Annotated in this window: 53 protein-coding genes and 1 pseudogene (2 of these 54 running past the window's edge); 33 read left to right on the top strand and 21 right to left on the bottom strand. The window is 55.9% G+C overall.

What is annotated here, in order from left to right; genetic code table 11:
• On the top strand, positions 1–731 hold the 3' portion of the coding sequence (locus ACMGEE_RS02360; RefSeq protein WP_301729551.1) for a GNAT family N-acetyltransferase. The gene continues 1,627 nt to the left of window position 1, outside the view; only the last 731 of its 2,358 coding nucleotides appear in the window; its start codon lies beyond the left edge, outside the window; it ends in the stop codon at positions 729–731.
• A gap of 90 nt (positions 732–821) precedes the next feature.
• Positions 822–2,054 (top strand): MFS transporter, encoded by a 1,233-nt coding sequence (locus ACMGEE_RS02365; RefSeq protein WP_253454161.1) that lies wholly within the window; start codon positions 822–824, stop codon positions 2,052–2,054.
• Between the two features lie 676 nt (positions 2,055–2,730).
• Here ACMGEE_RS02365 and ACMGEE_RS02370 read toward each other — a convergent pair.
• Together ACMGEE_RS02370 and ACMGEE_RS02375 are read right to left on the bottom strand one after the other, a co-directional pair.
• Positions 2,731–3,090: a DUF6404 family protein gene (locus ACMGEE_RS02370; protein WP_253454162.1), complete on the bottom strand. Its 360-nt coding sequence runs from the start codon at positions 3,088–3,090 to the stop codon at positions 2,731–2,733.
• Positions 3,091–3,408: 318 nt separating this feature from the next.
• Complete coding sequence (locus ACMGEE_RS02375; protein ID WP_253454164.1) at positions 3,409–4,347, bottom strand: ABC transporter substrate-binding protein; 939 nt, start codon at positions 4,345–4,347, stop codon at positions 3,409–3,411.
• A gap of 566 nt (positions 4,348–4,913) precedes the next feature.
• Between ACMGEE_RS02375 and ACMGEE_RS02380 the strand changes: the two genes are divergently transcribed.
• Entirely contained in the window at positions 4,914–5,048 is a 135-nt protein-coding gene (locus tag ACMGEE_RS02380; protein WP_301250822.1) for a hypothetical protein, read from the top strand.
• A 1,276-nt stretch (positions 5,049–6,324) separates the two neighbouring features.
• On the opposite strand, the gene ACMGEE_RS02385 is transcribed toward ACMGEE_RS02380, so the two are convergent.
• Positions 6,325–7,347, bottom strand: coding sequence for an LLM class flavin-dependent oxidoreductase (locus tag ACMGEE_RS02385; RefSeq protein ID WP_301250823.1), 1,023 nt, complete (start codon positions 7,345–7,347; stop codon positions 6,325–6,327).
• A gap of 86 nt (positions 7,348–7,433) precedes the next feature.
• Positions 7,434–7,826 carry a cupin domain-containing protein gene (locus ACMGEE_RS02390; protein ID WP_369894722.1) on the bottom strand — a complete coding sequence of 131 codons (393 nt, stop codon included), beginning with the start codon at positions 7,824–7,826 and terminating at the stop codon, positions 7,434–7,436.
• Between the two features lie 249 nt (positions 7,827–8,075).
• On the opposite strand from ACMGEE_RS02390, the gene ACMGEE_RS02395 reads away from it, so the two are divergent.
• Positions 8,076–8,861, top strand: coding sequence for an OBAP family protein (locus ACMGEE_RS02395; RefSeq protein WP_301250824.1), 786 nt, complete (start codon positions 8,076–8,078; stop codon positions 8,859–8,861).
• A gap of 49 nt (positions 8,862–8,910) precedes the next feature.
• Here the strand turns inward: ACMGEE_RS02395 and ACMGEE_RS02400 are convergent, their stop codons facing one another.
• Positions 8,911–9,879 carry an apurinic/apyrimidinic endonuclease family protein gene (locus tag ACMGEE_RS02400; RefSeq protein WP_253454171.1) on the bottom strand — a complete coding sequence of 323 codons (969 nt, stop codon included), beginning with the start codon at positions 9,877–9,879 and terminating at the stop codon, positions 8,911–8,913.
• Between the two features lie 379 nt (positions 9,880–10,258).
• On the opposite strand from ACMGEE_RS02400, the gene ACMGEE_RS02405 reads away from it, so the two are divergent.
• Complete coding sequence (locus ACMGEE_RS02405; protein ID WP_253454173.1) at positions 10,259–10,486, top strand: helix-turn-helix domain-containing protein; 228 nt, start codon at positions 10,259–10,261, stop codon at positions 10,484–10,486.
• A gap of 210 nt (positions 10,487–10,696) precedes the next feature.
• A complete protein-coding gene (locus tag ACMGEE_RS02410; RefSeq protein ID WP_436829605.1) occupies positions 10,697–12,517 on the top strand; it encodes a glycoside hydrolase family 15 protein in 1,821 nt (606 codons plus the stop codon).
• A gap of 76 nt (positions 12,518–12,593) precedes the next feature.
• Here the strand turns inward: ACMGEE_RS02410 and ACMGEE_RS02415 are convergent, their stop codons facing one another.
• On the bottom strand, positions 12,594–12,989 hold the full coding sequence (locus tag ACMGEE_RS02415) for an Exc2 family lipoprotein (RefSeq protein ID WP_301250826.1): 396 nt from the start codon (positions 12,987–12,989) through the stop codon (positions 12,594–12,596).
• Between the two features lie 237 nt (positions 12,990–13,226).
• On the opposite strand from ACMGEE_RS02415, the gene ACMGEE_RS02420 reads away from it, so the two are divergent.
• Entirely contained in the window at positions 13,227–14,180 is a 954-nt protein-coding gene (locus ACMGEE_RS02420; RefSeq protein WP_253454179.1) for an aliphatic sulfonate ABC transporter substrate-binding protein, read from the top strand.
• A gap of 39 nt (positions 14,181–14,219) precedes the next feature.
• Here ACMGEE_RS02420 and ACMGEE_RS02425 read toward each other — a convergent pair whose 3' ends face one another.
• The gene (locus ACMGEE_RS02425; protein WP_253454181.1) at positions 14,220–15,545 is read right to left on the bottom strand and encodes an LLM class flavin-dependent oxidoreductase; all 1,326 of its coding nucleotides are present in this window, start codon (positions 15,543–15,545) and stop codon (positions 14,220–14,222) included.
• Between the two features lie 9 nt (positions 15,546–15,554).
• Positions 15,555–16,532: an MsnO8 family LLM class oxidoreductase gene (locus ACMGEE_RS02430; protein ID WP_436829606.1), complete on the bottom strand. Its 978-nt coding sequence runs from the start codon at positions 16,530–16,532 to the stop codon at positions 15,555–15,557.
• Positions 16,533–16,737: 205 nt separating this feature from the next.
• On the opposite strand from ACMGEE_RS02430, the gene ACMGEE_RS02435 reads away from it, so the two are divergent.
• The 4 genes from ACMGEE_RS02435 to ACMGEE_RS02450 are packed head-to-tail and all read left to right on the top strand — an operon-like array spanning position 16,738 to position 19,960.
• A complete protein-coding gene (locus ACMGEE_RS02435; protein WP_301250832.1) occupies positions 16,738–17,661 on the top strand; it encodes an ABC transporter substrate-binding protein in 924 nt (307 codons plus the stop codon).
• A gap of 15 nt (positions 17,662–17,676) precedes the next feature.
• Entirely contained in the window at positions 17,677–18,186 is a 510-nt protein-coding gene (locus ACMGEE_RS02440; RefSeq protein WP_301250834.1) for a GNAT family N-acetyltransferase, read from the top strand.
• Positions 18,187–18,195: 9 nt separating this feature from the next.
• Positions 18,196–19,149, top strand: coding sequence for an amino acid ABC transporter permease (locus tag ACMGEE_RS02445; protein ID WP_436829607.1), 954 nt, complete (start codon positions 18,196–18,198; stop codon positions 19,147–19,149).
• Positions 19,133–19,960, top strand: coding sequence for an amino acid ABC transporter ATP-binding protein (locus tag ACMGEE_RS02450; protein ID WP_253454190.1), 828 nt, complete (start codon positions 19,133–19,135; stop codon positions 19,958–19,960). Before ACMGEE_RS02445 ends, ACMGEE_RS02450 begins: the two co-directional genes overlap by 17 nt.
• Positions 19,961–19,985: 25 nt before the next feature.
• Here ACMGEE_RS02450 and ACMGEE_RS02455 read toward each other — a convergent pair whose 3' ends face one another.
• Positions 19,986–20,591 (bottom strand): helix-turn-helix domain-containing protein, encoded by a 606-nt coding sequence (locus tag ACMGEE_RS02455; RefSeq protein WP_369894726.1) that lies wholly within the window; start codon positions 20,589–20,591, stop codon positions 19,986–19,988.
• Positions 20,592–20,634: 43 nt separating this feature from the next.
• Here ACMGEE_RS02455 and ACMGEE_RS02460 point away from each other — a divergent pair, with 43 nt between their 5' ends.
• From ACMGEE_RS02460 to ACMGEE_RS02475, 4 genes are all read left to right on the top strand, one after another.
• Complete coding sequence (locus ACMGEE_RS02460; protein WP_436829608.1) at positions 20,635–21,342, top strand: B3/B4 domain-containing protein; 708 nt, start codon at positions 20,635–20,637, stop codon at positions 21,340–21,342.
• 463 nt (positions 21,343–21,805) lie between these two features.
• Positions 21,806–22,573: a hypothetical protein gene (locus tag ACMGEE_RS02465; protein WP_369894728.1), complete on the top strand. Its 768-nt coding sequence runs from the start codon at positions 21,806–21,808 to the stop codon at positions 22,571–22,573.
• Positions 22,574–22,922: 349 nt separating this feature from the next.
• Positions 22,923–23,150: a hypothetical protein gene (locus tag ACMGEE_RS02470; protein WP_436829609.1), complete on the top strand. Its 228-nt coding sequence runs from the start codon at positions 22,923–22,925 to the stop codon at positions 23,148–23,150.
• On the top strand, positions 23,147–23,563 hold the full coding sequence (locus tag ACMGEE_RS02475) for a putative T6SS immunity periplasmic lipoprotein (RefSeq protein ID WP_436829610.1): 417 nt from the start codon (positions 23,147–23,149) through the stop codon (positions 23,561–23,563). The genes ACMGEE_RS02470 and ACMGEE_RS02475 overlap by 4 nt, the downstream gene beginning before the upstream one ends.
• 127 nt (positions 23,564–23,690) lie before the next feature.
• Here the strand turns inward: ACMGEE_RS02475 and ACMGEE_RS02480 are convergent, their stop codons facing one another.
• From ACMGEE_RS02480 to ACMGEE_RS02490, 3 genes are read right to left on the bottom strand one after another with little or no spacing between them, the layout of a single operon-like run.
• On the bottom strand, positions 23,691–24,503 hold the full coding sequence (locus tag ACMGEE_RS02480) for a MetQ/NlpA family ABC transporter substrate-binding protein (RefSeq protein ID WP_253454205.1): 813 nt from the start codon (positions 24,501–24,503) through the stop codon (positions 23,691–23,693).
• Between the two features lie 18 nt (positions 24,504–24,521).
• Positions 24,522–25,190, bottom strand: coding sequence for a methionine ABC transporter permease (locus ACMGEE_RS02485; protein WP_370734038.1), 669 nt, complete (start codon positions 25,188–25,190; stop codon positions 24,522–24,524).
• Positions 25,183–26,205, bottom strand: coding sequence for a methionine ABC transporter ATP-binding protein (locus tag ACMGEE_RS02490; protein WP_253454209.1), 1,023 nt, complete (start codon positions 26,203–26,205; stop codon positions 25,183–25,185). The genes ACMGEE_RS02485 and ACMGEE_RS02490 overlap by 8 nt, the downstream gene beginning before the upstream one ends.
• Before the next feature lie 550 nt (positions 26,206–26,755).
• On the opposite strand from ACMGEE_RS02490, the gene ACMGEE_RS02495 reads away from it, so the two are divergent.
• Positions 26,756–29,152, top strand: coding sequence for a membrane-bound PQQ-dependent dehydrogenase, glucose/quinate/shikimate family (locus tag ACMGEE_RS02495; RefSeq protein WP_369894731.1), 2,397 nt, complete (start codon positions 26,756–26,758; stop codon positions 29,150–29,152).
• Between the two features lie 148 nt (positions 29,153–29,300).
• On the opposite strand, the pseudogene ACMGEE_RS02500 reads toward ACMGEE_RS02495, so the two are convergent.
• Both ACMGEE_RS02500 and ACMGEE_RS02505 read right to left on the bottom strand, forming a co-directional pair.
• Positions 29,301–29,489, bottom strand: a pseudogene (locus tag ACMGEE_RS02500) (hypothetical protein); the annotation flags it as partial.
• A 219-nt stretch (positions 29,490–29,708) separates the two neighbouring features.
• Positions 29,709–29,885, bottom strand: a complete 177-nt coding sequence (locus tag ACMGEE_RS02505) for a con-10 family general stress protein (RefSeq protein ID WP_125287532.1) — start codon at positions 29,883–29,885, stop codon at positions 29,709–29,711.
• A 618-nt stretch (positions 29,886–30,503) separates the two neighbouring features.
• Here ACMGEE_RS02505 and ACMGEE_RS02510 point away from each other — a divergent pair.
• The 3 genes from ACMGEE_RS02510 to ACMGEE_RS02520 all read left to right on the top strand — a co-directional run bounded on the left by ACMGEE_RS02510 (position 30,504) and on the right by ACMGEE_RS02520 (position 32,701).
• Positions 30,504–30,848 carry a hypothetical protein gene (locus ACMGEE_RS02510; RefSeq protein ID WP_253454213.1) on the top strand — a complete coding sequence of 115 codons (345 nt, stop codon included), beginning with the start codon at positions 30,504–30,506 and terminating at the stop codon, positions 30,846–30,848.
• A gap of 93 nt (positions 30,849–30,941) precedes the next feature.
• Positions 30,942–32,156 (top strand): zinc-dependent alcohol dehydrogenase, encoded by a 1,215-nt coding sequence (locus ACMGEE_RS02515; protein WP_436829611.1) that lies wholly within the window; start codon positions 30,942–30,944, stop codon positions 32,154–32,156.
• Positions 32,157–32,206: 50 nt separating this feature from the next.
• Positions 32,207–32,701, top strand: a complete 495-nt coding sequence (locus tag ACMGEE_RS02520; protein WP_253454217.1) for a CinA family protein — start codon at positions 32,207–32,209, stop codon at positions 32,699–32,701.
• A gap of 39 nt (positions 32,702–32,740) precedes the next feature.
• Here the strand turns inward: ACMGEE_RS02520 and ACMGEE_RS02525 are convergent, their stop codons facing one another.
• The 3 genes from ACMGEE_RS02525 to ACMGEE_RS02535 all read right to left on the bottom strand — a co-directional run bounded on the left by ACMGEE_RS02525 (position 32,741) and on the right by ACMGEE_RS02535 (position 34,901).
• Positions 32,741–33,136 carry a YgiW/YdeI family stress tolerance OB fold protein gene (locus ACMGEE_RS02525; RefSeq protein ID WP_436829612.1) on the bottom strand — a complete coding sequence of 132 codons (396 nt, stop codon included), beginning with the start codon at positions 33,134–33,136 and terminating at the stop codon, positions 32,741–32,743.
• A 100-nt stretch (positions 33,137–33,236) separates the two neighbouring features.
• Positions 33,237–33,446: a DUF2767 family protein gene (locus ACMGEE_RS02530; protein ID WP_125287527.1), complete on the bottom strand. Its 210-nt coding sequence runs from the start codon at positions 33,444–33,446 to the stop codon at positions 33,237–33,239.
• A gap of 141 nt (positions 33,447–33,587) precedes the next feature.
• The gene (locus tag ACMGEE_RS02535) at positions 33,588–34,901 is read right to left on the bottom strand and encodes a CitMHS family transporter (protein ID WP_436829613.1); all 1,314 of its coding nucleotides are present in this window, start codon (positions 34,899–34,901) and stop codon (positions 33,588–33,590) included.
• A gap of 632 nt (positions 34,902–35,533) precedes the next feature.
• Between ACMGEE_RS02535 and ACMGEE_RS02540 the strand changes: the two genes are divergently transcribed.
• The 10 genes from ACMGEE_RS02540 to ACMGEE_RS02585 all read left to right on the top strand — a co-directional run bounded on the left by ACMGEE_RS02540 (position 35,534) and on the right by ACMGEE_RS02585 (position 48,069).
• Positions 35,534–37,081: a methyl-accepting chemotaxis protein gene (locus ACMGEE_RS02540; RefSeq protein ID WP_301250847.1), complete on the top strand. Its 1,548-nt coding sequence runs from the start codon at positions 35,534–35,536 to the stop codon at positions 37,079–37,081.
• Positions 37,082–37,170: 89 nt separating this feature from the next.
• Positions 37,171–39,132: a methyl-accepting chemotaxis protein gene (locus tag ACMGEE_RS02545; RefSeq protein WP_369894735.1), complete on the top strand. Its 1,962-nt coding sequence runs from the start codon at positions 37,171–37,173 to the stop codon at positions 39,130–39,132.
• 133 nt (positions 39,133–39,265) lie between these two features.
• Complete coding sequence (kdpF, locus tag ACMGEE_RS02550; protein ID WP_125287524.1) at positions 39,266–39,355, top strand: K(+)-transporting ATPase subunit F; 90 nt, start codon at positions 39,266–39,268, stop codon at positions 39,353–39,355.
• Positions 39,355–41,037, top strand: coding sequence for a potassium-transporting ATPase subunit KdpA (gene kdpA / locus ACMGEE_RS02555; RefSeq protein ID WP_436829614.1), 1,683 nt, complete (start codon positions 39,355–39,357; stop codon positions 41,035–41,037). The genes kdpF and kdpA overlap by 1 nt, the downstream gene beginning before the upstream one ends.
• Positions 41,034–43,067: a potassium-transporting ATPase subunit KdpB gene (gene kdpB / locus ACMGEE_RS02560; RefSeq protein WP_436829615.1), complete on the top strand. Its 2,034-nt coding sequence runs from the start codon at positions 41,034–41,036 to the stop codon at positions 43,065–43,067. The genes kdpA and kdpB overlap by 4 nt, the downstream gene beginning before the upstream one ends.
• Before the next feature lie 10 nt (positions 43,068–43,077).
• Entirely contained in the window at positions 43,078–43,653 is a 576-nt protein-coding gene (gene kdpC / locus ACMGEE_RS02565; protein ID WP_436829616.1) for a potassium-transporting ATPase subunit KdpC, read from the top strand.
• A gap of 9 nt (positions 43,654–43,662) precedes the next feature.
• Complete coding sequence (gene kdpD / locus ACMGEE_RS02570) at positions 43,663–46,326, top strand: two-component system sensor histidine kinase KdpD (protein ID WP_436829617.1); 2,664 nt, start codon at positions 43,663–43,665, stop codon at positions 46,324–46,326.
• On the top strand, positions 46,323–47,000 hold the full coding sequence (gene kdpE / locus ACMGEE_RS02575) for a two-component system response regulator KdpE (RefSeq protein WP_253454232.1): 678 nt from the start codon (positions 46,323–46,325) through the stop codon (positions 46,998–47,000). The genes kdpD and kdpE overlap by 4 nt, the downstream gene beginning before the upstream one ends.
• Positions 47,001–47,131: 131 nt before the next feature.
• Complete coding sequence (locus ACMGEE_RS02580; protein WP_436829618.1) at positions 47,132–47,815, top strand: ATP-dependent Clp protease proteolytic subunit; 684 nt, start codon at positions 47,132–47,134, stop codon at positions 47,813–47,815.
• A gap of 20 nt (positions 47,816–47,835) precedes the next feature.
• Positions 47,836–48,069: a hypothetical protein gene (locus ACMGEE_RS02585; RefSeq protein ID WP_436829619.1), complete on the top strand. Its 234-nt coding sequence runs from the start codon at positions 47,836–47,838 to the stop codon at positions 48,067–48,069.
• A 535-nt stretch (positions 48,070–48,604) separates the two neighbouring features.
• Here the strand turns inward: ACMGEE_RS02585 and ACMGEE_RS02590 are convergent.
• On the bottom strand, positions 48,605–48,916 hold the full coding sequence (locus ACMGEE_RS02590; RefSeq protein WP_436829620.1) for a hypothetical protein: 312 nt from the start codon (positions 48,914–48,916) through the stop codon (positions 48,605–48,607).
• A gap of 300 nt (positions 48,917–49,216) precedes the next feature.
• Between ACMGEE_RS02590 and ACMGEE_RS02595 the strand changes: the two genes are divergently transcribed.
• Positions 49,217–50,110 (top strand): SDR family oxidoreductase, encoded by an 894-nt coding sequence (locus ACMGEE_RS02595; RefSeq protein WP_253454237.1) that lies wholly within the window; start codon positions 49,217–49,219, stop codon positions 50,108–50,110.
• 152 nt (positions 50,111–50,262) lie between these two features.
• Here ACMGEE_RS02595 and otnK read toward each other — a convergent pair whose 3' ends face one another.
• Both otnK and ACMGEE_RS02605 read right to left on the bottom strand, forming a co-directional pair.
• Positions 50,263–51,531, bottom strand: coding sequence for a 3-oxo-tetronate kinase (otnK, locus tag ACMGEE_RS02600; protein ID WP_436829621.1), 1,269 nt, complete (start codon positions 51,529–51,531; stop codon positions 50,263–50,265).
• 3 nt (positions 51,532–51,534) lie between these two features.
• The gene (locus ACMGEE_RS02605; RefSeq protein ID WP_370734032.1) at positions 51,535–52,200 is read right to left on the bottom strand and encodes an aspartate/glutamate racemase family protein; all 666 of its coding nucleotides are present in this window, start codon (positions 52,198–52,200) and stop codon (positions 51,535–51,537) included.
• A 224-nt stretch (positions 52,201–52,424) separates the two neighbouring features.
• On the opposite strand from ACMGEE_RS02605, the gene ACMGEE_RS02610 reads away from it, so the two are divergent.
• Positions 52,425–53,663 (top strand): alpha-hydroxy acid oxidase, encoded by a 1,239-nt coding sequence (locus ACMGEE_RS02610; protein WP_436829622.1) that lies wholly within the window; start codon positions 52,425–52,427, stop codon positions 53,661–53,663.
• A 10-nt stretch (positions 53,664–53,673) separates the two neighbouring features.
• The gene (locus ACMGEE_RS02615) at positions 53,674–54,369 is read left to right on the top strand and encodes a molybdate ABC transporter substrate-binding protein (protein WP_301250862.1); all 696 of its coding nucleotides are present in this window, start codon (positions 53,674–53,676) and stop codon (positions 54,367–54,369) included.
• Positions 54,370–54,583: 214 nt separating this feature from the next.
• Here the strand turns inward: ACMGEE_RS02615 and ACMGEE_RS02620 are convergent, their stop codons facing one another.
• Entirely contained in the window at positions 54,584–55,621 is a 1,038-nt protein-coding gene (locus ACMGEE_RS02620) for a LacI family DNA-binding transcriptional regulator (RefSeq protein WP_301250864.1), read from the bottom strand.
• Between the two features lie 214 nt (positions 55,622–55,835).
• On the opposite strand from ACMGEE_RS02620, the gene ACMGEE_RS02625 reads away from it, so the two are divergent.
• Positions 55,836–56,170: the start of an MFS transporter gene (locus tag ACMGEE_RS02625; RefSeq protein WP_301729569.1), read on the top strand. It continues 979 nt past the right edge of the window; the window shows 335 of its 1,314 coding nt (coding positions 1–335); it begins with the start codon at positions 55,836–55,838; its stop codon lies off the right edge, out of view.

A 56,170-nucleotide genomic window follows, 5' to 3' on the forward strand; every position in this document is an offset into this window, starting at 1 on the left:
ACGAGCAGGCTATCAAGGGCGATTCCGCTTATAAAAAGATGTTTGCCGCGCTGTGGAGGGATAACCCGGCCGCCAGCCTGAAGCCCGGCCAGCGTCTGATGACTATGGCGTCTTTCCTGCACAGAGACCATCATCAGCAAGCCCTGCTGCCGGCACTGATAGCCGATTCCGGTTTACCGGCTAAAGAGTGGGTATCACGCTATCTGACCTGCTATCTCAGCCCCCTTCTGCACTGCTTTTATCAGTACGATTTGGTATTTATGCCGCACGGCGAAAACCTGATTATGCTGTTAGAAAACAATGTTCCGGTTAGCGCCTGTATGAAAGATATCGGCGAAGAAATTGCCGTAATGGATCCCGATGCGGTTCTCCCTGACAAGGTACAGCGACTGGCGGTGGACGTGCCGGAAAACCTCAAACTGTTATCGATCTTTACGGATGTTTTTGACTGCATCTTCCGCTTTATCAGTGCGATCCTGCATGAATCGGGCACCTTGCCGGAGGAAGAATTCTGGCAGGCAGTGGCACAGTGCGTTAAAGACTATCAACAGGCACATCCTCAATTCGCAGAGAAATTTTCTCGCTACGACATGTTTGCGCCGGAGTTTACCCGCTCCTGTCTGAATCGTCTGCAGTTGGCAAATAATCAACAGATGATCAATCTCTCCGATCCGGCTGAAAATCTTAAATTTGCCGGAACGCTGATCAACCCGATAGCGCGCTGGCGTTAACGACCCCATTGTTTGCCTTAACAAAAGCTTTACTGACGCGACCGCTCTGGCGGCCGCGTTTTCCTTTTTTTATTCCGGGACAGTATACAGATGGCTCTTTATCACCCCCTATCGCAGTTGACTCGCCGACACCTGATTTTCCCGCTGTCGCTGGTGTTATTTGAGTTTGCAACCTATATAGCCCACGACATGATCCAGCCCGGCATGCTGCTGGTCACCCAGGAATTTGCCGTCGGCCCTGAGTGGGTCTCCACCTCACTGACTGCCTATCTTATCGGAGGCCTGATGCTGCAATGGCTGCTCGGGCCGCTTTCCGATCGGGTTGGGCGCCGTCCGGTATTACTCTCCGGCGTGGCTTTTTTTATGCTCACCTGTGTGGCTACGCATTGGGTACAAAGCATTGAACAATTTGTGTTACTGCGCTTTCTGCAGGGAATTAGCCTGTGTTTTATCGGCTCGGTCGGCTACGCCGCCGTACAGGAAGCGTTTAATGAATCACTCAGCGTGAAGATAATGGCATTGATGGCAAACGTCGCTTTACTGGCGCCGTTAGCCGGGCCGCTGGCAGGCGCTGCTTTTCTCTCGGTGGGCGACTGGCGCACTATGTTCTGGCTGTTTGGCGGCCTGTCGGCGATTGCGCTGGTCGGACTGTGGCAGGCTATGCCTGAAACCGCTGGCGACAAAGGAACACCGCTCTCGCTGAAGTCGATTGGTAAAGGCTATTTTGCGCTTCTGCAAGATCGTCAGGTGATGAGCGGATCCCTGGCAATAGGGTTAGTGACTATCCCTTGTCTTTCGTGGGTGGCTTTATCACCAGTGATCCTTATTCATGATAGCGGGCTTAGCCGCATGGGGTATGCGCTGCTGCAACTGCCGGTCTTTATGGCCATGATTGCCGGCAATTTCACGCTAAGCCGACTTGCCAGCCGTGTATCTATTGCGCAGCCGCTGCGCCTGGGTGCCTGGCCTGTCGTCAGCGGGTTAGCCATGGCGGCGGTCGCCACCACCCTTAACGAGCACAGCTACCTGTGGCTGACGGCCGGGCTAAGCATTTACGGTTTCGGGACTGGTCTGGTCAGCGCCGGGCTTTACCGCATGACGCTGTTTTCCAGCAGCGCCGGAAAAGGGAGCGTGGCGGCAATGGTTGGCATGGTCACTATCCTGGTTTTTGCTCTGGGAATTGAAGCCGCAAAGGCCTCTTACTTCAGCGTCGGCAGCCGAGGATTCAGTCTGGTAAACCTTACCTGCGGCCTGCTGTGGCTGGGGCTGGTACTGGCATTTCTCCGCGAAAATCAGCGTCGACAGTCGGTGGTTCGCCCGTAATAAATACCGGCAACGGCGCGGCTTTCTCAACCTTCCCGCCGGTTGCCAGGACGAATCGATCGGCGCTTTGTTCGGGATCGACCAGAGCAAAGTGCCGATCGACTGGGCATCGCCGCATAAAATAAAATCGCTTTTCACGTGTAGCCAAAGCGTTGCGATATTCGTTAACGGCGTCATTCTGAACACATACAGCTGCGATCCTTTCTTACTAAATTCATATAATGGGCATTATATAAACCCAGGAAAGCAGGCGATCCGCCTGAAGAAGAATAATGGGATCCAGGGCGATCGGGATCGGGCTATTTTATAAGCATCAGGATCGATAAAAACGATCGCGCTATGTAAATTCTGCAGCATATTACCCCTGCACGTCCCACAGAATTCACGTAGCGCAACCAGACCAGAATTGCCGGAAAAATGTACGGTTCAGGACAGATCCGCCATCGAAACGCCAATAATTTAATCAGGGCAACAAAGCTTCCCCGCCGGTGTCGTTTGAACAGGACGGCTGGGAAAGGATTTTCAGGAAGGCGATTTTTGATGAGCCGTTCGCGAGTACGGCCTGACAGAGGAAAATAAATGAGGCTCAGTCGGGCAAAAATGCTGGGGGAACTCGATGCGCCCTGCCGCCTGGATTTGGCGGAAAGGCGCAATCACGCTTCCCTCACCCACGCCGCTATATCTGTTCCCATTCAGGCAGGTGGTTAGCTTTCTTTCGCCACAGCTGAAAAACGGACATCACAAGGCTAAACAACAGGCCTGCGCTCAGTATGGTTATGGAAGCAGAGAGTAAATCCACATACTGTGCTTTCCAGAACACAAACCACATCACGATCCCCCAGAATGGCGTATAGACAATCGTAAAGCTGAATAAATTAGTCATGAAAGGCGATAAAGGCGGCGGCGCCACCTCGAAGCCAAGGTTCCACAAAAGACGATGGCACGGCGGAGCGTAAGTGCTGTGCCACATCCCTTTCGCCCTCATCATTGCAAAGGCACGCCTTTTTTTTCCATCGAAAATCGGGGAGCTTTTCATAATAAATCCCTGGAATTTTTGTTGTTATTTGAGTGTAACAGTTTCCGAAAGGAATGATTTCTTATTAGCACCGTTTTACTGAAACAGACAGTTAAACCATGTCAAAAGGCATAACGCCGGAGAATATCGCGTACTCAGCGGGCTGGCAGCCGACACAATGTGCATCAGGGAGGATGATTTACCGCGGATGACAGGAATTTATCAGTATAAGCGTGAAACCATTAAAGCGCCCGTTCAGGCACTATGATTATTACGCTGTTTACTGCTCCGCACCATGCCACGGCAGAAGTAAGCACCGGCCGAAAAATATCGGCAAGCTTAACGCTGACCGGCCTCTACGGTTATGCCCCGATAAAAGGTCGGCTCAACCCGTAGCGGCCTGGCGATCAGCCCCTGCTGCTGATAAAAATCGGCCGTTGCCTGCTGCTGAGCCACCGTTTGGGGATCGATAGCCTGCCAGTGTGCTTTCCTGCGGCTGAATGAGAGTTTTACCGCCTGCTGAGGAAAACCGATAATATGGGCCAGCGTTGCCGAATAGCCGTCAATATTGTTGTAGGCCAGCTGCTCAGCATGGGCCAGAAGATTCACATACTGCTGTAATGCCTGGCGTTTTTCCGCATTGCCGAGCGCGCTGTCGGTAGCAGCCAGAAAACTGTTACCTGCGATCAATCCCTGGCCATTAACCAGTACGCGGCCGATGCCGGAGGTTTCCGCCAGCGCGGTATAAGGATCCCACGTTGCCCAGGCATCTATCGCGCCGCTGGCCAGGGCGATTTTCGCGTCGCCAGGCGTAAGATAACGAAAGCGCACGTCTTCTGCCTTAATCCCTGCCTGTGCCAGCGCTTTCAACGCCACGAAATGGCCAATAGAGCCTCGCCCCGTTCCGATACTTTTTCCTTTAAGATCGGCCGCGCTGTGCAGCGTAGAATCCTTATTAACCACGATAGCTGTTCCAATTGGGTCAGATTTATCTACGGCGATAGCCTTTACCTGCGAGCCAGCCGCTATGGAAAATAACAGCGGCGCGTCGCCGATAATACCTGCATCTACCGCGCCGGCATTAAGCGCTTCCGCCAGCGGCGCGGCGGCCGGGAATTCCGCCCATTCAATATGGAAAGGCAGGTTTTTAAGCAAGCCGGAGGCCTCAAGCTGCGCGCGCATATTGCCTTTCTGATCGGCAATTCTTAATGTAGTCACGCCATCAGCATAAACCGACCCGCTTACGGCCAATGCCAGCAATACTATTAAATTTTTCATCTCATCTTTTTCCCTGTCAGAAATCGTTCTAAGTATTTACCTAAGCCAAAATAAGATTAATCCCGCAGAGTACCGATACGCCGCGCAAAAAATCTTATTCTCACTGCCAGATTCAGATGAAAGCATCTTATTGTTTTTTGCCTGATAAATCCGACCGAAACTTATAACAATACTTCCATTACATTACTGAATAATAACTTTTATCAAAATTTACCTACGATAAGGTGCCGCTCCCCAGGCTTATCCTGGGCGTATGCACAAATCGTAAAAAGTCAGCCATAGCTATTTTATCCATATACGGGGTGTTTTGGAGTAGTAAAGCTTTCTCAAGAAGGCTTTAAGCGTATTTAGCCATTAAATTCAAAAAGATACTATAAGCTTGGCCATACTTATCAACCGGTCGAATTTTCGACCACACCATACGCTTGCTGGCCACTTTTATCCACAGAAAATGGGGATTACCTGTGCATAAAAAAGTATAAATCGCTCTGAAAAGCGCTACCGTTGCGGTGAAACGCCCTAATTCTGTTGATAATTTTTGCGAAACGCCGCCTCAGGCGTAAAAAATGAGCATCGCCAGGCAGCAAAAGTTCAGGGAGAAAGAGAAAGCGGCCATGCAGGCGCTGTGCCTGACGCTCGGGCGATTTATCTACAGCAATAAAAAACGCTGTAGCCAGCGGCCATCCAGTAGTTCGTCTTGAAGTTGTCCCTGGCTCAGCCTGATAAAAACGCAGCATACGGCTAAAAATGGCCCCCTTTGTTTTATTAGCCAACCGGCCGCAGGCTGTAAAACTACCATTACTTACCAATAAATGATCATTCCGTTTTTTTACGGACTATGTTACAGCAAGAATTATCTTTAAATAAAAGGTGTTAATATTTTATTTTACTGAGAAAGGCTAATGAAAATAAAATTTGAAAAGTCTCTTATAAACCCAGATAAAATAAGCGCAGCAGGAAAATTCTTTTGATTTTAATCAAATGCAACGCTGTTTCTTATTTACCACCTACGTGGCGATCTTCATTGCAGCGTCTTTAAATTCCACCGCTTTATCAATCAGCATGGTTTATGCATGAGGTGATATGTTTTTCACTACGAAAATTTTTCTCATAATTAAAATACTCCGCTAAGATAGTTTTCTTTTACGGTAGCCGCTCTCTTTCTTATAGAAATTATTTCCCGTGAATGACGCTAAATGATTTTTCCGATGATTTACGATCCCCTGTCAGACAGCCTCTTTTGCTGGATGGCATCCCCTCCGATCACCTACCTAAACCTGGTTAACATCTCGCTGTCGCGCGCGTTCTCTCCCCTGCCCTGTCCTTAAGGATCCTTCAGGCTTGTCTGCCAGGAAGGCTTATGGGTAAGCAAAAGAAGCGCATTAAGCCTCTGCTAAGCGCCAGCTGCTCGGTGTCTATTTGGGGTTATTGATATTGAAAATAAATGTATGTTGTAACTATTTTAGGTAACTCAGCCAGCTTACAAACCATAAGATGAACCGGCAAAGCAGAAAGGCTCGCTCTGTAGCGGCTAAAAGCCGTACGACGGGATTGCCAGTTTTCGATGGAAAAAAGCGTGCCTTTGCAAGGATGAGAGCGAAAAGGATGCGGCACAGCACTTAGCAACAAGGTTGTATTGCGCGTAATAAGGTAGAGAAGTGCCATACAGGCGAGACAAAAGGGAAAACGTTATGGCCCATCGTTTACTGAGAAAGTTCGGCATTGGGTTGATTTTATTTTGCCCGGCTCATGTGCCACCGGCTATTTATTATTCTTTGGATATCTGTCTTTAACTATTACCTTCCCTGCCAGGTTTAAGCGAAAAAATTTTGTGATACAGCCATTGGCATAGCTGAAATACGTTTAAATGGAGGTGCTGATCTTCGCCACAGCCAGCACCTTTTCTGCGCTTAACAGGATTACTTTTCCGTCGCTGACAGCGCTGCCTTTAACCGGCCAGGTTGCCCTGGCTCATTGCTACCGCCAACCCAGCTCCGGGGCGACATATTTAAGGATTGCTTCCAGCACGTGCGTGCAATATGCCACGCCAAGCTGATTAGGGATGGTCAGCAGCAACGTATCCGCCTCGGCAATCGCTTCATCCTTCGCCAGCTGGGCAATCAGCTTCTCCGGTTCGGCGGCATAGCTGCGCCCGAAGATGGCACGCGTTTTTTCATCCAGGTAGCCAATCTGATCGCCACCCTGCCCGCTGCTGCCAAACCAGGCACGATCCTGTTCGCTGACCAACGCAAAAATACTGCGGCTGACCGAAACGCGCGGCTCGCGCTGATGACCCGCTTCCCGCCAGGCGGCGCGATAGGCACGGATCTGTTTTGCCTGCTGAATATGGAAAGGCTCGCCGGTTTCGTCATCTTTTAGCGTCGAGCTTTGCAGGTTCATCCCCAGCTTCGCGGCCCAAACCGCCGTGGCGTCCGAACCCGACCCCCACCAGATCCGTTCACGCAGCCCGGAGGAAAAAGGTTCAGGCCGCAGCAGTCCCGGCGGATTAGGAAACATCGGCTGCGGATTAGGTTTTGCAAACCCTTCGCCCTTCAACACTTCCAGCAGCGCCTCGGTATGGCGCCGCCCCATATCAGCATCGCTTTCGCCCTCCTGCGGGCCATAGCCAAAGTAGCGCCAGCCTTCAATGACCTGTTCCGGTGAGCCGCGGCTGAGGCCCAACTGCAAACGCCCGCCGCTGATTAAATCAGCCACGCCGGCGTCTTCCGCCATATAAAGCGGGTTCTCGTAGCGCATATCAATAACGCCGGTACCAATTTCAATTTTATTGGTACGGGCCGCAACGGCCGCCAGCAGCGGAAACGGCGCGCTAAGCTGGCGGGCAAAGTGGTGCACGCGAAAATAGGCGCCGTCGGCGCCCAGCTCTTCTGCGGCTACCGCCAGATCGATAGATTGCAGCAGCGCATCTGCCGCCGATCGGGTGGCCGACTGTGCAGAGGGCGTCCAGTGACCGAAAGAGAGAAACCCAATTTTTTTCATAACATAATGACCTTTAGCGGCGCGCATCTGGCGCGTTGAAACCGTCATACTAACGCTGAAGCCTGGGCTTGTCTGCCGTCAACCGGTTAAAACTCCGCAGGCTCGCCGGGCAACGGCTCCGACAGCGGCTGTCCCTCTGCGCCCGCGTAGAAGATCACCAGCTCAGCGGCTTCGTCGGTGGTATAGCCGCGATGAATATCGCCCGTTGCCTCATTCAGCGCTTCGCCAGCCTTTACCTGATGCGTTCTGCCGCTCTCTTTATCTTCAATGGTCAGCTGGCCAGAGAGCAAATAAGCCATATTTGGCATCGGATGCGAATGCCAGGGCAGCGACGTATGCGGCGGAATAGTCATCTTCATTACCGTAAGCTGGGGTTTACCGGCGGGATAAGCGGTATAGGGCGTATCGTTCCAGGCTTCGCTGGTTTGAAGCAGTTCGGTCGTCTGGATCGTTGCTGAATCATTCTTTTGGTCAGTCAAGGTGGCCTCCTTTATAAAATAGCGTCCTCCTGTTTAACTTAGTAGAAGATCGGCCGCCGTGTCACAAAGGAGATGCCGCGCGCTGATTTCAGGCAGAAAAGTGGCGGGTAAAGGACGCCGGGCCTCACGCTGGTGAAGAAACATTGCCGGAACAACGACGTTGCGAAATGACCGTTACCTGCCAGGCTTTTACTGACATTTTGTATCAGCATTAAACAATTTCAGACACTTTCAAGTTACGGAGACAAAATGAAAGGAACCCTGCCTCTGATCGCCCTACTGCTGTGCGGCTGCGGCGCGCACAATTCGCCCTCGCAAGTTACCAGCCCTGGCGCCCCGACCTCGACGGAAAAAAAGCTGCTGGATACCGGCGCGGCAGCGATGCAGTCCCGCCCGCCCATTGACGCTATTAACGCTTATCTGGACGGCTTTCATTTCTATAACGGCGACCACAATGGACAGATGGAGGCGCACCATTACGTCACCATTCTCAACGACGACGTGATGCAGGCGGTAATTTACGACGGCAACACGCGCGACGCCAAGCTGATGGGCGTGGAATATATTATCAGCGAAAGACTGTTTAAAACGCTGCCGCCGGAAGAGAAAAAGTATTGGCACAGCCATCAGTATGAGGTGAAATCCGGCACGCTGATCGCGCCTGGCCTGCCGCCGCTGGCGGAAAAAGCGCTGATGTCGCGTATCGTTAACACCTACGGCAAAACCTGGCATACCTGGCATACCGATCGTGATAAAACGCTGCCGTTGGGCATTCCGGCGCTGATGATGGGCTTTACCGCCGACGGCCAGATGGATCCGCGTTTGCTGATCGATCGCGACAAAAGATTCGACGTGGACACGAAGAAAATCAGAGAGTCACGCAAAGATATCATTGCGCATCCGGCAGCGGCAGGCGCCAACGCCTGGGAACATGGCGATACCGTCCAGCTGAAAAGCGTCAAGGGCGGCGGCGATATTGCTCATGGCGAAACCCATTTTACCACCTCAGAGCAGACCCGCAGCGGCAAGCTCTAGGCAAGGCGGGAAACGGAACATGTGCGCCATCGCGCATGTTCCGCGCTCGCTAATCCTGTTCTTTGTCCTGCCCTGCGTAGTTAAACAGCCGATCCCTCGCCAGGTTCTTCATTTTTACTTCGCACATGATATCGAACTCTTTGAACGATAAAGCCCAGTCGTTCAGCGTATCGTTAAAATAATAGTCGGAGTGCGCCCGCAGCTTAGTTCTTGCCACGCCTAACTCTTCCTGATTTGGCCAGCCGTGTGGCGGAATGATACCTTCCTGCGAAATCGAATAGTGCAGCACCGGCCTGACACCGCGCCAGGAGGCTTTAATCTGCGCGATACGCGGATCGTCGGGCTGGATAAATTCGTTCTCTTTTACCCAATGGTGATGAATATCCAGCACGATGGGACAGAGCTCTTTCGCCTGAAGCACGTCATCCAGCGAACAGGAAATCTCATCGTTTTCCACCGTCAGCATGTTTTTCGCTTCCGGGCTGAGGCGGTGAAACGCGGTTTGAAATCCCTCAAAACCGCCTTTGCCGTTCATATGGATATTGATTTTAAAATCCTGGAAGGTTTTGCCATAGCCCATCAGCTTCGCGCACAGCGTGTGATATTCCACGTCTTCAATGGCGCGTTCCACCACCAGTGGATTATCTGACGCCAGCACGGAATATTGTCCCGGATGAAAAGAGAGGCGGATATGATGGGCCCGGGCGAAATCGCCGCATTTCGCCAGCGCCGAATGCAGTTCCGGTAAATAGTCCTGATACAGCTCGTTCGCTTCCGGCACCGTAAACAGAGGCAGCAGATCGCTTCCCAGCCGCATCATACGTAGCGCTTCCGGCTCTTTCGCCAGCGCTTCCAGCGTCAGGTAAAGATTGCTGAGATTATGCTGCGATATTTCGCTGATTAGCGCCAGCCGCGCTGCTTTATCCAGGCTCAAAAATCGGGTGCGCGTGGTGGCTCTTAATGGAAAAGGCTGTTTTGCCTCAGCATTAAAATATTTACAAGCAAAGCCCAGTTTCATGATTACTCCTGTTGAGACACCAGAACTGAGTGTAACAACTCAGAAAGAATTGTGGGGCGGCAGGCTGCCAGCCGCGCGGTTTTTCAACAATATTGGGAAAGCAGGAACGCCAGAAGGAGCATTAATAAGCAAGTCGCTGCCCAACCTGCCGTCTGATTAACTGTTACGGCATTCTGAAACCGACTGTCAGCCGGATCTCGACCGCAATGGCAAGCAGCATTAAAAATTATCAAGGCGGAGAACAGGCAATAGTAGCGGCCCGGCCAGGCAGATGGCAAACACCAGGAATAGTCTTAAATGAAATTTAATGCTGTTAAATCAGAATGTTGTTATATAGATTCAGGATGGATCCCAGCCTGAATTTGCCGGAGAAAACACTTTGCATGACGGTCTGTTAATTAGCGTCGGCGAACGGGTACGTCTGTTCCGCAAACGCAAGCAGCTAAGTCAGATTGCCCTGAGCGAGCGTAGCGGCATCGATCGTACTTATCTTAGCGATATTGAAAACGGCAAGCGTAATATCAGTTTGCTTACCCTGAATAACCTGGCTCTGGCGCTCGATGTGCCGATTGAAATGCTGGTTTCTCGCCCGCCAGTGACGCTTTAATAACCAACACGCCTGCGCCATGCTATTTGCGGCCGCGCTTATAACGCTATTTTCCCCAATGTTGCCGCCCGGGCGCCGTCATGCCGGGCGCTTTGCCTGCGCAAGCTGAAAACTTATCTATACTTTTCAATCCAGAGCCTGATGTCATTCGGTGAGCCATCATCGTTTTATGGCTCAGGCCGTCTATATATTCTGAACAAGGGACGTCGAGTGAAAAATAAAACCTACCGCTCTCCCGTGCGTAAAGAGGGTTTTGCCGGTCTCGGCGACTATGCGGCTATCGGCGAGGGGCGCTCCGTGGCGCTGATCGCGCCCGATGGCGCCATCGACTGGTGGTGCGCGCCCAATCTGGACTCGCCGCCGCTGTTCGATCGCATCCTCGATCCCGGTATCGGCGGTTTTTTCCAGCTGGAGCCTGAAGGCAGCTACCGCGTCGAGCGGCGCTATCGCGAGGAGAGCAACGTCCTTGAAACGCTATACAGCACAGAAAGCGGATCGGTTCGCCTTACCGAATCGCTGAACAGCTCGCTGGCGGGCCGTCTGCCGTGGAGCGAGCTGGCGCGACGTGTGGAAGGCGTTGAAGGCGAAGTCGTGCTGAACCTGCGCCTTAAGCTGGGCACGATGGCGGAAAGCCGCTCGCCGTGGGTAGCGGATACCCATCACGGCGCGGTTTTTCATATCGGCGATCTGATGACCATGCTGCGCACCAGCGAAGACGTAACGATTAGCTGGCTGTGCGATGAAGCGGTCGAAGGACGCCTGGTCACCTCTCCCGGTTCGCATTCGCTGATAGCGCTGCTGGCGAGTGAAAAAGAGCCGTTAGCCGTGCCGGATCTCGCGGCGATCGACGACAGGATTGAAACCAGTCATACCGCCTGGCGCGACTGGGTCAACCACCTTTCTTATCAGGGGCTGTTCTCACCGCACGTTAAGCGTTCCGCGCTGTCGCTAAAATTTCTCTGGTACTCGCCAACTGGCGCGCTGGCGGCTGCGGCGACGTCATCCTTACCCGAAGGCTTTGGCGGCGAGAAGAACTACGACTATCGCTACGCCTGGGTGCGCGACGCCTGCCTGATCATTAAATCCTTCGTCTACCTGGGGGCGCTGGAAGATTGTAAGGCCGCTTTCTCCTGGCTGACGCACACCATTATTCGCCACGGCGTTAAGCTGCGCGCCTGCTATACCCTGGACGGTAGTCTGGTGCCGGAAGAGCGTTACCTGCCGCTCAGGGGCTATGAAGATTCACAACCCGTGCGCGTGGGTAATAATGCCCGCGATCAGGTACAGCTCAGCATGTATGGCGATATGCTCTCTACCGCCCGGCTGTTTATCCAGGCGGGCCACGTGCTGGATATTGCTACCTCACGAATGCTTGGCGAACTGGCCAACTGCTGTGCCGACAGCTGGCGGCAAAAGGATTCGGGGATCTGGGAGCTGCCCGACGAACAGCACTACACCCACTCCAAAATGGCCTGCTGGCTGGCGCTGGATCAGGCCGTCGCGATGGCCGAAGGCAAACATATCGAACCTACCTGGGTCGGCCGCTGGGAGCGCGAGCGCGATCGTATTCGCGACTGGATCGAAGAGCACTGCTGGTCGGAGAGCCGCCGGGCCTATCTGTTCTATGTCGGCTGCGAAGACAGGCTGGACGCCTCGCTGGCGCTGATGCACCATTATGGCAACAGCGTCAATCCCGAACGCATGCTGAAAACTTATGACGCCATCCGCCGTGAGCTGGGCCACAACAGCGCCATGCTGTATCGCTACAGCGGCGTGGAGCAGGAAGAAAGCACCTTTGTGGCCTGCTCTTTCTGGCTGGTGGAAGCCTGCGCTTCAATGGGGGATACAAAACGCGCGGAGGCTTCCATGCATGAAATTCTGGAAAGCCTGTGCGACAGAGGCAACGTAGAAATCTTTAACGAGATGTTTGACGTCAGAACCGCCAGCTGGCGCGGCAACCTGCCGCAGGGGCTGAGCCATCTGGCGCTGGTCTGCGCGGCCCAGGCATTAACCGAAGCCAAAGGCGAATAAAAAAAGGTTAAGGCAAGGATGGCTCGCCCGTGGCCATCCTTGCCGCCATGCGCTGGCTTACCTGATTGACGCAGCGCTAAGGCCTCCCTTCATAGCCATCCCGATAGGTTGCTGCCAGCGCATCGGCCAGGATCTTACGCTCTTTTTCTGGCCGATCGGCCAGGTACGTCTGACCCAGAAAAGTATGGGTAACGGCCTCATCCGGCAGGTTTTCAGGCTTGAGCAGACAGGCGGCTTTTTCTTCCATTTGCGCTTTACTTAAGCCGGCAGCCCTGTCCTTTACGCCTGCCTGATAAACAGCCTGAAAGCCGGGCCGCATCACGCGGATGGAGTCGGCCAGCAGCATACGCGTATTAGGATCGAAATTGGCGTCCGCAATTTGATGGACGGCATGGGTGGTATGGCGTTCTACGCTGCCCTGAGGCGCGCAGGCACAAAGCAGCAGCGCCAGCGCGCTGACTAATCTTTTCATCTTTTTCATCCCTGTTTTAACTGATTGCTATTTCCCTGAATATTGCCGGGTAAATTTTGCACAATCCGTGTCTGGCATGCAAGCCATCACGATCGAAAGCTGTGACCTGTTTCCATTTTTTACCCCAGCCGCCTTCAATGCCAATATGTTTTTTCATGCTAAGGACAGCAGATTTACTCGCTAAGCGCTGCGTAACCAATTTGCTATGGTGCGCTGATGACTTTTACGGGGAAAACCATGAAAAATTATCTTGTTAGCAGCCTTGCCGCGCTGGTTCTGGCGGCCACTTCACAGCAGGCGCTGGCGGCAAGCCAGCCGGAAACGGTCAATATCGGCTATCAGAAAGCGAATATTTTCGCGCTGCTGAAATATCGCGGCACGCTGGACGACGAATTTAAAAAACAGGGCATTCAGGTACGCTGGGTGGAATTTCCGGCCGGGCCGCAAATGCTGGAAGGACTGAACGTCGGCAGCATCGATCTGGCCGCAACGGGCGACGCGCCGCCCGCCTTTGCTCAGGCCGCACAGGCCGAACTGGTCTATCTGGGCCACTCGCTCGCTAACCCTAAAACCGAAGCCATTGTGGTGCCGCAGGCTTCTTCCATTAAAAATGTCGCCGATCTGAAAGGCAAACGCGTGGCGCTGAACAAGGGCTCGGACGTTAACTATCTGCTGATTACCGCGCTGGAAAAAGCCGGGCTGAGCTATAAGGATATCAAGCCGGTTTACCTGCCGCCTGCCGATGCCCGCGCCGCCTTCCAGCGTGGCGCAGTGGACGCCTGGGTTATCTGGGATCCTTACCTGGCGGAAGTAGAGACTAACGCCAGCGCCAGAATAGTGCAAAACGCGGAAGGACTGGTGCCGCATTACACCTTCTATCTGGCCAGCCGTAAATTTGCGGAAGCGCACCCGCAAACGGCGGAAAAAGTGCTGGGCGAATTGGGCAAGCTCAGCGACTGGGCTAACGGCCATCCCGAAGAAACGGCGAAGATCCTCTCGTCCTCAACCGGCCTGCCGCAGCCGATCTGGCAAAAAGCCCTCGCCAGAATGCCTTTTGGCGCGCAAAGGATGACGCCGGAAGTGTTCAGTCAGCAGCAGGCGCTGGCCGATAAATTCACGCAGATTGGCCTGCTGCCGGTGAAGGTGGAAGTCAGCAGCGCCACCTGGACGCTGGATAAGAAACCACAGTAGGCCCGGACACGGGCGGCACGACGCCGCCCGTCATCAATCTTATTGGTTTTCAACCAGCTCCGGCACCGGCTCAGCGTAACGATTGACTTTAAACGGCAGCCCCAGCCTGCCTCGCAGCGTGGTTTCGTCAGAAGGCTGCCAGTAGCCGCGCGCCGCCAGTATCGGCAGCACATCACGCGTGATATCGCGTAGCGACTCCACCAGCACCGGGCCGCTGAGGATAAAACCGCTCGCGCCGCCCTTTTCTACCCATGCAATCAGCGCGTCGGCCACCTGCTGCGGTGTACCGAAGAATTCGCCGCGCGGCAGCGTGGTTTCATAAGCTACCTGACGCAGCGTCAGTTGCTCTTCCCGTGCCCGATGCTTGATGCTGTCGGTAGTGGAACGGAAGCTGTTCTGCCCCAGCTCGCCAACGTCCGGGAAAGGTCCGTCCGGATCGTACTGGCTGAAATCATGATGCTCGAAGAAGCGCCCCAGATAGGCCAGCGCATCGTCAAGGGAAAGCAGCAACAGCAAATGCTGATATTTCGCTTCGGCCTCTTCCGGCGTTTTGCCAATAATGGGGCTGATGCCGGGAAAGATAGCTACCGGATCGCGCCCGTTGGCGGCAACGCTGGCCTGTAGCTTCCGCGAATAGCTCTGCGCTTCCGCAAGCGTGCGCGCGTTGGTGAATACCGCATCGGCGGATTTTCCGGCCAGGCCGATGCCGGTATCGGACGCGCCCGCCTGGAAAATCACCGGCTGCCCCTGCGGCGAACGCTGAATATTCAGCGGCCCGGCTACCGAGAAAAATTTGCCCTGGTGATTCAGCCTGTGCAGTTTGGCCGCGTCAAAAAAAACGCCGCTGTCGCGATCGCGCACGAAGGCGTCGTCCTCCCAGGAATCCCATAATCCCTGCACCACGTTAATATATTCCTCGGCAATCTCGTAGCGCAGCGAGTGCGCCGGATGCGCTTTACCGAAGTTCTGCGCCGAGCCTTCCAGCGGCGAGGTCACCACGTTCCAGCCGGCCCGGCCGCCGCTGATATTATCCAGCGTCGCCAGCTGACGGGCAACGGTGAAAGGATCGCTGTACGAAGTAGAAATCGTGCCCGCCAGCCCAATTCGCTGCGTGACCGCGGCCAGCGCCGACAGCAGCGCCACGGGCTCGAAGCGATTAAGGAAATGCGGCAGCGACTTCTCGTTGATGTGCAGCCCGTCGGCGACGAAAAGGAAATCGAACCCTGCCGCCTCCGCCTGCTGTGCCAGATCGGTAAAGTAGCGGAAGTTTACGCTGGCATCGGCCGGCGCGCTGGCATGACGCCATGCATTCATATGGCCGCCCGCGCCGTGCAGCATCAGGCCGAATTTGATGTGGGTGCTCATACGATCTCCTTAATGCTGGCCCGCCAGCAGAGTAATGGAACGCAGACGCCGCGCGGGATTGCTTAGCGGCGTATGCAGAATAAATTCGTCGACCTTAAGGCTTTGCTGTAACGCGGCCAGCCGCTGGTGGATAACGTCGGCGGTGCCGTGCAGCACGTTCAGCGCCTGCTTTTCAATACGGTAATCCGCCGCGCCCGCCTGCTGGACAAAAGCCAGCGCCTGCGCTTCGCTGCCGACGGTCACGTGCCGTTCGCCAAGCGTGACGCGATAGTTATGCTGTTCGGCCAGTAGCGAAGCCGCTTCCTCAGTGGTGTCGGCCGCCAGCGCCGCCAGGCTGATCAGCGCCTTACCCTGCTGCGCGTACTCGTGAAAGGTCAGCACCGCTTCCCGCATCGCCTGCTCAGAGGCGTTAATAAAACCGGCATAGACAAAGTTCCATCCCAGATGCGCGGCCAGCCGGGCGCTTTCCGCACTGGCACCCAGCAGAAAGCGCGACGGCGAGTGTGATGGCGCCGGCAGCGCTCTGGCGGCTTCACCGCTGGCCGGTTCGGTCACGGCGTCAAGATAGCGGGTTAACCGCGCCAGCAGCGCGGGAAAATCCTTTTGCCCTGCCAGTTCACCCTGCAAAGCTTTGGTAGAAAGCGGCAACCCGCCCGGCGCTTTGCCAACGCCTAAATCGACGCGCCCGGTTGCCAGCGAAGCCAGCAAATGAAAATTTTCCGCCACCTTATAAGGACTGTAGTGTTGCAGCATCACGCCGCCGGAGCCGATGCGTAACCGGCTGGTGTGGGCCAGCAGCCAGGCTATCAGCACTTCCGGCGAGCTGCCCGCCAGGCGCTCGTTGTCGTGATGTTCAGACACCCACAGCCGGTGGTAGCCCAGCCGCTCCGCCGTGCGGGCAAAGGCAAGCGTCGCCGCCAGCGCGGCCTGCGGCGTTTGCCCTTCGTCCACCGGGCTTTGATCTAAAAGACTTAACTGATAAGACATAATTTATTCTCTCTGAATACTTTCAGCGAGAATTCCATATAAAAACGGCGACGCTAAATATTAATTACAGCTTAGCTTTTGCATAACAATGAAATTATTACGGCTCACGGGAAAAGATTATTTCCCGCTATCTTTATTTGTTTTTGTTGTTTTACTTGCCCTGCCGCATCCTGAATAGTGCAGAAAAACAAAACGCAGGGATAAAATGATGAATAGCAACCGCTTAAGCGCGCTGGCGCTGCTGCTGGGCCTGAGCCTGAGCGCCCAGGCCGCGCCGGGAATAGATTTAATCGCTAATGAAAAGCCGGTGCATACGCCGTTAAACCCTCAGGCGGCTTCGCTGATCCCGGCTAATTATAAATTTGTTACGCCCGGCACATTGACGGTGGCTACGGCAGTGTTGGGCAGCGCGCCGCCGTTCGGCCTGTTTGCCCGCGATAATAAAACGGTTATCGGCAGCGAAGCGGATATAGCACGTCTGGTTGCCGATGGGCTGGGATTAAAATTAAAAATCGTTCCGGCTTCCTGGGAAGACTGGCCGCTGGGCGTCGCCTCCGGGAAATATGACGCGGCGATTTACAATATAACCGTGACTAAAGAACGCAAAGCGCGGTTTGACTTCGCGACCTATCGTCAGGACACGCTGGGCTTCTACGTCAAAAGCAGCAGTAAAATCAGCAAAATTGACGCCGCGCCGGATATTGCCGGCAAACGTATTATCGTGGGCTCCGGCACCAATCAGGAAGCCATCCTGCTGCAGTGGGATAAAGAAAATCAGGCGAAAGGCTTGCCCGCTATGCAGCCGCTTTACGTGACCGACGATGCCGCCGCCACGCTGGCGATCCAGTCCGGCCGCGCCGACGCCACTTTCGGCCCTAACGTTACCGGCGCCTATAAAGCCAAACTGACCGGCACCACCAGGCTGGTCGGCGTGGTGGCCGGCGGCTGGCCTAAAACCGCCAATATCGCCGTGACGCTGAAAAAAGGCAGCGGGCTGGTGGAAGCCGTACAGGCTTCACTCAACGGCGCCATCGCCAGCGGCAGCTATTTACAGGTGCTGGATCGCTGGGGCGAGAGCATCGAAAAAATCGACCATTCCGAGATTAACCCGCCGGGTTTAGGCGACTGAGTACGGGAGCGCGCCATGATTGAAGAAACCTTTATCCATACCACGCCGGACGATCCGCGAATTGAGCCGATTATCGACGGGCTGTTCGCCGAATACCGCGCCCGCTACGGCGACTATTTTGGCGAGCAGGAAGAAGAGCCGCCGGGAATTTATGCACCGCCCGACGGGGCGTTTATCGTACTGCTGCGCCATGAAACGCCGATAGCGATGGGGGCCTTCAAGCGTTACAACGTCACGACTGCGGAGCTGAAGCGTATCTGGACGCACAGCAGTATGCGGCGTCAGGGCCTGGCGCAAAAGGTTCTGCTGGAGCTGGAGCGGCTGGCGGCGCTGCAGGGATATGACGCGCTGTATCTGACCACCGGCTTTCGCCAGCCGGAAGCGGTCAGGCTCTATCTGTCGCAGGGTTATCAGCCGCAGTTCGATCCGGCGGTCGATCCCGAACGCTATGCGCTGCCGCCCTTTGACGGCCGCCTGCCCTTTACCAAAACGCTGCTCAGCCAGCCTGTCCGACGCAGCGCCTGAGGAGTTACCATGAAAAACCCGGATGCTGGCTGGCGTGACAACGCCGACGCGCCGAACGATGTCGTCCTGAAAGTTGTGCCTGCCCGCTACCCGTGGCGCATAGCGGGCGCAGCGTTCGCGCTCTTTATTATTACCGGCGTGGTGCAGTCCATTGCCACCAATCCGCGCTGGGAGTGGGGAGTATTTGCGCAGTGGTTTTTCGATCCGGCCATTTTAAACGGGCTGGGGAAAACGCTGCTGCTGACCCTGCTGAGCACGCTGTTCGGCTCGATTCTCGGCACCGGCCTGGCGCTGGCGCGGCTCGCCAGGTCCTGGCTGCTGAACGCGCTGGCGTGGAGCTATATCTGGCTGTTCCGCTCGCTGCCCCTGCTGCTGGTGCTGATTATTCTTTATAACTTCGCTTATTTGTATGACAGCCTGTCGCTGGGCGTGCCTTTCACCTCCATCACCTTCTTTACCCACGCCACCACCGATCTGCTGGATCAGTTTTCGGTAGCGGTGCTGGGGCTGTCGCTGGTGCAGGCCGCCTATACCGCCGAGATCATTCGCGGCGGCATCGTCGGCGTCGATCAGGGCCAGCACGAAGCCGCCGCCGCGCTGGGCCTGCCGCCGTATCGCCGCACCTTCCATATTATTTTGCCACAGGCGCTGCGCGCTATCCTGCCAACCGGCTTCAACGAGGTGATTAGCCTGGCGAAAGGCACCTCTATCGTTTACGTGCTGTCGATGCCGGAACTGTTTTATACCGTGCAGGTTATTTATAACCGCACGCAGCAGGTCATCCCGCTGCTGATGGTGGCGAGCGTCTGGTATCTGTGCATCACCACCGTCCTGTCGGTGCTGCAACACTTTGTCGAAAACTATTTTGCGCGCGGCGTGGTGCGGCAGAGGCGCCCCGCCCGCTTAACGCTGTTCCGTCGTTCGGCAACGCTTAAGGAGAGTTCTGATGTCAGAAGCGCTTGAACTAAATCGCGACGAGAACGCCGCCAGCTGGCGCGATCGCCCACAAACCCAAGCCGGAAAAATTGAGATCGCCAATATCAGTAAAAGCTACGGCGCCTTTAAAGCGTTGGATGATGTCAGCCTGACTATCGAACCCGGCACCGTCACCGTGATCCTCGGGCCATCCGGCTCCGGCAAGTCGACGCTTTTGCGCACCATTAACCATCTGGAACGCGTCGATAAAGGCTTTATTCAGATCGACGGCGACTACGTAGGCTATCGCCGCAGGGGCGATAAGCTGTACGAGCTGAAGGAAAAAGCGATTCTGAAACAACGCATTCAGGTCGGTTACGTATTCCAGAACTTTAACCTGTTTCCGCATATGACCGTGCTGGACAACATTATTGAAGCGCCCATCGTGCATGGTTTGCTGAAGCGCCGCGAGGCAATTGAGCGGGCTTACGAGCTGCTGGATACGGTCGGCCTGCGCGAAAAGGCGCACGCCTGGCCCCGACAGCTTTCCGGCGGCCAGCAGCAGCGCATCGCCATTGCCCGCGCGCTGGCGCTGAACCCAAAGGTGATGCTGTTTGACGAGCCGACCTCCGCGCTGGATCCTGAGCTGGTGGGCGAAGTGCTGGAAGTGATTAACAGGCTGGCACGCTCGGGCGTTACCCTGGTAGTGGTAACGCATGAGATAGGCTTTGCGCGGCAGGTCGCCGATCGCGTGGTGTTTATGGTGGATGGCAAAATTGTCGAAAGTGGCAGCGCCGAGCGGGTGCTGAATCGCCCTGTTCATCAGCGTACCCGCCGCTTTCTGGAAAAAGTACTGTAGGCGAAAGGCAAATATCCTTTTTCTTTTAGCCCCGATGCAGCTCGGCCACGGTCATCGTAAAGATCAGCAGGCTCTGAGTCTCGTTGGCATAGCGGTGCGCCATATCCGTTCTGGCGACGGCCGAGCAGCCCGCGTTAACCGTCAGCGCGGCGCTTTCGGTTTGCAGGTTTAGCGTGCCTTCTTCGACATGCAGCAGCTCCAGCGTGCCCGCCGGATGACCCGTAGAGGAAAAGCTTTCGCCCGGATGCATTTCCCAGCGCCACAGCTCAATCATATCCGGCCCACGCGTGCCGGCCAGCAGCCGCGCGGAACCGCCCTTTTCGCCCTGCCATAGCGTAGGGATCTCCTTGCGAGTGATAAGCCATGCAGAAGGCGAATCGGTAACGTTGACGATATCCGCCACCGACAAGCCAAGCGCGGCGGCGATTTTACATAAAATACCGATACTGGGGTTCGCCGTGCCCTTTTCGGTTTCCACCAGCATCCCTTTACTGACCCCCGCGCGGCGGGCCAGCTCGTCCAGCGAAAGCTTTTGCGCCTTGCGATGGGTTTTAATACTGCGCGAGACGGCAGCGCTGACGCTGTCGATATCGGCCCCTGCCTCGGTCGTTTTATTGACTTTTTTGGTCATCGGTCATTACTATAGGATAAATTAGTCACCGAAGGATTATGGAATGATTTCAGTCACCCCGTCAATCGCCCCGGCTATTGCCGACCTTGCACCGGGCTTTCGCGCCCTGAGTATCACCGTAAAAGCCGCGCCGCTGGCCGATCCCTCGATCGCACAAGCGTTTCTTACCCAGGCCTGCGAGGCGGTGCTTGCCGATTCGCCTGCCTGGGCGGCAGCGCACCTGGCCGACTGGGCGGAAACGTTTAAAAAGTTCGGTGCCAAACCCAAGCGCGCACCCTGTTCGGCGGAAGCGCTGAGGAAACGCGTGCAGCGCGACGGCACGCTGCCGGGCATCGATCCAGTGGTCGATCTGTATAACGCTATCAGCCTTCGCTACGCCATTCCGGTCGGCGGCGAGAATATTGCCGCCTATGTGGGCCAGCCGCGCCTGGTAATAGCCGACGGCAGCGAGCTGTTTGATACGGTTAAAGAAGGCAGCGCGGCCGTGGAATCACCGGAGGTCGGTGAAGTTATCTGGCGTGACGACCAGGGCGTGACCTGTCGCCGCTGGAACTGGCGTCAGGGCGTGCGTACCCGGCTGGATGCCCAGGCCACGCAAATGTGGTTTGTACTGGAAAGCCTGCCGTCAATGCCGTATGAGGCGCTGCTGGAAGCGGGTGATGAGCTGATCCGCGGCCTGACGCTGATGATGCCGGGCGTGCAGACGGAGGTAAAAACGATTGGGTCGGGCTGTTTAAATAGCGGCATCTGATTTTGATGCCGGCAGCGCCAGATTATTATGGCGCTGCGCTTTCATATAAAAGCCGCCGACGATACTTTTCATAATTATCAAAAAATAAGTCGTAAACCAGTGCATAAAAAAGAGAGATCGCCCTCCCGAAAAGAAAGATTCTGCTTTTGCTGTAAAAGCAGGGAATGATAGAGTTCTTCAGCTTATATCAGATACTGGATCCCCATCGACAGTGACACTGGCGCATCAAATTCCGGCCAGAAGCCGTCCGAGTTCGGCCGAGCCAGAACCCGCCGCCGGTTTCTTAATTGCTCTCTTTGCCGCCCACGCTGCACCCTTGTAAGAACTGTTTTTATACACAGCAGTTTTGCCATCGCAATCTGACAAGCAAAACAGTAATGCGGCTGAGTTCCATGTTTACATAATGACCAAAAAACCACATAGTAACTGAGGCATTCAAAGGAGATAACGCACAGGAGTGAGCATGAGTTATAACGCAGCAATAATAAAGAAACTGGAAGCCGAGAACTATCTGGCTTTAGTTCTGGAAAAAGGAGTCAAGGAAGTAGGTAGAGAAGCGTTAAAACAAGGCGAATTGATATACAACGGAGTCGAACGTCTAAGTTGGTATTCATCATGTTTAAGAGAAAATTATCAGGATGTTTGTGAGAAAATCAGAAAAGAAGATGTAAGGTTTATTAGGTCCATCTTGAAAATTATTCCGACCTTTCATTTTAAATTACCGCATATTGGCTTTGAATTCGGAGAAAAGAAAAATAATTACTCCGACGTACAGGTCAAAGATAATGTTATAAAATACATGCTAAAAATATTTACTGAAGACGTATTTAGCGAGATTCATTATGAGAGGAGATTAAATTTAAACAGAATCCTGACAAAGCTTAGCGCCGATTATGCAACTGTGAATTTCACAAATCGCTCTATTGCTTACTCTATTGCGTCTGCAATTTATATGAGCGCAGGACTAAGGGCAACGCTGGAAAGCACATTGACCAGTATATCCAGGAAAAGCACCACTGTTTTAGGTGGTTATGGTTACGTAAAAATTGCTATTGACGCTGCAGACCGGCTAAAATTAATCAACCCTATCCTGTACACAAAATTTTATAATACTGAAGTAGAAATGCTCTATTTTCTGATAGAGCCCGTTGTCACAAAAATAGATCATAAATTTCGGCACGCATTAACTGACGAACAAATCGCATCGGATATAGTGAGGCTCATAAAATGAAAAAGGCATTTAAATTCCTATGGAAGGATATTTTATGGGATATTTTCTGTTTTCGCTTACCGTTACTTTTGACTTTTATATTTTCATTTATCGTTTTTAATTTTTGGGATGGTTATGAACTAATTAAAATAATTATTTTCTTCATCACCTCAAATATAATATGTGATATATTTTTTAATAAAATCATAAAATAAATCCCGTCGTTTTCCGGGTCTGGTGTAGTCGCAAACGCTATAACCCCATCAGAAAAAAGGAGATAAAAGGAAAAGCAGTGAGATCAAAAAAATCAATACAGACCACAAAACTGCTCGCCCCAGGTTGCGAATATTTTGCCTGAAACGGTGTTTTTATGCTGTTCCTTTATTCTTGCCTCGCCACCGCCAATACTTTTGAGTTCAGGTTAGAAGCTCAGGCCTGCATCATTGCCGACTATTTCTGGCTAATAACATTTGGCCGATCGAATTTTGAAGCGGTAGCTAACTTCGAGGGTCTTATCGGGCCCGATCTTCTTGCTAAGTATGAATGGGTAATGCGGGGATTTCTGAGCGACCCTTCAGCTAAAAGGAATTTACCATGATAAAAATAACGCTAGCCTGCGTGCTGCTGGTAAGCGGCTGTCACCTTGAAAAGCCTTACTTTTACCCGCTGGATGTCGTGCTAAAAGAAAACATGCCTTGCTTTTCCGCGCCTTATAATATTCAAAAAAAAAGCCGCCTGCTCCAAAACAGAGGCGTATCCGTAACAAAAATCACCGGAAAAAAAGGGCAAATCTTCTGGCAGTCTGAACCTCAGTCTACCTTGCCTGTGATTCCGGCAGGCGAATGCGTTTCTTATCCTGACATTAACTGGCAGGAGGGCGATTACGCCATACTTATGGGAATATCCACGAATAACGATGCTGAAAGATACAGGTTAAGCAAGAGTATCCGGCTGCAAAAAGATAAAGCAGGCAATTTTATGCTGCAGGAGATCCGGCAGCCTGATTTATAATATCGTCGTTCCTTTAGCCATATACAACAAAGGCACTGCCCGTTTTCTGTGCTGACTGATGGAGGTTATGTAAGTGTGCGAGCGCCAAAAACAGGCCGGTTTCCCGGCCTTTTTTATTAAACAGCAATCAGTTATTAACAGGAATAACCGCGCCTTTATATTTGGTGCGGATCCAGTCCTGGATTTGCTTAGAATGCAGCACCGTCACCAGCGCTTTAATATCCGGCTTGTTTTCGTCGCCGCGATGCACGGTGATAATATTGGCGTAAGGGTTATTTTCGCCGCTCTCAACTGCAATCGGATCTTTTACCGGATCCAGGCCTGCGTCGATAGCGTAGTTGGCGTTAATTACTACCGCATCGCCTTCGTCGTTATTATACATTTGCGGCAGCAGTGCGCCTTCCACGTTAGCCAGGAACTTCAGATGTTTCGGGTTTTCCACGATATCGCTGATGCGCGCGTCAACTTTGCTCACGCCCGGCTTCAGTTTGATGACGCCTTCTTTCTCAAAGATAGAAAGGATACGCCCTTCTTCCGATACCGCGTCGCGCATAATAACTTTGCCGTTCTGCGGCAGGTCTTTCAGCGATTTGTACTTTTTAGAGTAGATGCCAATCGGCTCGATATGGATTGCGCCCGCGCTGACAAAATCATAGCTCTTGTCGTCGGCATGATCTTTCAGCACGCTGTTCAGATAAGGTACGTGCTGGAAATAGTTCGCATCGATATCGCGGCTGGCCAGCGCGGTGTTCGGCAGGATGTAGTCCTGGAAAGGTTTGATTTCCAGATCGATGCCCTGCTTCGCCAGAATCGGCTTAGCCTGCTCCAGGATTTCCGCGTGCGGCACGTTGGATGCGCCGATGGTCAGGGTGTCTGCCCATGCGCTCAGGCTCAGCGCCCCCAGGGTTGCCGCAGCCAGCAGCGTCAGTGTCTTTTTCATTATTACTTCCTTCGTGAGTTAGCGTTTGTCGAGCCGTGTTGTGATGAAATCGCCAATAAACTGAATAATAAAAACGATAATCAGGATCATAACCGTCGCCACCAGCGTGACATCGCTGTGGTTGCGCTGGAAGCCCTCCAGATAGGCCAGGTTACCCAAACCGCCCGCGCCGATCACCCCGGCCATCGCGCTGTAGCTGACCAGCGCAATCAGCGTTACCGTCATACCGGAAACCAGCGCCGGTGAAGATTCCGGCAGCAGTACGCGAAAGATCAGCGTGCTCAGCCGCGCGCCCATTGAGCGGGAAGCCTCAATCACGCCTTTATCCACTTCGCGCAGGCCAATTTCGACCAGTCGGGCATAGAACGGCGCCGCCCCAACAATCAGCGCGGGCAAAGCCGCATCCGCGCCCAGAATGGTGCCGATTAACGTTTTGGTGAACGGGATCAGCAAAACAATCAGGATAATAAAAGGAATGGAGCGGAAGACGTTAACCAGTACCGAAATCACCGAATAAACGGCGCGGTTCTGAAACAGGCCGCCGCGCGCGGTCAGAAACAGCGCCAGACCGAACAAAATGCCCAGCACAAAGGTCGCCACGCCGGACAGCGAGGTCATATACAGGGTTTCACAGGTTGCCGCCCAAAGCTGATCAAGCTTCAGATGGGGGAAAAGAGTCTCAGTCATGAACCACCTCGGTCGTAATGGCGTGGGCGTGTAAATCGGCCAGGATGTTTTCCAGCGCGCTGCCGGTGGCGGCAACCTGTAACCACAGCTCGCCGAAAGTGCCGTTGGTGGTTTGCGTCATCTTGCCGTGCAAAATATTAAAAGGCGTGCCGTATTTCAGCGTCAGTTCGCCTACGATCGGCTGCTGCGTGTTCTGGCCGACAAAGGTCAGCTTCAGCACGCTGCCCGCCGTGCGGTCAATCAGTTCAGGGTTAAACGGCGTCTCGGCGCTGCTGTACTCTGCCGTTTGCTTGACGAACTGTCGGGTAATCGGCTGCTGCGGATGAGTAAATACCGACAGCACTTCGCCTTCTTCCACGATTCTGCCCGCTTCCATCACCGCCACGCGGTGACAGATTTTACGCACTACGTGCATTTCATGCGTAATCAGCACGATAGTCAGCTTTAGCTTGCGGTTGATATCCAGCAGCAGATCGAGAATGGCGTCGGTTGTCTGTGGATCCAGCGCCGAAGTCGCCTCATCGCACAGCAACACTTCCGGATTATTGGCCAGTGCGCGAGCGATACCTACGCGCTGCTTCTGCCCGCCGCTCAGCTGAGCAGGATAGGCGTGCTCTTTACCCTTCAGGCCGACCAGTTCGATCAGCTCCTGCACGCGCGTTTTGATGGCGGCTTTGGGCGCGCCGGCGATTTGCAGCGAAAAGGCAATATTTTCGCTGACGGTACGCGACCAGAGCAGGTTGAAGTGCTGAAACACCATGCTGATTTTCAGACGCGCCTGACGCAGCGCCTCGCCCTTCGCCTGCGCGATATCTTTACCTGCAATAGTGACGCTGCCGGAAGTCGGTTTTTCCAGTCCGTTCAGCAGGCGGATCAGCGTACTTTTCCCCGCGCCGCTGTAGCCGATAATGCCGTAAATCTGCCCCTGTTCGACGTTGAGATTCACATCATCAACCGCCGTCACCGGGCCAGCCGCGGCGTGAAAGGTTTTGGAAACATTACGCAAAACTATCATTTGTCGCCTGTTTTATCCCGTGTTGTGCAGCCCGCAGGCTGGTCAATAAACTGACTATTTTTAATATGTTATTGGTGATGCTTATGATACGGGATAGCGTCAGGCCGGTCGCGGGTCAGCAAAGACCCAAATACCATGATATATAGCCAAAAGGCATAACGTAGCGGCCTGCCCGTTTCATCATCAATGTTACAGCTATTTTACCGTCAGGGCGTTTTCCAGCGGTTTTATTCAACAAACGAGCTGGTTATTAACAGTATTAACTGGAGCGCAATGTTACCAGCTATTAATGCAATTTGCCGGTATTGCCGTCTGGATGGCTATCAACCGCGCAATAAACAACCACCTCTTAAGGGAAACGCAGATCAAAAAGCAGCCTTCCTGGCTGCCAATAGCCAACGGTAAGATTTTGAGACAATAATCCTTACATGCTAATCAATTGAAAAATAGAACTATTAAAGACAAGCACGCCGCTCTCCCCACCCGCTATCTTTGCAAAACTTTGCATCCTCTATGCTTGCCTTACCTGTTACTCACTTATCAAGACCTTATGCAGAAAAAATTTTGGTTCACCCTACCTGCCATCACTGGGATCGTCGTTAGCCTGTTCGGCCTGGCTTTCCTGGTGCTCGGCGGCTGGCTGGCAACGCTGGGCGGCACGCCCTGGTACCTGATTTTCGGCGCCGGTTTCTTCCTTAGCGGCATTTTTATCGTTAAACGCCGTCCGGCCGGTCTTTGGCTTTACCTGCTCTCCTTTCTGATTTGCGTAGCCTGGTCGCTGTATGAAGTCGGTCTGGACGGCTGGAAGCTGATGCCGCGCCTTTTCGCGCTGGCCGTACTGGGCGTCTGGTGCAGCCTGCCGTGGATCGTCCGACCGGTGATGCACACGCAGCGCCGCGCGGGCACGCTGGCTGGCGTGGTCTATCTGGCCGCTATCGTGCTGGTCTTCTGGTCAGGCTGGCACGTAACGGCAACTCGCTTTGTGCATCATCAGCCCGTGCCGGCAGCTCAGGCCGCGATCGCAACCGATAACGATAATGACTGGCAGCATTATGGCCGTACGCGCGATGGCCAGCGCTTTTCGCCACTGACGCAGATTACGCCCGCCAATGTCAGCCAGCTGCAGCCCGCCTGGCAGTTCCATACCGGCGATACCCTGCGTAAAGGGGAAGATAAAGCGGGACGCGAGTTCAGCTTTGAAGTGACGCCGATTAAGGTTGGCAACACGCTCTTTATCTGTACGCCGCATCGCCAGGTGATTGCGCTTGACGCCACCAGCGGCAAACAGCGCTGGAAGTTTGATCCCAAAGTAGACACCTCGGCCAATGAATATCTGGCCTGCCGCGGCGTGGCTTACAGCAAGGCGGTGGATGACAGCACCTGCCCGGAAAAAATCATCACCACCACCAGCGATGCCCGCATGGTGGCGCTGAATGCGCAAACCGGCGAACCTTGCGCCTCGTTTGGCAACAAGGGCTATGTCAGCCTGACCGACCATATGGGCCAGGTGCCGCCGGGCTTCCATTTTATTACCTCGCAGCCGATGGTGATGGAAGGCCGCATCGTGCTGGGCGGCTGGATATACGATAACCAGACCACCGGCGAACCTTCCGGCGTGGTACGCGCTTATGACGTAAAAACCGGCCAGCTCTCCTGGGCCTGGGACCTGGGCAGAACGCCGCAGAACGCGCCGCTGAAGCCTGGCGAAGAGTATACGCACGGCACGCCTAACGGCTGGGGAACCTATACGGCGGACGAAAAGCTGGGCCTGATTTATATTCCGCTGGGCAACGCGACGCCGGATTATTACGGCGGCAAACGGCGACCTTTTGACGAGAAGTATTCCAGCGCGCTGGTGGCACTGGATATTCATACGGGTGAAGAGCGCTGGCATTTCCAGACCGTGCATCATGACGTCTGGGATTTCGACGTGCCGGTTGGCCCAACGCTGGTTGACCTGCCGGGCAAAAATGGCGAAACCGTGCCTGCGCTGGTGCAGACCACCAAAATGGGCAAGCTGTTCCTGCTGGATCGCCGCAACGGCAAACCGCTGGCGCAGGTGGATGAGAAGCCGGTGCCGACCTCGCCCTCGCTGCCGGGCGAGCATTTGTCACCTACGCAGCCGGATCCGGTCGGCATGCCGAGCCTTGCACCGCCAAATCTGGAAGAAACCGATATGTGGGGCGCGACGCCGATCGATCAGCTGATCTGCCGCATTCAGTTCCACCGCTATCGCTATCAGGGCCAATATACGCCGCCTGCGGAAGGCACCTCTATCGCCTATCCTGCGTTTGACGGCGTGATGGACTGGTACGGCGCTTCGGTGGATCCGCAGCGGCATTTACTGATTGCCAACACCAGCTACATCCCTTTCACCATGGAGCTGATGAAGCATGACGAGGCGATCAAACAGGGCCTGATGAAGCCGTGGGCAGGCTGGGCCAGCGGGCAATCCTATCCGAAACCGAAAGAGTTCGCCGTAGGGCCGCAGTATGGCACCGGCTGGGCGGCCGTGGTGAAACCCTGGCTGACGGCACTGGGCGCACCTTGCAGCGCGCCGCCGTGGGGCAAGCTGATCGCCATCGATCTTAACACCCGTAAAATCGCCTGGGAAAGACCGGCGGGCACCACGCGTAATATGAATATTTTCGGCACTCATACCAACGCGCCGTTGCCGACCGGCATTTTTATGATGGGCGGCAACATCATTACCCGCAGCGGGCTGATATTTATGGGCGCTACGGCGGATAACTACCTGCGCGCTTTTGACGAAGCCACGGGCCACGAGCTGTGGAAAGCCAAACTGCCAGCGGGCGGCCAGGCGACGCCGATGACCTATACCGGTAAGGACGGTCGTCAGTATGTGGTGATTGCGGCAGGCGGGCACGGCGGGCTGGGTACCACTTCCGGCGATGCGCTGGTCGCGTACGCGCTACCGAAAGAGTAAGCATAAAAAACCCCACGGCATCGTGGGGTTTCTTTCAGTTCGTCCCTGCATCCAGACGTTTTAGCGGTCAGGATATCTCTTCCGGAAGCAGCACATGTCTTTGCTTTTTCTTGCGTTCTTCCTCGTCCGGCGGCGTTTTGCGCGTGTGTTTGAGCATGGCAACGTGGCGGGCGAAATCCTCATGAACCTCTTTGCTTTGTAAATTCACCGACGCCGCACCGTCTTCATCGATCAAAATACGTTCGCCGTCATCTTTAGCTTCCTGCATATCATTGCGGGACATGGCGTTAAGCAACCTTTCCGGGCTGGTAAATACGCTGGCGATCATTTTTAACACGGGCTCTCCTTTTCTGAGCGGGCATTTGCAGATAGCGCTTATTGCAAGCTTTACTGCCGATAGCGGTTATTCTTCTTCTTAAACCAGTATAGAGGAATATTCAGGGCTGAGTTATCAGGAGACGGAAGTATCAGAGGGAGTGAAACAGAGGGGAAGCACAACCGCCACCGCCCGGAGGGCCGATGGCGGCGAGCCTGCGCGCGGCAGGCGCATTACTTTTTAGCTGCGGCGGCTCTTCTCGCCACCTTTTTTACCGGCTTCAGAGGCTTTTTCACGGTCGTTTTTAAAGCTGCCGCTGCCGCTACTGCTCTGTCCGCCTTTTTTGCCTGCTTCTGACGCCTTTTCACGATCTTCTGCGAAATTACCCGAATTTGAATTACCACGATGCTGAGTCATACAAATGTCCTCTTCGTGTTAAATAATACTCAATGGTTTTTTCTCAATTATTTAATCCCGGGGGGAATTAAAAATCAGTGAAGGTGCTACGTAGTTAAATCTAGCAGCCACGCTTATAATTGCAAGGAAACGGCGGCATAAAAATAAGTAAAAATTATGGCTAGTTATCTCATTGATTAATAACAACAATCAGGAAAAATCTTAATCAATTTTAATTTTATATTTAAAAAATACTTATCCCGTTTCAGGAATTATTAGCTTACCCACTGAGCAAATAAATAAATATTAATCGTTCATCAATTTCTGCCGCTTCGTTATAAGCCACTGCCGCTTCGTTCTTTTTTTACTTTCTTCTGCGTAACAGCTTTGCTGATGCTTCTGCCTGGATACTGACCAGGCGCATTCCTGATAATGCCAATAACCACACAAAGAGCTGGACTTAATTAACGAATTTTTACAAAATCGGTTGAACCGCCAGTGGCTCCGCGCCAGTAAAGAGCGGACACCATTTTTTTCTTCGGCCACGGCCGGACGGCTTCAGGGAATAGCGATTCTGGTTCAGCGCGCAGCACGACTGCCGCACAATCAGCCCCTTAACTGTGCATAGTACGGTGGAGCATGGAAAAACAACATTTTCTGACCCGTTTGGGACAATGGCCGAAGATCCAGTTTTCCGAAGTGTGTATCACCGCCTGCGGCGGCAGCATCCAGCCTGAACTCTACGTGCGTGACCGCGCCGATCCACCACGCTGGCTGTTTATCCGCCGCCTTGGCGGCAGCGAGAACCATGACGGCTTACTGACCATTTACAGCCAATGGCTGGCGGAATTTCATCAACAGCGTGGCACCGATTTCTGTTTGCCGCCGCCCTTTGACAGGGCTTTTGAGAACGAGCTGCCAGCGGAAATTTCGGACGCGCCGCATAGCGCTGCATTACGGCCATCGCTTATCGCCGAACGTTAAACGCCTGTGGCCGCCTTCTTCCCGTAAAAATTTATCTATACTTTTCAGCGGACGCCTGACGCTCAGGCCCGGTAGATAAAAAAGGGAGAGCCTATGAAAGCACTAGTCTGGCATGCTGTCGGCGACATTCGTCTTGATGACGTCCCGGAGCCAGCGATAGAAAAACCAACCGATGCGGTGATCCGCCTGACGGCTTCCGCTATCTGCGGCACCGATCTGCATTTTGTTCGCGGCACCTTCAGTAAAATGCAGCCCGGCACCATTCTGGGACACGAAGGCGTCGGCGTGATTGAAGCGCTCGGCGACGATGTTCGCAATTTCGCTGTCGGCGACCGCGTGGTGGTTTGCTCGACCGTTTCCTGCGGCACCTGTCCGCCCTGTCGGGAAGGCAATACCGCCCAGTGCGACAACGCCAACCCCAACGGGCCTGCCGCCGGCACCTGCTTTTTCGGCGGCCCGGCCGCAACCGGCCCGGTAAACGGGCTTCAGGCGGAAAAAGCGCGCATTCCCTATGCCGTCAATACGCTGGTAAAAATTCCCGATAACGTCAGCGACGAGCAGGCGCTGATGGTTAGCGATATTTTCCCCACCGCCTGGTTTGGCGCGGAAGCGGGCGAAATCAAAAAAGGCGACGTTGTGGCGGTCTTCGGCTGCGGGCCGGTCGGCCAGTTCGCTATCGCCAGCGCTTTCCTCAAGGGCGCCGCCCGCGTGATTGCGGTGGACGGCCATGTCGATCGCCTGGCTATGGCGCGTCGTCAGGGTGCATTCACGGTAAATTTTGAAGAAGAAGATCCGGTAGAAACCCTTAATCGCCTGACGGGCGGCGTCGGCGCGGACTGCGCTATTGATGCAGTCGGCGTAGACAGCCAACATGCGCACCACGGCCCGGCAGCGGAAGAGGCGCAGCAAAAAGCAGAAAAATTTGCGGCGGAAGTGGATCAGGTGGCACCAGAAACGCACCCGCAGGCAGGCAACTGGGTGCCGGGCGACGCGCCCACTCAGGCGCTGGAATGGGCTATCGCCACGCTGAAAAAGGCCGGTCGTTTAAGCATTATCGGCGTTTATCCGCCGGAAGCGGAAACTTTCCCTATCGGCAAGGCGATGAATAAGAATCTGACCCTTAAGATGGGCAACTGCAACCATCACACTATTATTCCGGGCTTGCTGGAACTGGTACGCACCGGCGCCATCGATCCGGTCAAGGTATTAACGAAAGTGGAGCCGCTTAGCGACGTACTTGACGCTTATAAAGCCTTCGACAAGCGCCAGCCAGGCTGGATTAAAACCGAACTCGTGCCACAAAGCTGACAACTCTGCCCCGTCATCGCGGCGGGGCCACCAGCAACTGGAGTCTCACAATGGATAAGGAATTACTGAATACCGCCGAAAGACTCGGCAAAGTTTTACTACAGGCCGGGGCCAAAGTGGCTGCCGCCGAATCCTGCACGTCAGGTCTGGTCAGCTCTGCACTGGGCGCGGCAAGCGACAGCAGCAGCTATTTCACCAGCGGGTTTGTAACCTATACCGACAGCGCCAAACATCGCATTCTGCACGTCAGTGAAAAAACGCTCCAGGAACACACGGCGGTAAGCGAGGCGACCGCGCGCGAAATGGCAGCCGGCGCGAAAGAAGTGTCGGGCGAAAAAGCCAGCATTGCGGTTACCGGCTATGCCGGGCCGGACGGCGGCGAAGATGGCACGCCTGCGGGTACGGTGTGGTTTGGCTGGGGCCTGCCAGATGGCGAGGTACGCGCGCTGAAGCAGCATTTTTCAGGGGATTGCGAAGAGGTAGTAAGAAAAGCCGCCCTGTTTGCTCTGCAGCACCTTACTGAACTGCTGCAAAGCCAACGCTGAACGGCATTGGGCGAACCTTAGCGTTCGCCCTTGAGAGTGTTACGGATCGCCAATCTGTTTTACTGCGATTTCCGTTTGCTTATCTTTATGTTTTACAAAACCGCTCACCCGTACCAGATCTTTGGCATCGTACTTCTCTCCGCCCCAGGCTGATTCAGGGATAACCAGATTGATATTGCCTGATTTATCCTGGAAGGTATAAATATTGCCAGAAACCTTTTTGATGATATTCCCTTCCATCGTCACCCAGGAACCTTCCTTCAGCGTACGAACCGACTTCACCAGGCTCTCGTTAGTATCTTCCGAGCCTTTGTAGCCTGCATCCTGCTTGTGCGGCGGTGGCGGCGTTTCTCCCGCTTTAAATCCCCCTTTGTCCTCGGCCATCACGTTCAGGCTAAGGGCAAGCAGCGCGGCCAGCGTAAGCACTTTTTTCATAAACACTCCTTTCGTTTAAAAAGTCCGATCTTGGTTCTGCATAACTTAAGCCTGGCAGAAAGCCGCTACTTTTCAGGTACAAAGTGTAAAAAAACCTGAATTAATCAGGTTTTATCAGACGAATCGCGTGTTCCAGCACCTTCTGCTCGTCCCGATCCGCATCCGTTCGTTCATGGCGTGTTCTGACCAGCAGGTTTGCCAGGATATCCCGGCTGGTATTGTGTCCGCTTTCAGCCAGCACAATGGCCGCGTCGCCAATCACCCGACAGACTTCGTCATAATATTCTTCGCTCAATACATCACGTTTCATAAGACCTCACTTTTTAAACCGGCTTGAAGGAAAAGCCGACCAAAAGTATTAATCCTGAAACGTTGTATCGCCATTGGGCCGCCTGGCGCGGGCGACTTATTGTGATGCCGATCACAATAAATCGCCGACGTGCCTGGAGGGTTAGCGGCTGTAGAACGGGAAGGCGCCAAACAGCAGGCCGCCTACCAGCAGCGCCATACTGACCAGGATCCCCCACTTAATGGCAAAGCGCTGATGGTCGCCGATATCCACTTTCGCCAGTCCAACCAGCAGATACACCGAAGGCACCAACGGGCTGAGCAGATGGAAAGGCTGGCCGATGATTGACGCCCTGGCGATTTCTTCTGCGCTGATACCATAGTTCAGGGCTGTCTGGGCAATCACCGGCAGGATGCCGAAATAGAACGCATCGTTAGACATAAAGAAAGTGAATGGCAGGCTGACCAGCGCGGTGAAGATCGCCAGATAAGGCCCAAAGCTATGCGGGATTACCGCCAGCAGGCTTTTCGCCATTGCATCGACCATGCCGGTGCCGGACAGAATGCCGGTAAACACCCCGGCGGCGAAAATCAGCGAGGTGACCGCCAGCACGTTGCCTGCATGGGTATTGATACGCGCTTTTTGCTGTTCCAGCGAAGGGTAATTCAGCATTACCGCAATGGCAAAAGCCAGCATAAACAGGATCTGGATAGGCATCAGCCCGGTCACCAGCAGCACCAGCAGCACGGTGGTCAGAATAAAGTTAGGCCAGAACATTTTTGGCCGCCGGTTCGCTGCGCACTCCTGCGCGTCGCCCAGACCCAGCTCGATATTATCCAGATGATCGTTATCGAGCTTCATCACGCCCAGCCTTCTGCGCTCGCGGATGCCGAACAGCACCGCCATACCAACGAGTGTGACGCAACCCAGAAACATGGCGGGCAGCATAGGAATAAAGATGTCCAGCGCATCGATATGCAAGGCCGCCGCCGCGCGCGCCGTTGGGCCGCCCCACGGCGACAGATTCATAATGCCGCTGGCAAGGTTGACCAGACAGGTCATTGCCAGCACGTTCATGCCCAGCTTGCGGTAGAGCGGCAAAAACGCCGCCACGGCAATCATATAGGTGGTGGAGCTGTCGCCGTCCAGTGAAACCAGCAGCGTCAGTATCGCCGTGCCTACCAGCACCTTAAGCGGGTCGCCGCGCACGATTTTCAGGATAAAGCGTACCAGCGGGTCAAACAGTCCGGCGTCGATCATCAGGCCAAAATAGAGAATGGAAAAGGTCAGCATCACGCCCGTCGGCGCCAGCGCTTTTACGCCATTCAACATCATTTCGCCAAGCCCATGATAATAACCCGCCGCCAGTGCAAAGACCGTCGGCACGATAATCAGCGCGATCAGCGCCGACATCCTTTTGGTCATAATCAGGTACATGAAACAGGTCACCATCGAAAAACCCAGTATGGTCAGCACATTACTTCCCCTCTTTCGGATGCATATCGCAGGCTGCGGCACGACGGCCATCAGCAAAAGTTATCGTTCAGGTCCGGGCGGGTATAAAAAGTAAGACGGGCGTTTCCACCTGTCGCGTTAAGCTATTGTTTTATGGCTGTACCACCCGAATATTGATAATAATATGTAATAAAAAATCATCATTTTTTTAACAAAGAAGAGTGACGGCGATCGGCTTTACCGGCCGTGAAAACGGGTTATTGTGATTGCGATCAAACTAACCGTGGCCCTGAAAGAGTGGAAGAGAAGAAAGGGTAAACCGTTGGTGTTGCGTAGCGCCTGGATGCCTGTTCCTTTTTTGTGACAACGTAACAGATGGCTGTGAATATAGCATTGCATCCAAACCTGAAAGGTGACAACGTAACGAGCAGCATTAGCATTACTTTTAATGTTGTCCTGTAATAACCCTGCTTTTTGAAGGCTATAGATGCCCCCCTACGAATACGAAAGCCTTGCGTTACAGCGTCACGCATATATAAATCCTTGATTTGCATAATAGCCGACATATTCCTCTACCCCACCGGCCATAAAACTAAATCTTTACCGCAATTTGCCGATACAGAAAGCATCCTATTTCCTTTAAGGCTAATCAGATGTCCCTGAAAAGATCGTCGCTTTTGGTTCTGCTGTTCCTGTTTATCATTTTTTTCACCAGCATGATCGCTAACGTCTGGCTGCTGACCCGCAGCAATACGTCGCTGGATGCGGTGAATAGAGAGATCCGTGTAGTGCTGTCTATTATCGATCCTATTAACCACAGCCGTACCCTGCGCGTGCGCCTGATGGAATATATGAAAACGATGGAAAACAGCGGCGGCCTGCAGTCTGAGCAGACGATTAGCGGGCTGAATGAAGTGCTGGGCAAAGCGGACAAGGCTTTCCAGGCCTATCTGGCCGCGCCGAAGCTGGATGGCGAAGCCAGCCTGGCCGATGAGTATCGCACCACCTATGAAACTTACCGCCGTCAGGGTATCGACCCGCTGCTGGACGCGGCTAAAACCAATGACCAGGCGCGCTTTAAGGCGCAGCTGCCAACCGTCATCAGCCTGGATCACCAGTACGAAGTGGTGCTGGACAAAGTGCTTGCGCTGCACGAGCAGTACGCGAAGCGCCTGAACAGCGATGCGCAGGATCACTTCACCTTTGGTATCGGCCTGATTGTCGCCTTCGGCGTGCTGTTCCTGGTTGTTATCGCAGGCGTGTTGATGTTCCTGAAGCGCTACGTGCTTAGCCCGCTGGACAGCGCCAAAGCGCATTGCAGCCAGATTGCTCAGGGTATCCTGGATACGCCGGTGCCGGTGGTGGCCTCTTCCCGCAGCGAAATACAGGATCTGATGGGCACCATGGAGCAGATGCGCCGCTCGCTGACCGATATCATCAGCCAGGTGCGTAACTCCACGCAAACCGTGTCGCACGCCTCGCAGGAAATCGCCGCCGGTAACGTCGACCTGGCTTCGCGTACCGAGCAGCAGGCCGCCGCGCTGACGCAGACCGCCGCCAGCATGGAAGAGCTGGGCGCCACGGTGAAACAGAATACCGAAAACGTCTTTGAAGCCAGCCGTCTGACCAGCGAAGCGGTGAAGAACGCGAAAACCGGCGAAAAAGTCTCGCAGGAAGTCATCGTCACCATGGGCAAAATCAACAGCAGCTCGAAGAAGATTGAAGACATTACCGGCGTGATTAACAGCATCGCTTTCCAGACCAATATCCTGGCGCTGAACGCCGCGGTGGAAGCGGCGCGCGCGGGTGAACAGGGACGCGGCTTCGCGGTCGTGGCGGGCGAAGTTCGCAACCTGGCGCAGCGCAGCGCGGTAGCGGCAAAAGAGATTGAAAGCCTGATTGCCGAATCGGTCGCCAATATCAAAGCCGGTTCCGATCAGGTCAGCCGTACCGGCGACGCTATCGGCGCGATTATCGCCTCGGTCAGCCAGGTCGATGTACTGATGGATCATATCTCGACCGCGTCTGACGAGCAGAGCCGCGGCATCAGCCAGATTGAACAGGCGGTAACCGAGATGGACAGCGTGACCCAGCAGAACTCCGCGCTGGTGCAGGAGTCGGCAGCGGCTTCCGCCTCGCTGGAAGAGCAGGTGCACTTCCTTAACCACTCCGTTTCTACCTTCCGCCTGTCCGACGCGTAATTTTCTTACCCCCGGCATCCCGCCGGGGTTTCACTATAACAATAAGCATTAATGCGCCCACGCAGGCGCTCTACTTTTATGAGAACACCATGGCAAAATTATCTGCATTCTGGAACGCACTGATTCCAAAAAAACTTAATCCGCTGGCCGGTCGTCCGGTCAGCAACACTTATGACTGTCGCGCCCTGCCGACCGCTTTCGGCAGCCTGGGTACCGGCGGCGGTAAAGGCCTGCTGATGGTCTTTGTACCGCCGGAAGCCGATTTCGCCCGCGTGAACGACGCGTGGCAAAAGATGAGCGCGCCGGGCCGTACCGTCTTCGCTATCTCCTCTACCGGCGCGCTGTGCGCGCAGAAAGGCCGCTCCGCCTACTGTGCCACCAACGGCCCTCAGGGCAGCTGGCTGTGGCTGCCCGAGCAGACGGTCGCCCGTCATGAGGTGCACACTATCGATCTGCAGGTGCCACGCGGCGCTACCGTTGCCGATCGTATCGACAGCATTCGCGCCCAGCTTGATCGCCTTCAGGTCAATATGTCGCTCTCTGCCGAAGAAACCTTCGCGATGATCTACTGCGACGGCCTCTCCTCTGCCGAAGGCTTTATGATGCAGGCCTGGTATGACAGCGGACGCTTCCCCTGCCTGGCTATCGGCGGCTCGGCGGGCGGCCGCACCGATTTTCAGAACACCTGGATGGCCACCAGCGGCCAGCTGCTGCAAAACAAAGCGGTGATCGTGTTCTGCCGCATGGCGAAAGGGAAATCCTTTGCGCCGTTTAAAAGCCAGAACTTCCAGCCCACGCAGCAAAGCTGGCTGGTGGCGGAAGCCGATCCCGTCGCGCGCACCGTAAGTTCGCTGTTTGACGCAACGGGTCGCCAGCAGCCTGCGGTAAAAGTGCTGGCCGACGCGCTGCACTGTAAGCCTGAGCAGCTGGAGCAAAAGCTGAAGGGCAAAACGTTCGGCGTGAAGGTGGCGGATGAGTACTTTATTCGCTCCGTAGCGAAAATCGACGCGGAAAGCCTGACGTTCTTCTGCGATCTGGAGTTTGGCGACCGTCTTTATCTGCTGGAGGCGGGCGATTTCGTTTCCGCCACGCGTAAGGACTGGGACAGATTCGTCGCCACGCATGGCAAACCGGCCGGACTGCTGCTGAACGACTGCCTGCTGCGCCGCCTTAACAACCCGGAAAGCCTGCCTGCGGCGGAGCTGTTCGACGGCGTGCCGGCCGCTGGCTTCTCCAGCTTTGGCGAAATATTCGGCGTGCCGATCAACCAGACGCTGTCCGCCCTCGCCTTTTTCGATCGCGACGTCAAAGCCATGAGCCGCTTCCCGATTGAATATGCCGACTACGCTGGCCACTATGCCCAGCGCTCGCTGCGTCGTTGGGAAGCGCTGCACACGCTGCAAACGGACGTTATTGATAAAGTGATCGACTATCAGCAGCAGATCGGGCCGGTAGTACAAACTTTCCCGCTGCTGGAAAAAGCCACCAGCCGCCAGAGCGCAGCGCTGGATGTGGCTGGCGTGAATATCGGCGAGATCGGCGAGGCGGCAACCGTCACGCTGCAGGCGCAGGATGAGCTGGGCCTTGAAATCGGCGAGCTGGAAAGAATTTCGCAGGGCATTACGCAAATCACCAGCGGCATCAGCACCATTGCCGACCAGACCAACCTGCTGGCGCTGAATGCGGCGGTGGAAGCCGCCCGCGCCGGATCGGCCGGTCGCGGCTTTGCCGTGGTAGCAGAAGAGGTACGCCGCCTGGCCCGTTCTTCTAAAGAACAGGCTGACGCCACGCGTGAAAGCATCAACGAGACGGTAGCGACCATCGCGCGGATTAAAAAGACGGCTTCTAAAACCGTTGCCACCACGGAAGATATGGCGCAAAAAAGCCACGCGGCACGCGGGCAGATCGCCAGCCTCAGCGAGCAAAACAGCGCCGAGCGCAGCGGGATGGTCGAAAATATCGACCGGCTGAAAAACGCTGCCGACGGTCTGGACGCCATGCATAAAGCGGTGGCGCAGCTGACGGTGCTCCAGGAACTGGTGCGTTCCTGATCCTGTGCGCGAGGCCCGCTGCGGCCTCACGCATTTTTATACTTTTTTTATATTTTCCCGCCGCATTTTTGCAAAATCTTTGCGGCCCACTTTTTACACTCATGGCGAAATGACTCTCTTAATGAGGTGAACCGTGAGTGTTGCAGTAATAACCGGCGTGCTGCTGGTAGCGTTGTTGCTGGGCTATCTGATTTATGCCCTGATTAACGCGGAGGCCTTCTGATGGCGGCTTCCGCATTGTTAATAGCGAGCTATCTGGCGGCGCTGCTGCTGCTGGCCTGGCCGCTGGGTCGGCTGATAGCCCGCCTGATCGATCCCCGTCCCTTACCTTTTGTCGGCGGTGTTGAAACCTCCCTCTGGCGCCTGGCCGGTCTGCGCGGTGAAATGCGCTGGCAAACCTATCTGCTGGCTATATTGCTGTTTAATGCGATGGGCTTTGCCCTGCTGCTGGCGATCCTGCTGTTACAAGGCTCGCTGCCTTTAAATCCGCAGCATTTTCCCGGCCTGAGCTGGGATTTGGCGTTAAACACCGCCGTCTCTTTTGTCACCAATACCGACTGGCAGGCCTATGCCGGCGAATCGTCGCTGAGCTATTTCAGCCAGATGGCCGGGCTGACGGTGCAAAACTTTCTCTCGGCCGCCAGCGGCCTGGCCGTCGCTTTCGCTCTAATCCGTGCGTTTGCACGTCGCTCCTCGGCCACGTTGGGCAACGCCTGGCAGGATCTCGGCCGTATCGTCCTCTGGCTGCTGCTGCCGCTTTCGCTGCTGTTTGCGCTGCTGCTGATCCAACAGGGCGTGGTGCAAAGCTTCTCCGCCTATCTGCCTTTCACCAGCCTTGAAGGCGCGAAGCAGCTGCTGCCGATGGGGCCGGTCGCCTCGCAGGAAGCGATCAAGCTGCTGGGCACCAACGGCGGCGGTTTCTTTAACGCCAACTCGGCACATCCGTTTGAAAACCCTACCGATATCAGCAATTTTGCGCAGATGCTGGCTATTTTCCTGATCCCGGCGGCGCTCTGTTTCGCCTTTGGCGAAGCGGTCGGCGACGCCCGTCAGGGACGGGTGATCCTGGCGGCGATGACGCTGATTTTTGTGCTTTGCGCCAGCGCGATGTTCTGGGCGGAGCTACAGGGCAACCCGACGCTGCGGGCGCTGGGCGTTGACGGAACCAACCTGGAAGGTAAAGAGAGCCGTTTCGGCGTGTTGGCAAGCGGCCTGTATGCGGTGGTCACCACGGCGGCCTCATGCGGCGCGGTCAACGCCATGCACGACTCTTTCACCGCGCTGGGCGGCATGATCCCGATGTGGCTGATGCAGATTGGCGAAGTAATCTTCGGCGGCGTGGGTTCGGGGCTTTACGGCATGCTGCTGTTCGTGCTGCTGGCGGTGTTTATCGCCGGGCTGATGATTGGCCGCACGCCGGAATACCTGGGCAAAAAGATCGACGTGCGCGAAATGAAAATGACGGCGCTGGCGATCCTGGTAACGCCCGCGCTGGTACTGCTCGGCAGCGCGCTGGCGATGATGAGCGACGCCGGACGCGCGGCGATGCTGAACCCCGGCGCGCACGGCTTCAGCGAAGTGCTTTACGCCCTTTCGTCCGCCGCCAACAACAACGGCAGCGCCTTTGCCGGTCTGTCAGCCAATACGCCGTTCTGGAACCTGCTGCTGGCCTTCTGCATGTTGGCGGGCCGCTTTATGGTGATTGTGCCGGTCATGGCCATTGCCGGATCGCTGGTAGCTAAAAAAATCCAGCCGGTCAGCAGCGGCACCCTGCCCACGCACGGCCCGCTGTTTGTCGGCCTGCTGATCGGCACCGTGCTGCTGACCGGCGCGCTTACCTTTATCCCCGCTCTGGCTTCCGGCCCGATAGCGGACCACCTGATGCACATGGAGCGTACCCGATGAACCGTAAACAATTGGCTCTGTTTGAGCCTTCGCTGCTGCGCCAGGCGCTGGTTGACGCGGTGAAAAAACTGTCGCCGCAGGCTCAGTGGCACAATCCGGTGATGTTTGTGGTCTGGATCGGCAGCGTGCTGACCACGCTGCTGGCGATAGCGATGGCCTGCGGCCTGGCGGGCGACGCCAGATTTACCGCCGCCGTCAGCCTGTGGCTCTGGTTTACCGTGCTGTTCGCCTGTTTTGCCGAGGCGCTGGCGGAAGGCCGCAGCAAGGCGCAGGCCAGCAGCCTGAAAAGCGTGCAGAAAACCGCTTTTGCTCTGCGGCTGAAAGAGGCCCGCCACGATGCGCCAACGGAAAAAATCGCCGCCAGCGAACTGCGCAAAGGCGACATCGTGCTGGCCAGCGCGGGCGATATCATCCCCTGCGATGGCGAAGTAATCGAGGGCGGCGCGTCGGTGGATGAAAGCGCCATTACCGGTGAGTCGGCGCCGGTTATCCGTGAGTCGGGCGGCGATTTTGCTTCGGTCACCGGCGGCACCCGTCTGCTTTCCGACTGGCTGGTGATCCGCTGTACCGCCAATCCCGGCGAAACCTTTCTCGACAGCATGATCGCCATGGTCGAAGGCGCCAGCCGCCGCAAAACGCCTAACGAGGTCGCGCTGACCATTCTGCTGATTGCGCTGACGCTGGTCTTTCTGCTGGCGACCGCTACCCTTTGGCCCTTTTCGGCCTGGAGCGGCACGCCGGTCAGCGTAACCGTGCTGATTGCGCTGCTGGTCTGCCTGATCCCCACCACCATCGGCGGCCTGCTCTCCGCCATTGGCGTTGCCGGGATGAGCCGAATGCTGGCGGCCAACGTGATCGCTACCAGCGGCCGCGCCGTAGAGGCAGCGGGCGACGTCGATATCCTGCTGCTGGACAAAACCGGCACTATTACGCTCGGCAACCGTCAGGCTTCCGACTTTCTGCCCGCCAGCGGCATTGCGGAGCAGCGGCTGGCGGATGCGGCGCAGCTGGCTTCGCTGGCCGATGAAACGCCGGAAGGCCGCAGCATCGTGGTGCTCGCCAAGCAGCGTTTTAACCTGCGTGAACGCGATTTGCAGCAGCTACAGGCGACGTTTATCCCCTTTACCGCCCAGACGCGAATGAGCGGTATTAACCTGCCGGAACGCAGCATTCGCAAAGGCTCGGCCGACGCGATCCGTCGCCATGTGGTCGCCAGCGGCGGTCAGTTCCCGGCGGAGATGGATGAAAAGGTCAACGAAGTCGCGCGCCAGGGCGGCACGCCGCTGGTAGTGGCGGAAAACCTTGAGGTGCTGGGCGTGATCGCGCTGCGGGATATCGTTAAAGGCGGCATCAAAGAGCGCTTCGGCGAGTTACGCAAAATGGGCATCCGCACCGTGATGATCACCGGCGATAACCCGCTGACCGCCGCCGCTATCGCCGCTGAGGCGGGCGTGGACGACTTTCTTGCCGAAGCGACGCCGGAAGCGAAGCTGGCGCTGATCCGCCAGTATCAGGCCGAGGGCAGACTGGTGGCGATGACCGGCGACGGCACCAACGACGCGCCCGCGCTGGCGCAGGCCGACGTGGCGGTGGCGATGAACTCCGGCACCCAAGCGGCGAAAGAGGCGGGCAACATGGTGGATCTGGATTCCAGCCCGACCAAGCTGATTGAGGTCGTGCATATCGGCAAACAGATGCTGATGACGCGCGGCTCGCTGACTACCTTCAGCCTCGCCAACGACGTGGCGAAATACTTTGCCATTATCCCGGCGGCGTTTGCGGCCAGCTACCCGCAGTTCGGCGCGCTGAACATAATGCATCTGCATTCGCCTTCGTCGGCCATTTTAAGCGCGGTGATCTTTAACGCGCTGATCATTATCTTCCTGATCCCGCTGGCCCTGCGCGGCGTCAGCTATAAGCCGCTCAGCGCCGCCGCGCTGCTGCGCCGCAACCTGGGGCTGTATGGCCTGGGCGGGCTGGCTCTGCCGTTTATCGGCATCAAACTTATCGATTTGCTTCTTCAGCTGTAGGAGGTTTACCGTGTCGCAACTGCGTCCCGCGCTTTTTATGATGGCTTTTTTACTGCTGCTCACCGGCGGCGTTTACCCGATGGTCACCACCCTGCTGGGCCAGTGGCTCTTTCCGCAGCAGGCGGGCGGCTCGCTGCTGTTGCTTGACGGCGAGGTTCGCGGCTCGCGGCTGCTGGGCCAGGCGTTCAGCCAGGCAAAATATTTTCAGGGACGACCGTCGGCGACGGCGGAAACCCCTTATAATCCGCTGGCGAGCGGCGGCAGCAACCTCGCGCCCGGCAATCCCGCGCTGGATAAGCTGTTTGCCGATCGGCTGGCGGCCGCCCGCGCAGAAAACCCGGACGCCAGCGGTCGGGTGCCGGTCGATCTGCTGACCGCCTCCGCCAGCGGGCTGGATAACGGCATCTCACCGGAGGCGGCGCGCTGGCAGACGCCGCGCGTGGCGAAAGCACGCCAGCTGTCGCCCGAAACGATTAGCCGCCTTATCGCCGCGCACACCCGCTATCCGCTGTTCAGTTTCAGCGGCCAGCCGTATGTTAACGTGCCCGAACTGAATCTTGCTCTGGATGCGCTCAGCAACAAATAAGGAACCGGCATGGCCGATATGCTTCGCCCCGATCCCGATCGCTTACTGCAACAGACCCACGAGCGGCCGCGCGGCAAACTGAAAATTTTCTTCGGCGCCTGCGCGGGGGTAGGCAAAACCTGGGCGATGCTTCAGGAGGCGCGGCGGCTGCATGCGCGCCAGCTGGACGTGCTGATAGGCGTGGTGGAAACGCACGGCAGGCAGGAGACGGCGGCGCTGCTGCAGGGCCTGCCGCGCCTGCCGCCGCAGCAGCGCCAGCATCGGGGCCGTCAGGTTGAGGAGTTCGATCTGGACGCCGCGCTTGCGCGTCATCCCGCCGTGATTTTGATTGACGAGCTGGCGCACAGTAACGCGCCCGGCTCGCGTCATCCCAAACGCTGGCAGGATGTGAAAGAACTGCTGGCGGCCGGGATCGACGTGCTGACCACCGTCAATGTGCAGCATCTGGAAAGCCTGAACGACGTGGTCAACGGCGTTACCGGCATTCAGGTGCGCGAGACGCTGCCCGACCCGTTTTTCGATGCCGCCGATGAGATAATCCTGGTGGATTTGCCGCCGGACGATCTGCTGCTGCGCCTTAAACAGGGCAAGGTGTATACCGGCGACCGCGCTGACCGGGCGGCCGAGCACTTTTTCCGCAAGGGCAACCTGATTGCTTTACGCGAGCTGGCGCTACGGCGTACCGCCGATCGGGTAGATAACCAGATGCAGGCCTGGCGCGACGGGCGCGGGCGGGACAAAGTGTGGCACACGCGGGATGCGGTGCTGCTTTGCGTGGGCTACGACGAAGGCAGCGAAAAGCTGGTGCGCACCGCCGCGCGGCTGGCGGCCAGGCTGGGCAGCGAATGGCATGCGGTCTGCGTGGAAACGCCAGGCTGGCTGCGGCTGACGCAGCAGCAGCGCCGCACCGCGCTGGCCTCGCTGCGTCTGGCGCGTCAGCTCGGTGCGGAAAGCGCCGTATTGGCCGACGCCTCTGCGGATAAGGCGATTGCGCGCTACGCTCGCGATCACGATCTGGGCAAAGTGGTGCTGGGACGCGGCAGAGGTCGTCATCTGTTCCGCTCGTCTTCGCTGGCCGATCGCCTTGCCGCCCGCGCGCCAGAACTCGACCTGGTGATCGTTGCGCCCGGCGACAGGCCAGCCGCCGCCGCGCCGCCGCAAAGACAGGCTCGACGCTGGCGTCAGGGCATACGCGGCTGTCTGCTCGCCACGGCGCTCTGCGCGCTGATTACCTTTATCGCCAGCCACTGGCTGCTGGCTTTCGATCCCGCCAACCTGGTGATGCTCTATCTGCTGGGCGTAGTGGTAGTGGCGCTCCAGGCCGGACGCTGGCCCTCGGTGTTCGCCACAATAATCAACGTTGTCAGCTTCGATCTCTTTTTTGTCGCGCCGCGCGGTACGCTGGCGGTTTCTGACGCGCAATATCTGTTAACCTTTGGCGTGATGCTCAGTGTCGGGCTGCTGGTTGGCAACCTGACGGCGGGCGTGCGCTATCAGGCGCGCATTGCTCGCTATCGTGAAAGACGCACCGGCCAGCTTTACGCCCTTTCCAGCACGCTGGCGAAGGCCCGCAGCGCGCAGGAAGTAGCGGCGGCAAGCCAGCACGCCGTTTATACTATTTTTCATGCCGACAGCGCGCTGCTGCTGCCTGACGAAAACGACAGGCTGGTGCGGCAGCTGCCCGCACCAAACGTAATGAGCTGGGACGAAGGCATTGCCCGCTGGAGTTTCGTACAGGGTGAACCGGCGGGCGCCGGAACCGATACGCTGCCCGGCGTGCCTTATCAGATCCTGCCACTGCGCGCCGCAGAGAAAAGTCTTGGCGTGATGGTAATCGCGCAGCAAACGCCGCCCGCGCTGCCTGAACAGCAGCAGCTGCTGGAAACGGTGCTGCTACTGACCGCCAGCGCGCTGGAGCGTTTACAGCTGACGGCCAGCGAAGAGCAGGCGCGCGTAATCGGCGAGCGTGAGCAGCTGCGCCATTCGCTGCTGGCCGCCCTTTCTCACGATCTGCGCACGCCGCTTACCGTGCTTTTCGGCCAGGTGGAGATCCTGACGCTGGATCTGGCCTCGGCCAGGCTGCCTCAGGCTCGCCAGGCAAGCGAAATCCGCCAGCATGTGCTGCGGCTGACGCGGCTGGTGAATAATCTGCTGGATATGGCCCGTCTACAGACCGGCGGCTTTCATCTGAAGCGTGAATGGCTGACGCTGGAAGAGGTAATCGGCAGCGCGCTGACGACGCTGGATCCGGGCGGCAGGCAGCCCGTTACGCTGGAGATGGCCGATCCGCTGGCACTGGTTCACGTTGACGGCCCGCTGTTTGAACGGGTGCTGATCAACCTGCTGGAAAACGCCATGAAATATGCAGGCGCAGCGGCGCAAATCGGCATCAGGGCGCAGACGCGTCCGGGCGAGCTGACGATCGAAGTCTGGGACAGCGGCCCCGGCTTGCCCGCTGGTCAGGAGCAGGCGCTTTTTGCTAAATTCACTCGTGGCGATCGGGAATCGGCCATTCCCGGCGTGGGGCTGGGTCTGGCAATCTGTCAGGCGATCGTCGAGGTGCATAACGGCGTGATTACCGCCCATCAACGTCCGCAGGGCGGCGCGAGCTTCAGAATTAGCCTGCCGCAGGCGCCGCTGCCGGACATAGCAGAAACAGGTGAAGCGCTGTGACAACCGTACTGATTATTGAAGATGAAAAAGAGATAAGCCGCTTTCTGCGCATCGCGCTGGAAGGCAGCGCCCTGCGCGTCTTCGATGCCGGCACGCTACAGCGCGGCCTGCTGGAGGCCGCTACCCGCAAACCGGATCTGGTGATCCTGGATTTAGGGCTGCCGGACGGCGACGGCCTGACCTTTCTTAAAGAGTTCCGCCAGTGGAGTCAGAAGCCGGTAATTGTGCTGTCCGCCCGCAGCGAAGAGGAAGATAAAATTGCCGCGCTGGATGCGGGAGCCGATGACTATCTTACCAAGCCTTTCGGCATCGGCGAGCTGGAGGCGCGCCTGCGGGTAGCGCTGCGACGCACGACGCACGATACGCAAAGCGATCCGGTTTTCGCCTTTTCCGATGTGCAGGTCGACCTGGCAGCAAGGCGCATTACGCGCGCGGGCGAGGAACTCCATCTGACGCCAACCGAATTCAGGCTACTTGCCGTACTGCTTAACAATCACGGCAAGGTGATGACGCAGCGGCAGCTGCTGGTACAGGTTTGGGGGCCTAACGCCTCGGAGCACAGTCACTATCTGCGCATCTATATGGGCCACCTTCGGCAGAAGCTGGAAGAAGATCCGGCCCGGCCTCGCCATCTGCGCACGGAAACCGGCGTCGGCTACCGATTTATGCTCTGAGCATAATTTGTTACATTCCTTTATGCGGCGAAAAATTAATATCCGTCCTGCCTCACAGTTTATTATCCGTAGGAAGGTTAGCCTGCAAAAGCAATTCGCTTAAATGATGTTATGCATTGTTAAGGATAATGATGAAAAAGATATTTACTACGGTGGTTACCCTCGCCGGATGGCTGGCTGCTTTTATGCTTCCGGCCGACGCGGCACTTTCTGTGACCCAGCGCACCGATATCAGGCCCGCAAAATTTAAATCCGCCCGCATTATTTTTAACGGCGATATTACGGCAAATAAATCGCTGGAGTTTATCGACGCGTTGGACAAGCTGCATTACGCCTCGCCAGGGCTGAAAGAGATTACACTGTATATCAACAGCTATGGCGGTGATATGGACAGCGGCTACCTGCTTTATCAGGCGATAAAAAATGCGGCCATTCCCATTACGGCCGTTAATATTTCGATGACCGCTTCTTCGGCTACGCTGATGTATTGCGCAGCAAAAAAAAGACTGGTTATGCCTTTAGCGACTTTTCTGTTACATCCGGCTGCGGTAGAAAACCTGAATTGCCAGTATATCAAGCCTGACGAGCTGGCAGCGTTAAAACAGTTAAGCAACAAAGGCAATGTTATTTTTGAGCAAATTTATCGTCAATGTACCAATTTAAACGACGGTGAAATCGCTTCTTTGCTGGCCAGTGAATCTACAAGACTGCTACTGAATGCCGGCCAGGCGATCGAGCGCAAAATGGCAGAAGGCATAAGCGAAGGACTGGCTCAGGCCGATATTTCGCTGATTATTACTGATGACAAAGCGTAAAATTTAACAGGGAATTGTGAATGAGAAAGCTATTAGTGTCGTTACCGCTGGTCACTCTGTTTATTTCTGGCTGCGCCATCGAAAATTTAGATCCTGAAGACGTAAAGCCGTCGCCCTTACCAACCATGCCCTCTCCGCTGGCGAAACCGACTAAACAACAGCGCGGCGCGATTATGTCGGGTGAAAACCCGGACTGGCGTGAAGCACCCGGCCCGGTTGTACCCCGTAGTCAAAAAAACAGGCCTGGTTTTTAGCAGCAAAAGAAGCACAGGTCGTACTGGTTTTGCTCGCCTTTCGCCGCTTTTATCGGCATTTCATCTTTGGGCAGGTCATCAGCTCACGCTGCGCCGCAGGTCGTCAGAGCATTTCAGGGACACTGGCCGCAGCGTCGCTGACTTGCCTGTTATCATTGAACAGGCTGACGCTGAGCGGAGTGTTTTCATTGGCCTGTGCGTTTTTATTGGGCAGACTGCTGCCAGTGGCTTATTCGTTTTCGTTGCACGGGTTATTGACGCTGGCCCGATGGCTGGCGTTGAACATGCCATTAACCGTTGGCGTTGATTGCGCCCTGCTCTTGCCCGCATGTCTGCCTTTTAATTGCGAAAATCCAGCGCCGCCATAGCCAATTTTATATTCACCATTGAGCACGCTGAGATAACATTAATATCCATCAGGTTAACAGCTTATTTCCATAAATATAAATCATTACTCGACACAGTTAACATTACCAGGCGAAATAACAATTCACACCCAAAAGGAACAACATCATTTGCCATGGGGTTAATATCATCAGGAAAAATATAATATCCAGTTGACCCCCTGCCTCACAATAAAACAGAGGAATATAGCTACAACCAGCACGGAAGGCATGATGGACAGGATAACGCCCCATGCTTTTGCCGGCCTTTCCAGGTCGATCAGGCAGAATATTAGTAGCGTCAGCGCAACGGCGACAGTAATGTTAATAATTGTAAACGGCAGGATAAAATAGTCTGTTCCTCTGTAGTTTTTACAAAAATAAAATACAACAAGAAGAAATACACTTAGATTACCCCACCCTATTGCAATATTCAGCCAACAGGCTGACGCAATATTAACCATATAATAACCTTTTCTTAAAAGATAAAGCTTTAGCTTGGTACTTTCGCTTGCTCTGGCTATGCTTATGCCAAAAAAACGCAGATTTTAAGGGATAAATTAAAGGAGACATTAAAAATACAATCGTGAACCATCGTTAATTAATGCCATATCTTACCAGAAAAGATTAACTTCAGACGTAAACCCTCTTAATCAAACCCTAAAATCGCGCGCTTTTACCATTATTTTTGCAGCTGAACGTGACAACCATCACGTTTGTGCCAGGCTTATGTTTTCGAATCAACACCGATGAAGGAGTACATCATGAGCGAACAAACTAAAAAGTCCTTGCTGACCGTTGACTATCCGACCCCGCCATTCCCGGAACAGCCTCAGCAGGCGCCAGGCCTTGCCAGCAAAATGATCCCACAACCCGATCACGGTGAAAAAACCTATCGCGGCTCTGGCCGTTTGCAGGGACGTAAAGCGCTTATTACCGGCGGTGATTCCGGTATCGGTCGTGCCGTTGCTATTGCCTATGCCCGTGAAGGCGCAGACGTGGCCATCGGTTACCTGCCGGAAGAAGAATCCGACGCGGCGGAAGTGATTAAGCTTATCGAGGCGGAAGGCCGTAAAGCGGTTGCACTGCCGGGCGATATTCGTTCCGAAGAGTTTTGTAAAAAGCTGGTCAGCGACGCGGTAAGCCAGCTGGGCGGCCTGGATATTCTGGTGAACAATGCCGGACGCCAGCAGTATAACGAGTCTATCCGCACGCTGAGCACCGAAGATTTTGATGCGACGTTCAAAACCAACGTCTACGCCATGTTCTGGATCACCAAAGCGGCGGTGGATCATATTCCACGCGGTGGCGCCATTATTAACACCTCTTCCGTGCAGGCCTATAGCCCAAGCGCTATCCTGCTGGACTATGCGCAGACCAAAGCTTCTATCGCCGCCTTTACCAAAGCGCTGGCGCAGCAGCTGGGCGAAGAAGGCATCCGCGTTAATGCGGTTGCGCCTGGTCCATACTGGACGCCGTTGCAGTCCAGCGGCGGTCAGCCGCAGGAAAAAGTGAAGCAGTTTGGCGGCAGCGCGCCGCTGGGCCGTCCGGGACAGCCTGCGGAGATCGCCCCGCTTTACGTGACGCTGGCCTCAACGGAAACCAGCTATACGTCCGGCCAGGTCTGGTGCTCCGACGGCGGTACCGGCACGCTGTAATAGTCACAGCTGATATAATGGCCGCCTGCGGGCGGCTTTTTTGTGCGTGGCGACCGCTGATTAGGCCAGCTACGGCCCCCGTACAGATATCGCCATCGGCCTCTTCGCCAGCGCCAGAATCATCCGCCAATATTTACATAGCAAATCTGTCTCTAATCATCGCCCCGCAGCGCATCGACGGCTCGGTCAAAGAAGTCTCTGCCGCCAAAATTACCCGACTTCAGCGCCAGCGCTACAGGCTGCCTGCCGCGCGACACCATCGATGGAACGCCGGTATCTATTTCTGCGCCGATAGTCAGCGCGCCCAGCCCTAATGCGCTGACCACCGCCCCGGACGTCTCGCCGCCGCCGACCACAATCCGTCGCGTGCCGGCCGCCACCAGCTGCTGCGCGGTTTCGCCGAACAGGCTGTCCAGCGCGGCCGCTACCCGCTCGCGACCATACTGCTCCTGCACGCGTTTTACGGCCTCGGGATCGCCGGAGGAATAGACCAACGGCGCGCGGCCCTGATGCTCGGTGATAAAGGCCACCAGCTGCGCCGGTCCCGTTTCGCCGCTCAGCACGTCTTTGACCTCAATCATCATTACAGGATGGTTTTTCTGATGTTCGGCTATCTGTAAACGCGTCGCGCCGGAACAGCTGCCGACCAGGATAGCTTCCGGCCCGTCGATAAGGGGAGCCTGCGCCTGTTTCCCTTTTGCCCGCCCCTGAGCGATGAAATTATGCGGCAAGGCCAGCGCAATCCCCGATCCGCCCGTAACGAGTTTCGCGCCCTGGCAGGCGCGGCCGAGGGTAGTCAGATCGTGCTCGCTAATCGCGTCCACAATCAGTAGGGTGCGCGTCTGCGGCTCGTTGATAGCCTGCTGTAAAACCTGGCTGCCCTGCACTACGGTCTGCCACGCAATATGTGCAACCGGGTTGGCGCTTTGCCGCCGCAGCACGCGCCGCAGATCCGCATCCGTCATCGGCGTCAGCGGATGATGCTCCATGCCGGACTCGTTCAGCAGCTTATCCTGTACAAAAAGATGCCCCTGATAAACCGTACGTCCCAGCGCCGGGAAAGCCGGGCACATTACCACGCTGCGGACTTCCAGCAGCGCCGCCAGCGCGTCCGTGACCGGCCCGATGTTGCCGCTATCCGTAGAATCGAAAGTAGAGCAATATTTGAAAACGATCTGTTCGCAGCCCTGATCCAGCAGCCAGCGGCAGGCCGCCAGCGACTGCTCCACGGCCTCGCTGGCGGCAACGGAGCGGCTTTTTAACGCCACCACGCCCGCTTCTACATCCGCGTCGGCGGGCATCGTCGGTACGCCGGAATACTGCGTGGTGTTAAGTCCGCCCTCGCCGACCAGCCCTTTCGCCAGCGTTACCGCGATATCGCTGGCGCCGGTAAAATCATCTGCAATTACGCCGATTAGCATCCTTTACCCCTTAGCCGCAGCAAGTACGCTGGCCTTCATGCGTTTAACGGCGGCGTGCGGTGCGGTCAGCACCGGGATCGTGACCTGCTGACGCACGCTCTCGGCCGCGCGGGAAGTGGAAAAATGCGCCAGTATAATCACGTCGCAGTGCGCCAGCTCTTTCGCTCGCGCCGCCACCAGGCGGTTATGACTCTCCGCATCGCCTCTTTTCAGCAGGTCGATGGCGTCCTCCACCAGCACCGTGGTCAACTTCGCTTTCGAGCCCTGCTGCGCCACGTAGTCGGTAAATTCATCGGTCATGGTTTTCACCGCCGGGCCAAAAGTCGCCAGCATGCCGATATGGTTACCCTGCGCCACCGCCTCCATAAACATTGCTTCATTAGGTTTATGCACCGGCACCGGCAGTTCTTCGCTTAAGCGGTCGATGGCCGGGCCAAACGCGGAACAGGTAATTAAAATGCCCTGCGCCTGCTGGGCAAAGCCATATTTTCCCAGCTGCACAAAGCGGTCGATCATCCCGGCGGAAAGCTCGCTTTCTCTGGCGCGATCGAGAGAAAGCCCGTCATCAAGCAGGTTGACCGTTTCCGCCTCCGGCCAGACCTCACTGAATGCGGTATGAATAGGCGCCATCGCTACCGGCGTGGCGTGCAGTAAAACAATTCTGTTCATGAGCTTCTCCTGGAAGGCGTCGGCCGAGCGCACGGCGATGACTTAATGTAAGGGCTTACAAATGTCGCTGTAAAGTGAACTCCGTCACATAAATCGGCGATGATGCAGCCAGACTGTTATTGAAATGTTAGAGATGATTAGCCAGAATTGAAAGCGCTTACAAAATAAATTGCCTTTATCCGTTTATGACGCTGTGCGTCTAACCCCTGGATCCGAGAACGCTTATGACTTCATCTGCTAATACTCCTTCTGCCGCCGTCGTCCCGCCAGGTGCGGCGCCTACCGTCGGCAATCCGGCGCTGAAGAAGGTGCCCCGTCATTTTCGTGATTTGCTGGCGCTGGATGATTTTGAACGACACGCCCGGCGCCGCCTGCCGGATATGATTTATCAATACGTGGCGGGCGGTGTCGAAACGGGCCGTGGAATTGCCGGTAATTTCGAGGCCTACCGTCAATACACTTTTGTGCCGCGCATGTTCCGTGATGTCTCCGGTCGCGATCAGCGCACCACCCTGTTTGGCCACACCTACCATCATCCTTTCGGCGTTGCGCCTCTTGGCGGCGCCTCTTTTGTCGCTTACCAGGCGGATATCGCGCTGGCGAAAGCGGCCAGGGCGATGAACGTGCCGATGATCCTTAGCGCCTCGTCGCTAATCAAGCTGGAGGATGTCCACGCCGCCAATCCGGACGCCTGGTTTCAGGCCTATCTGGCGGGCGATCAGCCGCGTATCGACAGGCTGCTGGATCGCGTGGCCGCGGCGGACTACCAGACACTGGTGGTCACCGGCGATACGCCGATGCTGGGCAATCGCGAGCACAATACGCGCAGCGGCTTTAGTATGCCGATTAAAATTACGCCGAAGGTCGCGCTGCAAAGCGCCATGAACCCACGCTGGCTGCTGGGCACGGTTGCGCAAACCTTTCTGCGCCACGGCGCGCCGCATTTTGAAAATACCGATGCCGAGCGCGGGCCGCCGATGATGTCCAGCAAGGTACGCAATACCCACGCTCGCGACAAACTCAACTGGAAAAACGTCGAGGCAATACGCAAAAAATGGCGCGGCAACCTGGTAATCAAAGGCCTGATGTCGCCGGAAGACGCCTTTATCGCCCGCGATCTGGGCGCGGATGCGGTGATCCTGTCCAATCATGGCGGCCGCCAGCTGGATCATACCGTGCCGCCGCTGCTGACCCTGCCGGAGATCGCGGCGAAAAAAGGCGCGATGAAGGTCATTATCGACAGCGGTATCCGGCGCGGCACCGACGTAATGAAAGCGATGGCGCTGGGCGCGGATTTTGTCTTCCTGGGCAGACCGTTCCTTTACGGCGCCGTCATCGGCGGCCAGGCGGGCGTGGAGCACGCCATGCATATTCTGCGTGATGAAATTGATCGCGATCTGGCGCTGATCGGCGTTCGCACGCCCGGCGAGCTGGACAGCAGCTATCTGCGTAAAACAGGCTAAGGAACAGGTTATGAGCAACGGAACACTTCGTCTTTTCAGCGTGCTGGCTATTCGCGCGCCCTTCGCCGCCGTGGAACAGGCCTGGCTGCGTAGCCACGGCGACCCGCTGACTATTGACTGGAAGCCAACCTCGGTTATTGAAAAAAATATTGCCGACGGCGCAACGGCGGACGCGGTCATCGTGACCAAAGAGGCGATGGACAGGCTTATCGACCAGGGCGTGGTGGCGGCCGACAGCCGGGTGGAGCTGGTGGATTCGCCGCTTGGCCTGGCGATGCTGCCCGATGCCGTTGCGCCCGATATCAGCAGCGTGGCGTCGTTTACCCGGGCGCTGCTGGCGGCGAAATCGGTGGCTTATTCGCTGGGCGGCGCAAGCGGCATCTATTTTCAGGCGCTGTTAAAACAATTAGGGATTGAAGAGGCGATCAACGCGCGCGCCACCACTATCGCAGAAGGTTTTACCGCCGCGCAGCTGCTGGAGGGCACGGCGGATATCGCCGTTCAGCAAATCAGCGAGCTGCTGATGGTGAAAGGGATCAAGGTCATTGGCCCGCTGCCGCCGGGCGCGCAGAAGGTGCTCTCCTTTTCCGGCGGCGTTTTTAACCGGGCGGCCAGGCCAGAGGCCGCCGCCGCCCTGCTCAATTTTTTACGAGAAAAAGAGGCAATGCAGGCCTTTGCGGACTACGGGCTGACGGCGCGGAACTAAGCGGCGCCTGGCAGTCTTTAGCGGCCTACGCACTAACGGCACGAGGCTGAGCGGCGCTTTTTTCAGGCCTTTGCGGACTATGGGCTGACGGTGCGGAACTAAGCGGCACCGGGCAGTCTTTAGCAGCCTACGCACTAACGGCACGAGGCTGAGCGGCGCCTGGCAGACTTTTTCGGCCCGCGCACCGACGGCGCGGGACTAAGCCGCACACGGTTTAGCCTTTGGCGGCGCGCGGTGCGGAGCCGGTGCTGCCGCGCACGATCAGCTCGGGTTTAAGCAGGGTCTGCACGGGCGCGGTTTCGCCATTCAGCGTGGCGAGCAGATAGTCTGCCGCGACCTCACCGATGCGATCCAGCTCCACGCGCATGGTGGTCAGCGGATGCTCCAGATGCTCGGCATATTCATAGTCATTGAAGCCGGTAATCGAAATATCGTTCGGGATGCGCAGATAGCGCTCGCTGGCCGCCCGCATCGCGCCAAAGGCCAGCAGATCGTTACCGCAGATCACCGCCGTCGGCGGATTTGGCCCGTCCAGCAGGCGGAACATCGCCTCGCGCGCTTCGTTCATGGTAAAGGCGCTGTTGATCAGATTGGCCTCGTCCAGCGTCAGCCCCGCCGCTGCCAGCGCCTGCCGCGTGCCGGTAATACGATCGGAAACGCGATCGTTGGACGGCGGCGTCCCGACGATCACGGCAAAGACTTTATGCCCCAGCGCCAGCAGGTGCGCGGTCAGCTCGCCTGCCGCCAGCTCGTTGTCGTAGCCCACGCTGGGATAACGCGCGTCCACGGAAAAGGTCTGGATACAGGGAATATTCTGTTGAGCGATGCGCTCCCACAGGCGCGGGTGGTGGCTGTTGCCCACCAGCATCAGCGCATCGATGCCGTATTCCACCAGCTTATTGACCTCTTTCAGCTCGGTATCGGGATCGAAATCGGAGCTGGCCAGCAACATGGTATAGCCGGACTGGTGGATCTGCTGCTGGAAAGCTGCCAGCGGCCGGGAAAAGGTTTCCGTCGCCAGCGTCGGCACTACCGCACCAATGGTCATGCTGCGGCGAGAAGCCAGCGTGCGGGCGGCGCGGTTAATGACATAGCCCAGCTCTTCGCAGGCGCGCTCAACCGCCTCCCGGCGCGACGGACGGACGGAGGCGCTGCCGTTCAGCACTCGTGAAACGGTAGCGGTGGATACCCCCGCACGCAGGGCGACATCGTCCAGCGAAACGCGGGCGGATGGCGATGGCTTATCGGACATCTTCAGACTCCAGAGCGAAATTAGTGACGTTGCCCACAAAATTTACAGACAACCAATACCTCTATTTGAAAGCGCTTACTTTTTGCTTGACTGAATTTTGTAATCGCTTACTTTTAACATCATATTATCAAATACTGAAAGAACTTTACTTAACCATAACATTCAGGCGGGCGCGCTCGTTCATTACGGCCCCGAAATCATAAAGGAATTCACCATGCGTAGATACCCGCGGATCCGCTGGCTGATGATCGCGTTCTGCTTTTTCGCCATCGCCATCAACTACATAGATCGCATTAATTTAGCCATCGCCGCCCCACATATCAAAAAAGATCTTGGGCTGGACGACACCAGCATGGGGCTGATCCTTGGCGCTTTTTTCTGGACCTATGCGCTGATGCAGATCCCGGCTGGTCGACTGATTGACCGCCTGGGCGCGCGCACCGGCCTGGCTATCGCCGTAGGCTGGTGGTCGCTGTTTACCGTGTTTACCGCTTTTGGCCGCGGCTTTACCTCCATTTTCGCCTCGCGTCTGATGCTGGGCCTGGGCGA

It is taken from the genome of Erwinia artemisiae (assembly GCF_051400835.1).
Lineage (GTDB): Bacteria > Pseudomonadota > Gammaproteobacteria > Enterobacterales > Enterobacteriaceae > Erwinia > Erwinia aeris.

Bases quoted from the DNA above. Each gene is read 5' to 3' on its own strand.
- ACMGEE_RS02365 (WP_253454161.1), top strand. From the start codon at position 822: ATGGCTCTTTATCACCCCCTATCGCAGTTGACTCGCCGACACCTGATT.
- ACMGEE_RS02370 (WP_253454162.1), bottom strand. From the start codon at position 3,090: ATGAAAAGCTCCCCGATTTTCGATGGAAAAAAAAGGCGTGCCTTTGCA.
- ACMGEE_RS02375 (WP_253454164.1), bottom strand. From the start codon at position 4,347: ATGAAAAATTTAATAGTATTGCTGGCATTGGCCGTAAGCGGGTCGGTT.
- ACMGEE_RS02380 (WP_301250822.1), top strand. From the start codon at position 4,914: ATGAGCATCGCCAGGCAGCAAAAGTTCAGGGAGAAAGAGAAAGCGGCC.
- ACMGEE_RS02385 (WP_301250823.1), bottom strand. From the start codon at position 7,347: ATGAAAAAAATTGGGTTTCTCTCTTTCGGTCACTGGACGCCCTCTGCA.
- ACMGEE_RS02395 (WP_301250824.1), top strand. From the start codon at position 8,076: ATGAAAGGAACCCTGCCTCTGATCGCCCTACTGCTGTGCGGCTGCGGC.
- ACMGEE_RS02400 (WP_253454171.1), bottom strand. From the start codon at position 9,879: ATGAAACTGGGCTTTGCTTGTAAATATTTTAATGCTGAGGCAAAACAG.
- ACMGEE_RS02415 (WP_301250826.1), bottom strand. From the start codon at position 12,989: ATGAAAAGATTAGTCAGCGCGCTGGCGCTGCTGCTTTGTGCCTGCGCG.
- ACMGEE_RS02420 (WP_253454179.1), top strand. From the start codon at position 13,227: ATGAAAAATTATCTTGTTAGCAGCCTTGCCGCGCTGGTTCTGGCGGCC.
- ACMGEE_RS02425 (WP_253454181.1), bottom strand. From the start codon at position 15,545: ATGAGCACCCACATCAAATTCGGCCTGATGCTGCACGGCGCGGGCGGC.
- ACMGEE_RS02430 (WP_436829606.1), bottom strand. From the start codon at position 16,532: ATGTCTTATCAGTTAAGTCTTTTAGATCAAAGCCCGGTGGACGAAGGG.
- ACMGEE_RS02435 (WP_301250832.1), top strand. From the start codon at position 16,738: ATGATGAATAGCAACCGCTTAAGCGCGCTGGCGCTGCTGCTGGGCCTG.
- ACMGEE_RS02440 (WP_301250834.1), top strand. From the start codon at position 17,677: ATGATTGAAGAAACCTTTATCCATACCACGCCGGACGATCCGCGAATT.
- ACMGEE_RS02445 (WP_436829607.1), top strand. From the start codon at position 18,196: ATGAAAAACCCGGATGCTGGCTGGCGTGACAACGCCGACGCGCCGAAC.
- ACMGEE_RS02450 (WP_253454190.1), top strand. From the start codon at position 19,133: ATGTCAGAAGCGCTTGAACTAAATCGCGACGAGAACGCCGCCAGCTGG.
- ACMGEE_RS02455 (WP_369894726.1), bottom strand. From the start codon at position 20,591: ATGACCAAAAAAGTCAATAAAACGACCGAGGCAGGGGCCGATATCGAC.
- ACMGEE_RS02460 (WP_436829608.1), top strand. From the start codon at position 20,635: ATGATTTCAGTCACCCCGTCAATCGCCCCGGCTATTGCCGACCTTGCA.
- ACMGEE_RS02465 (WP_369894728.1), top strand. From the start codon at position 21,806: ATGAGTTATAACGCAGCAATAATAAAGAAACTGGAAGCCGAGAACTAT.
- ACMGEE_RS02470 (WP_436829609.1), top strand. From the start codon at position 22,923: ATGCTGTTCCTTTATTCTTGCCTCGCCACCGCCAATACTTTTGAGTTC.
- ACMGEE_RS02475 (WP_436829610.1), top strand. From the start codon at position 23,147: ATGATAAAAATAACGCTAGCCTGCGTGCTGCTGGTAAGCGGCTGTCAC.
- ACMGEE_RS02480 (WP_253454205.1), bottom strand. From the start codon at position 24,503: ATGAAAAAGACACTGACGCTGCTGGCTGCGGCAACCCTGGGGGCGCTG.
- ACMGEE_RS02485 (WP_370734038.1), bottom strand. From the start codon at position 25,190: ATGACTGAGACTCTTTTCCCCCATCTGAAGCTTGATCAGCTTTGGGCG.
- ACMGEE_RS02490 (WP_253454209.1), bottom strand. From the start codon at position 26,205: ATGATAGTTTTGCGTAATGTTTCCAAAACCTTTCACGCCGCGGCTGGC.
- ACMGEE_RS02495 (WP_369894731.1), top strand. From the start codon at position 26,756: ATGCAGAAAAAATTTTGGTTCACCCTACCTGCCATCACTGGGATCGTC.
- ACMGEE_RS02505 (WP_125287532.1), bottom strand. From the start codon at position 29,885: ATGACTCAGCATCGTGGTAATTCAAATTCGGGTAATTTCGCAGAAGAT.
- ACMGEE_RS02510 (WP_253454213.1), top strand. From the start codon at position 30,504: ATGGAAAAACAACATTTTCTGACCCGTTTGGGACAATGGCCGAAGATC.
- ACMGEE_RS02515 (WP_436829611.1), top strand. From the start codon at position 30,942: ATGAAAGCACTAGTCTGGCATGCTGTCGGCGACATTCGTCTTGATGAC.
- ACMGEE_RS02520 (WP_253454217.1), top strand. From the start codon at position 32,207: ATGGATAAGGAATTACTGAATACCGCCGAAAGACTCGGCAAAGTTTTA.
- ACMGEE_RS02525 (WP_436829612.1), bottom strand. From the start codon at position 33,136: ATGAAAAAAGTGCTTACGCTGGCCGCGCTGCTTGCCCTTAGCCTGAAC.
- ACMGEE_RS02530 (WP_125287527.1), bottom strand. From the start codon at position 33,446: ATGAAACGTGATGTATTGAGCGAAGAATATTATGACGAAGTCTGTCGG.
- ACMGEE_RS02540 (WP_301250847.1), top strand. From the start codon at position 35,534: ATGTCCCTGAAAAGATCGTCGCTTTTGGTTCTGCTGTTCCTGTTTATC.
- ACMGEE_RS02545 (WP_369894735.1), top strand. From the start codon at position 37,171: ATGGCAAAATTATCTGCATTCTGGAACGCACTGATTCCAAAAAAACTT.
- kdpA (WP_436829614.1), top strand. From the start codon at position 39,355: ATGGCGGCTTCCGCATTGTTAATAGCGAGCTATCTGGCGGCGCTGCTG.
- kdpB (WP_436829615.1), top strand. From the start codon at position 41,034: ATGAACCGTAAACAATTGGCTCTGTTTGAGCCTTCGCTGCTGCGCCAG.
- kdpD (WP_436829617.1), top strand. From the start codon at position 43,663: ATGGCCGATATGCTTCGCCCCGATCCCGATCGCTTACTGCAACAGACC.
- ACMGEE_RS02580 (WP_436829618.1), top strand. From the start codon at position 47,132: ATGAAAAAGATATTTACTACGGTGGTTACCCTCGCCGGATGGCTGGCT.
- ACMGEE_RS02585 (WP_436829619.1), top strand. From the start codon at position 47,836: ATGAGAAAGCTATTAGTGTCGTTACCGCTGGTCACTCTGTTTATTTCT.
- ACMGEE_RS02590 (WP_436829620.1), bottom strand. From the start codon at position 48,916: ATGGTTAATATTGCGTCAGCCTGTTGGCTGAATATTGCAATAGGGTGG.
- ACMGEE_RS02595 (WP_253454237.1), top strand. From the start codon at position 49,217: ATGAGCGAACAAACTAAAAAGTCCTTGCTGACCGTTGACTATCCGACC.
- otnK (WP_436829621.1), bottom strand. From the start codon at position 51,531: ATGCTAATCGGCGTAATTGCAGATGATTTTACCGGCGCCAGCGATATC.
- ACMGEE_RS02605 (WP_370734032.1), bottom strand. From the start codon at position 52,200: ATGAACAGAATTGTTTTACTGCACGCCACGCCGGTAGCGATGGCGCCT.
- ACMGEE_RS02610 (WP_436829622.1), top strand. From the start codon at position 52,425: ATGACTTCATCTGCTAATACTCCTTCTGCCGCCGTCGTCCCGCCAGGT.
- ACMGEE_RS02615 (WP_301250862.1), top strand. From the start codon at position 53,674: ATGAGCAACGGAACACTTCGTCTTTTCAGCGTGCTGGCTATTCGCGCG.
- ACMGEE_RS02620 (WP_301250864.1), bottom strand. From the start codon at position 55,621: ATGTCCGATAAGCCATCGCCATCCGCCCGCGTTTCGCTGGACGATGTC.